The organism is Vibrio sp. SCSIO 43009 (assembly GCF_023716525.1).
Taxonomy (GTDB): domain Bacteria; phylum Pseudomonadota; class Gammaproteobacteria; order Enterobacterales; family Vibrionaceae; genus Vibrio; species Vibrio alginolyticus.
Window position 1 is genome coordinate 2,133,010 of the sequence record NZ_CP071842.1, and the last position, 57,671, is coordinate 2,190,680.

45 protein-coding genes (2 of these 45 only partly in view) are annotated in these 57,671 nt (G+C 43.2%); 15 read left to right on the forward strand and 30 right to left on the reverse strand.

Annotated features, from left to right (window positions below; genetic code table 11):
* Nucleotides 1-569: the beginning of a methyltransferase gene (locus J4N43_RS09955; protein WP_053349491.1), read on the reverse strand. The gene continues 628 nt to the left of window position 1, outside the view; the window shows 569 of its 1,197 coding nt (coding positions 1-569); it begins with the start codon at nt 567-569; its stop codon lies off the left edge, out of view.
* 53 nt (nt 570-622) lie between these two features.
* The gene (gene cysB / locus J4N43_RS09960; RefSeq protein WP_005388967.1) at nt 623-1,597 is read right to left on the reverse strand and encodes an HTH-type transcriptional regulator CysB; all 975 of its coding nucleotides are present in this window, start codon (nt 1,595-1,597) and stop codon (nt 623-625) included.
* A gap of 313 nt (nt 1,598-1,910) precedes the next feature.
* On the opposite strand from cysB, the gene J4N43_RS09965 reads away from it, so the two are divergent.
* Together J4N43_RS09965 and miaE are read left to right on the forward strand one after the other, a co-directional pair.
* The gene (locus J4N43_RS09965) at nt 1,911-2,675 is read left to right on the forward strand and encodes a hypothetical protein (RefSeq protein WP_005378247.1); all 765 of its coding nucleotides are present in this window, start codon (nt 1,911-1,913) and stop codon (nt 2,673-2,675) included.
* A gap of 97 nt (nt 2,676-2,772) precedes the next feature.
* Nucleotides 2,773-3,543 carry a tRNA isopentenyl-2-thiomethyl-A-37 hydroxylase MiaE gene (gene miaE, locus J4N43_RS09970; RefSeq protein ID WP_017634952.1) on the forward strand — a complete coding sequence of 257 codons (771 nt, stop codon included), beginning with the start codon at nt 2,773-2,775 and terminating at the stop codon, nt 3,541-3,543.
* A 125-nt stretch (nt 3,544-3,668) separates the two neighbouring features.
* Here miaE and J4N43_RS09975 read toward each other — a convergent pair whose 3' ends face one another.
* The gene (locus J4N43_RS09975) at nt 3,669-5,297 is read right to left on the reverse strand and encodes a methyl-accepting chemotaxis protein (protein WP_047100808.1); all 1,629 of its coding nucleotides are present in this window, start codon (nt 5,295-5,297) and stop codon (nt 3,669-3,671) included.
* Between the two features lie 155 nt (nt 5,298-5,452).
* The gene (locus J4N43_RS09980) at nt 5,453-5,719 is read right to left on the reverse strand and encodes a hypothetical protein (RefSeq protein ID WP_017634954.1); all 267 of its coding nucleotides are present in this window, start codon (nt 5,717-5,719) and stop codon (nt 5,453-5,455) included.
* Nucleotides 5,720-6,010: 291 nt separating this feature from the next.
* Here J4N43_RS09980 and J4N43_RS09985 point away from each other — a divergent pair, with 291 nt between their 5' ends.
* Nucleotides 6,011-7,339 carry a sphingomyelin phosphodiesterase gene (locus tag J4N43_RS09985; protein ID WP_053349490.1) on the forward strand — a complete coding sequence of 443 codons (1,329 nt, stop codon included), beginning with the start codon at nt 6,011-6,013 and terminating at the stop codon, nt 7,337-7,339.
* Nucleotides 7,336-8,292 (forward strand): hypothetical protein, encoded by a 957-nt coding sequence (locus tag J4N43_RS09990; RefSeq protein WP_053349489.1) that lies wholly within the window; start codon nt 7,336-7,338, stop codon nt 8,290-8,292. Before J4N43_RS09985 ends, J4N43_RS09990 begins: the two co-directional genes overlap by 4 nt.
* Nucleotides 8,293-8,376: 84 nt before the next feature.
* Here J4N43_RS09990 and trpS read toward each other — a convergent pair whose 3' ends face one another.
* Nucleotides 8,377-9,399 (reverse strand): tryptophan--tRNA ligase, encoded by a 1,023-nt coding sequence (trpS, locus tag J4N43_RS09995; RefSeq protein WP_025766897.1) that lies wholly within the window; start codon nt 9,397-9,399, stop codon nt 8,377-8,379.
* A 601-nt stretch (nt 9,400-10,000) separates the two neighbouring features.
* On the opposite strand from trpS, the gene J4N43_RS10000 reads away from it, so the two are divergent.
* Nucleotides 10,001-10,957, forward strand: coding sequence for an AEC family transporter (locus J4N43_RS10000; RefSeq protein ID WP_053349488.1), 957 nt, complete (start codon nt 10,001-10,003; stop codon nt 10,955-10,957).
* Between the two features lie 44 nt (nt 10,958-11,001).
* Here J4N43_RS10000 and J4N43_RS10005 read toward each other — a convergent pair whose 3' ends face one another.
* From J4N43_RS10005 to J4N43_RS10020, 4 genes are all read right to left on the reverse strand, one after another.
* Nucleotides 11,002-11,457: a MarR family winged helix-turn-helix transcriptional regulator gene (locus J4N43_RS10005; protein WP_033905066.1), complete on the reverse strand. Its 456-nt coding sequence runs from the start codon at nt 11,455-11,457 to the stop codon at nt 11,002-11,004.
* 187 nt (nt 11,458-11,644) lie between these two features.
* Nucleotides 11,645-14,806 (reverse strand): efflux RND transporter permease subunit, encoded by a 3,162-nt coding sequence (locus tag J4N43_RS10010; RefSeq protein WP_005378264.1) that lies wholly within the window; start codon nt 14,804-14,806, stop codon nt 11,645-11,647.
* A 2-nt stretch (nt 14,807-14,808) separates the two neighbouring features.
* Nucleotides 14,809-15,948, reverse strand: a complete 1,140-nt coding sequence (locus tag J4N43_RS10015) for an efflux RND transporter periplasmic adaptor subunit (protein WP_053349487.1) — start codon at nt 15,946-15,948, stop codon at nt 14,809-14,811.
* A 467-nt stretch (nt 15,949-16,415) separates the two neighbouring features.
* Nucleotides 16,416-18,053: a methyl-accepting chemotaxis protein gene (locus J4N43_RS10020; protein WP_053349486.1), complete on the reverse strand. Its 1,638-nt coding sequence runs from the start codon at nt 18,051-18,053 to the stop codon at nt 16,416-16,418.
* Nucleotides 18,054-18,800: 747 nt separating this feature from the next.
* On the opposite strand from J4N43_RS10020, the gene J4N43_RS10025 reads away from it, so the two are divergent.
* Complete coding sequence (locus J4N43_RS10025) at nt 18,801-19,817, forward strand: Solitary outer membrane autotransporter beta-barrel domain (RefSeq protein ID WP_242013656.1); 1,017 nt, start codon at nt 18,801-18,803, stop codon at nt 19,815-19,817.
* 5 nt (nt 19,818-19,822) lie between these two features.
* Here J4N43_RS10025 and J4N43_RS10030 read toward each other — a convergent pair whose 3' ends face one another.
* On the reverse strand, nt 19,823-20,071 hold the full coding sequence (locus J4N43_RS10030) for a hypothetical protein (RefSeq protein WP_005378271.1): 249 nt from the start codon (nt 20,069-20,071) through the stop codon (nt 19,823-19,825).
* A gap of 817 nt (nt 20,072-20,888) precedes the next feature.
* Between J4N43_RS10030 and J4N43_RS10035 the strand changes: the two genes are divergently transcribed.
* The 4 genes from J4N43_RS10035 to J4N43_RS10045 all read left to right on the forward strand — a co-directional run bounded on the left by J4N43_RS10035 (nt 20,889) and on the right by J4N43_RS10045 (nt 25,245).
* Nucleotides 20,889-22,220 carry a cytochrome ubiquinol oxidase subunit I gene (locus J4N43_RS10035; RefSeq protein WP_053349484.1) on the forward strand — a complete coding sequence of 444 codons (1,332 nt, stop codon included), beginning with the start codon at nt 20,889-20,891 and terminating at the stop codon, nt 22,218-22,220.
* 2 nt (nt 22,221-22,222) lie between these two features.
* The gene (locus tag J4N43_RS10040; RefSeq protein WP_158159610.1) at nt 22,223-23,215 is read left to right on the forward strand and encodes a cytochrome d ubiquinol oxidase subunit II; all 993 of its coding nucleotides are present in this window, start codon (nt 22,223-22,225) and stop codon (nt 23,213-23,215) included.
* Between the two features lie 348 nt (nt 23,216-23,563).
* Nucleotides 23,564-23,692, forward strand: coding sequence for a hypothetical protein (locus J4N43_RS24560; protein ID WP_017635045.1), 129 nt, complete (start codon nt 23,564-23,566; stop codon nt 23,690-23,692).
* 821 nt (nt 23,693-24,513) lie between these two features.
* Nucleotides 24,514-25,245 carry a prephenate dehydratase domain-containing protein gene (locus tag J4N43_RS10045; RefSeq protein WP_182016330.1) on the forward strand — a complete coding sequence of 244 codons (732 nt, stop codon included), beginning with the start codon at nt 24,514-24,516 and terminating at the stop codon, nt 25,243-25,245.
* A 182-nt stretch (nt 25,246-25,427) separates the two neighbouring features.
* On the opposite strand, the gene J4N43_RS10050 is transcribed toward J4N43_RS10045, so the two are convergent.
* Nucleotides 25,428-25,772: a hypothetical protein gene (locus tag J4N43_RS10050; protein WP_182016329.1), complete on the reverse strand. Its 345-nt coding sequence runs from the start codon at nt 25,770-25,772 to the stop codon at nt 25,428-25,430.
* A 186-nt stretch (nt 25,773-25,958) separates the two neighbouring features.
* On the opposite strand from J4N43_RS10050, the gene J4N43_RS10055 reads away from it, so the two are divergent.
* Nucleotides 25,959-26,165, forward strand: a complete 207-nt coding sequence (locus J4N43_RS10055; RefSeq protein ID WP_182016328.1) for a hypothetical protein — start codon at nt 25,959-25,961, stop codon at nt 26,163-26,165.
* Nucleotides 26,166-26,383: 218 nt separating this feature from the next.
* Here J4N43_RS10055 and J4N43_RS10060 read toward each other — a convergent pair whose 3' ends face one another.
* Nucleotides 26,384-27,568: a hypothetical protein gene (locus J4N43_RS10060; protein ID WP_182016327.1), complete on the reverse strand. Its 1,185-nt coding sequence runs from the start codon at nt 27,566-27,568 to the stop codon at nt 26,384-26,386.
* 683 nt (nt 27,569-28,251) lie between these two features.
* On the opposite strand from J4N43_RS10060, the gene J4N43_RS10070 reads away from it, so the two are divergent.
* On the forward strand, nt 28,252-29,601 hold the full coding sequence (locus J4N43_RS10070) for an FRG domain-containing protein (protein ID WP_182016326.1): 1,350 nt from the start codon (nt 28,252-28,254) through the stop codon (nt 29,599-29,601).
* A 69-nt stretch (nt 29,602-29,670) separates the two neighbouring features.
* Here J4N43_RS10070 and J4N43_RS10075 read toward each other — a convergent pair whose 3' ends face one another.
* Together J4N43_RS10075 and J4N43_RS10080 are read right to left on the reverse strand one after the other, a co-directional pair.
* Complete coding sequence (locus J4N43_RS10075; RefSeq protein ID WP_182016325.1) at nt 29,671-30,789, reverse strand: hypothetical protein; 1,119 nt, start codon at nt 30,787-30,789, stop codon at nt 29,671-29,673.
* A 339-nt stretch (nt 30,790-31,128) separates the two neighbouring features.
* Nucleotides 31,129-31,215, reverse strand: coding sequence for a DUF4113 domain-containing protein (locus J4N43_RS10080; RefSeq protein ID WP_374987411.1), 87 nt, complete (start codon nt 31,213-31,215; stop codon nt 31,129-31,131).
* A 118-nt stretch (nt 31,216-31,333) separates the two neighbouring features.
* Between J4N43_RS10080 and J4N43_RS10085 the strand changes: the two genes are divergently transcribed.
* The 3 genes from J4N43_RS10085 (at nt 31,334) to J4N43_RS10095 (ending at nt 34,595) form a co-directional block, all read left to right on the forward strand.
* Nucleotides 31,334-32,413: a hypothetical protein gene (locus tag J4N43_RS10085; protein WP_182016324.1), complete on the forward strand. Its 1,080-nt coding sequence runs from the start codon at nt 31,334-31,336 to the stop codon at nt 32,411-32,413.
* The gene (locus J4N43_RS10090) at nt 32,410-33,501 is read left to right on the forward strand and encodes a hypothetical protein (protein WP_182016323.1); all 1,092 of its coding nucleotides are present in this window, start codon (nt 32,410-32,412) and stop codon (nt 33,499-33,501) included. The genes J4N43_RS10085 and J4N43_RS10090 overlap by 4 nt, the downstream gene beginning before the upstream one ends.
* 356 nt (nt 33,502-33,857) lie before the next feature.
* On the forward strand, nt 33,858-34,595 hold the full coding sequence (locus tag J4N43_RS10095; RefSeq protein ID WP_182016322.1) for a hypothetical protein: 738 nt from the start codon (nt 33,858-33,860) through the stop codon (nt 34,593-34,595).
* 260 nt (nt 34,596-34,855) lie between these two features.
* Here the strand turns inward: J4N43_RS10095 and J4N43_RS10100 are convergent, their stop codons facing one another.
* The 16 genes from J4N43_RS10100 to J4N43_RS24640 all read right to left on the reverse strand — a co-directional run.
* Nucleotides 34,856-35,869: a phage integrase SAM-like domain-containing protein gene (locus J4N43_RS10100; RefSeq protein ID WP_182016321.1), complete on the reverse strand. Its 1,014-nt coding sequence runs from the start codon at nt 35,867-35,869 to the stop codon at nt 34,856-34,858.
* Nucleotides 35,870-36,006: 137 nt separating this feature from the next.
* Nucleotides 36,007-36,771 carry a hypothetical protein gene (locus J4N43_RS10105; RefSeq protein ID WP_182016320.1) on the reverse strand — a complete coding sequence of 255 codons (765 nt, stop codon included), beginning with the start codon at nt 36,769-36,771 and terminating at the stop codon, nt 36,007-36,009.
* A gap of 96 nt (nt 36,772-36,867) precedes the next feature.
* Nucleotides 36,868-37,101, reverse strand: a complete 234-nt coding sequence (locus J4N43_RS10110; protein WP_053349474.1) for a hypothetical protein — start codon at nt 37,099-37,101, stop codon at nt 36,868-36,870.
* A gap of 55 nt (nt 37,102-37,156) precedes the next feature.
* A complete protein-coding gene (locus J4N43_RS10115) occupies nt 37,157-37,414 on the reverse strand; it encodes a hypothetical protein (RefSeq protein ID WP_065767193.1) in 258 nt (85 codons plus the stop codon).
* A 31-nt stretch (nt 37,415-37,445) separates the two neighbouring features.
* Complete coding sequence (locus tag J4N43_RS10120; protein WP_182016319.1) at nt 37,446-38,051, reverse strand: hypothetical protein; 606 nt, start codon at nt 38,049-38,051, stop codon at nt 37,446-37,448.
* Nucleotides 38,052-38,133: 82 nt separating this feature from the next.
* Complete coding sequence (locus J4N43_RS10125; RefSeq protein WP_182016318.1) at nt 38,134-38,871, reverse strand: hypothetical protein; 738 nt, start codon at nt 38,869-38,871, stop codon at nt 38,134-38,136.
* A gap of 229 nt (nt 38,872-39,100) precedes the next feature.
* Complete coding sequence (locus tag J4N43_RS10130; RefSeq protein WP_182016317.1) at nt 39,101-39,391, reverse strand: hypothetical protein; 291 nt, start codon at nt 39,389-39,391, stop codon at nt 39,101-39,103.
* Between the two features lie 1,132 nt (nt 39,392-40,523).
* The gene (gene tnpC / locus J4N43_RS10135) at nt 40,524-42,074 is read right to left on the reverse strand and encodes an IS66 family transposase (RefSeq protein WP_182016316.1); all 1,551 of its coding nucleotides are present in this window, start codon (nt 42,072-42,074) and stop codon (nt 40,524-40,526) included.
* 59 nt (nt 42,075-42,133) lie between these two features.
* The gene (gene tnpB, locus J4N43_RS10140; protein ID WP_182016315.1) at nt 42,134-42,487 is read right to left on the reverse strand and encodes an IS66 family insertion sequence element accessory protein TnpB; all 354 of its coding nucleotides are present in this window, start codon (nt 42,485-42,487) and stop codon (nt 42,134-42,136) included.
* Nucleotides 42,484-42,804 (reverse strand): IS66 family insertion sequence element accessory protein TnpA, encoded by a 321-nt coding sequence (gene tnpA, locus J4N43_RS10145; RefSeq protein WP_154114842.1) that lies wholly within the window; start codon nt 42,802-42,804, stop codon nt 42,484-42,486. The genes tnpB and tnpA overlap by 4 nt, the downstream gene beginning before the upstream one ends.
* Before the next feature lie 592 nt (nt 42,805-43,396).
* A complete protein-coding gene (locus J4N43_RS10150; protein ID WP_182016314.1) occupies nt 43,397-49,675 on the reverse strand; it encodes a DEAD/DEAH box helicase in 6,279 nt (2,092 codons plus the stop codon).
* A 10-nt stretch (nt 49,676-49,685) separates the two neighbouring features.
* Nucleotides 49,686-53,006: an STY4851/ECs_5259 family protein gene (locus tag J4N43_RS10155; protein ID WP_220458460.1), complete on the reverse strand. Its 3,321-nt coding sequence runs from the start codon at nt 53,004-53,006 to the stop codon at nt 49,686-49,688.
* Between the two features lie 54 nt (nt 53,007-53,060).
* On the reverse strand, nt 53,061-53,396 hold the full coding sequence (locus J4N43_RS10160) for a hypothetical protein (protein ID WP_182016313.1): 336 nt from the start codon (nt 53,394-53,396) through the stop codon (nt 53,061-53,063).
* 51 nt (nt 53,397-53,447) lie between these two features.
* Complete coding sequence (locus J4N43_RS10165; RefSeq protein ID WP_182016312.1) at nt 53,448-54,758, reverse strand: McrC family protein; 1,311 nt, start codon at nt 54,756-54,758, stop codon at nt 53,448-53,450.
* Between the two features lie 5 nt (nt 54,759-54,763).
* Nucleotides 54,764-57,457, reverse strand: a complete 2,694-nt coding sequence (locus tag J4N43_RS10170) for an McrB family protein (protein WP_252094108.1) — start codon at nt 57,455-57,457, stop codon at nt 54,764-54,766.
* Nucleotides 57,458-57,669: 212 nt separating this feature from the next.
* Nucleotides 57,670-57,671, reverse strand: a 2-nt sliver of a protein-coding gene (locus tag J4N43_RS24640) for a ParE family toxin-like protein (RefSeq protein ID WP_503064185.1). Its footprint extends 283 nt past the window's final position; only 2 of the gene's 285 nt are visible here; the start codon falls outside the window, past its right edge; its stop codon straddles the right edge of the window (only 2 of its three bases are visible, at nt 57,670-57,671).

Genomic DNA, 57,671 nt, shown 5'->3' on the forward strand with positions numbered 1-57,671 from the left:
GTTGGCTTAAACACGGCTTTCGCTTTGCTATCAAACGCGTCGCCTTGAATAAACGTCATCTTCCAATGATGTTCATTGGCTGCTTGTTGTCCCGAATCGCACAGTGCTTGTTGGTATTCAAAGCTGGTTACAGGCTGATCGGTTTGCGCGGTCAGGATTCGCCCCAAGTAACCTTTACCTGAGCACCATTCTAGCCATTCTTCGCCACAGTGTTGTTGAATTGCAGCTTCACCCATCGAGCTAATTTGCTCCAACTTACGTCCCGGAATACCGTTATCTAAACCACGAGCGAGTTCCAAGCCGTTTAACGACAAAAGCTCTAAATGAGTCAGTTCTGCGAGTTGTTCAAGCTCAGGCAAAAACGGACTAAGTGCTTTTAACGCGAGTTCTGGTGCTGCTTTGTATTCTTCGATTTGAGAGGGAGTAAGAGACGCTAGCCATTGGCACAGTCGAGGATGTTGCTCCTGCCAAGGTAATGATGTGTGAATGCTGCTTTTAAAAGGCTCGAATCGCCACAAAGATTGGTTTTCGATTAAGCAGTCATTAATAAATTGAAATTGCGTTTTCATAGCTCCCCCTACAACGAGCGCATTGTAGAGGGAATCGAAACATCAATGAAGTGTTATCTCACTGGAAGCTCGATGTCTTTAAACATCTCTTCGATTTCTGCATTAGACTTCAACGAAATCGCCTGCTCAACCACTGGACGCGTTAAGTGCGGTGCAAAACGTTCCATAAAATCGAACATGTAAGAGCGTAAGAATGTACCACGGCGGAAGCCGATGCTCGTGGTGCTCGCGCCAAACAAATGGCTCGCATCTATTGCAACCAAGTCACCGTCCTGCTCTTCATCCACAGCCATGCTTGCAATCACACCCACACCAATACCCATACGAACGTAAGTTTTAATGACATCTGCATCAGTTGCAGTGAACACCACTCGCGGGGTTAAACCTTCGCGGTTGAATGCTGTATCCAGCTCTGAACGGCCAGTAAAACCGAACACGTAAGTGACTAATGGGTAAGCGGCAAGATCACTGATCGTTACTTTGTCTTTCTTCGCTAGTGGGTGGTCTTTAGGCACAACTATTGAACGATTCCAGTGATAACAAGGCAGCATGATGGCATCTTGATATAAGTGAAGCGCTTCTGTCGCAATCGCAAAATTCGCAGTGCCTTTAGCTATCGCCTCAGACATTTGTGACGGTGTACCTTGGTGCATGTGTAACGACACTTTTGGATAACGAGAAGTAAAACCTTTGATGACATCTGGCAGTGCATAACGAGCCTGCGTATGTGTCGTGGTGATATTCAGCGTCCCCATTTCTGGATGGGTGTGCTCTCCAGCCACCGCTTTGATACTTTCTACACGAGCGAGAATTTCTTGAGAGATACGTACAATTTCTTCTCCAGCTGGCGTCACTTGCGTTAAGTGCTTACCGCTCCGTTCAAAAATCTGAATACCTAACTCATCTTCCAGCAACCGAACCTGTTTACTAATACCTGGCTGAGAGGTATATAAGCTTTCCGCCGTTGCAGATACATTCAGATTATGGTTTACAACCTCAACAATATACTTCAGCTGCTGCAGTTTCATCGTAATCCCTTACTTATTCATGAGAGAGTTTATTGGCCACTCAAGCGAGCGATATAATAATTAGTTATAACGCGTTCAAATCGAAATGAACAGCAATTTCTAACTTATACCTCAATCACATACTAATAATCTTCAAGCAAGAAACAATATGCACAAAGTTGAGCCAATAAATGACCGAAGTTCTATGATGTGACTTCTATCAGTAACTAAAACGTGGGAGAGACAAAATAATCAAACAAATAAGGTGCCGAGTAAGATAAGATTCATGTATTCTTTAACGCTAGCCGCAGAAAAGTAAAGCAGACGCAAAGATATGAATATTGGTTTAATAATCGCTTTGGTAGCCATCCTACTGGTGTTAATCCTAGGCTATAACATTATGTTGCAATATAAGGTTAAAGTTGAAACCGCAAAAAGGCAGGAATCAGCGCGATATGTAGCCTTGATAGATGGTACTGAAGAGTTGATTGGTCATGCGCACCATATCCCTTTTAGTAAAGAGCTGTTGCTGTGTCTAAACAATCGTATTCTTGACGCGCTAGAGAGCATGCATGAGCTGGACCCGAAGAACAAGCAACTTGCTCAACGTATCGAAAATATGAAGCAGCAGATTACGCAGCTAAAAGAGAATGGTCCTACTGGCGAGAGTACCACTTTCAAGATGCCGAGTAGTGATAAACAAGCTATCGTCATGCTTAAGCTGGTTAAACGACTTCGCGACACTATCCGTAACGAGCACAACAAAGGCCGATTGGATACCCAGACTTACGTCACCGAAAATGCGCGCTTGGAAACGATGCAAATTCGCATCAACATTGAAAATGTCATCAAAAGAGCAAACGACTCTATCGCTCGTGGCCAACCAGGCACCGCGCTTCAACTGCTGCGTAAAGGTATCGATGCTTTGAGCACTAAGAGCGATCCTTATTCTATTCAAGCGAAACAAAAGCTTGAAGAGATGTTAGGTGACTTAGATAAAAAGCGCCAAGATAAAAGCGATGCCGAAATGCAGCAGATTGCTGACAAAGAGCGTGACAATGACATGGAAGCTCTCTTCGGCGAGAAGAAAAAGTGGTAACATTCACTTCAGGTCAAAAAAGGCTGCAATTGCAGCCTTTTTTCTATCCGCAAGACAACGGATATGCCCAATAAAAATGTGAAGTACTAAAACTAAAATGATGAATCTAGACGCCTATCAAGATCTTCTTGCTCCCATTAACCAATTTCTGCGATGCAGTACACCTGATGAATGGGTAGAGGAAGCAAAGAAACCAGAGAACCTTCAAACCATTTTGTTAGACCACCTACTGTGCGAACTAAAAGCTGGCCAATCTGCCATGTTTTTAATTCGTAAGTATGCCGTTGACCAATCCAGTTCACATGCTCTACTTGACTGGTTTAAGCCCTACGAAGATTTTGCTTACCGTAACGTAGGCTCATTGGAAACTTTAAAAGGCAAGAGCAATATTTCTAAGTCAATCATGGCTAAGTCCGACTCACCATACAGCCAAGATTTGATCGATAAGATGGTGCTTTTGATAAAAGAGGAGTTACACCACTTTTATCAAGTTTTAGAGATCATGGAAAGTCGTGGAATTGAGTATAAAAATATTCCAGCAAGTCGCTATGCTAAAGGACTGATTTCGCATATGAAGACTCATGAGCCGGAAACGCTGATCGATAAACTCATCATTGGTGCGTACATCGAAGCCCGATCTTGTGAGCGTTTTGCCAAACTAGCACCACATATGGATGACGATATCGCAAAGTTCTACATTTCTTTATTACGTTCAGAAGCACGCCATTACCAGGATTATCTTGTATTAGCGGAGCAAATCGCAGGCAAAGATATCAGCGAGCGCATCGCCTACTTTGGACGTATAGAGGCAGATTTAATTTCTACGCCAGATACAGATTTTAAGTTTCACAGTGGTATTCCAGCCTAGCGAGCATATTCTCCCAAGGTTGAGCATACTCTGAACTTATATAGACAGAGAATAAATAAGCCGGACATTTCGTCCGGCTTATTTATTGTAGCAATGAGGTTAGGAATAAAGCTGAAACACAACAACTAGAGCTGGAATGAACCCATTCGAGTTTTCAAGTTGTGCGCTAGGCTACTAATCTGCTGACAAGCCACAGCCGTTTGTGAAGCTCCCTCAGCCATCTCTGTTGAAGCACTATTAATATGCTCCACGCTGCGATTCAGCTCTTCGGATACAGAATTCTGCTCACTGCACGCCGTTGCGATTTGTGTGCTCATTTGCGCTATGTTATCGACAGAATGTTCAATTTCTTTTATCTGGCTATCAGCATCATTAACTTGCTCAACACACTGAGAAATACCCTCCTGACAATCACGGCTTGAATGCCCTATTTTACTGCTGCTCTCTTGTAGCTGATTAACAATTTCCACAATTTGTGAAGTGGAGTCTTGAGTGCGTTGCGCCAGAGAACGAACCTCATCTGCCACAACAGCAAACCCACGTCCTTGTTCACCAGCCCGAGCGGCTTCAATTGCGGCGTTCAGTGCTAACAAGTTTGTTTGCTCGGCAATCCCGCGGATCACATCGACGACCACATTGATATTGTTTGAGCTCGATTCAAGCTCACGTGCTAGTTCATCTGATTCTTGGATCGTATGTGATACACGCTCAATTACTGCGATAGTTTGTTGTAACGTCGCCGTTCCTTGCTTTGCCACTTCCGCAGCCGAATAAGCAGAGGTTGCGCCAACTTCGGTATTTTGTGCCACTTCACTTACAGCAGCTTGCATCTCTGTCATCGCAGAAGCCACCGAGCTAAGTTCAATTTGTTGATTTTGCATACCAGAGGCGGTCTGAGAAGAAATAGCACTCACTTCCTCTACTGCTGCCGTTAGCTGAATCGTTGAGTCATTAATCTCAGAAACCAACGAATGTAAGTTTGTTTGCATACCGACAAGCTCTTTGAGCAGCGTTCCTAACTCGTCTTTGCTCAATTCGCTTTCGTCGATTTGATTATTCAATTGACCCTTGGCGATTTTGGAAGCGAATTCCAATGCTCGATCAACAGGCCCGCAGATGACTCGAGAAAGCAGCATGGCAGACATTACCATGACCAATGCGACGACAAGCGCACCAACAGCAGCGCTGTATTGTGTAAATGCCGCTTCACTTTGTACTTCTTCGCCAATCAAATTCACCAACTCATCGTTCAACGCGAGGGTATCATCCAAGCTGCTCAACGCTTTTGAGTAGGTATCGAAACTTGATAAAATTACATCATTTGCACTTTCAGCATCGCCTTGGCTTAGCAGTGCATTGTAAGTCTTCGTTTCTTTGATGTATTGATTCCAAGTTTCTTTAAAAACGCTAAAGGACTGCGTTTCACGCTTATTAAGGTCGAGCTTTTCGTATTCTGCAATACCAGCCTGCACATCAGAACGCCATTGGTCGAGGCCTTTTAACCACTCACCAATTTTGGGGTGATTTGCGTTTGGCAATAAAGAGAACTCATCTTTACGCACTTTAGTAATATCAACTTGGATACCTTTCAAAATCGCAACAGAAGGTAAACTTTTATCTGTTAACACTGAGATGTCTTTATTCAGTGTTAACAAACCTTGCACCAACATTACTGACACTAAACCAAACACGGCAAAAACGGTTAAATAACTAACCGATATTTTCTTTACGACACTTAAGTCTTTAATACGCATGCACTTTCTCCCCGCAGCCTTTCCAAACCTCTCACTTAAGTGAAAGCTTAACCTCTAAAACACACTGTTTTTTGCGCTCGATATCATTGAACGCTCTTATATACATCGGCTTGAGAGATCAAATCTTGACCAGTAATTGATAGTTTTATCACATGCTATTTTAGAGATAGGCTCGCATGCTCCGTATTGTGTCTACATCTTTTCATGAGCGCTTCTCGGCGCAGATCCAAGATCTCATCGATGAGCTTTTCTTTCGCATTTATCCCAAAATGCTGGGCATAATTTTTTACTTTTGCTATCTCATTAGGTTGCAAGCGGTACACCTCTTTCTTTAAACGCGCTTCTGCTTCACTTCTAATCAAACCTTGCTCTTGTAACAATTTAATGATGGTTTCATCGGTTGGATTTACTGCTCTAGCCATGGTGCTCCATCTATCAATTTGAGTTCTAGCCATATGGCTAGATGAATGACGCCGCACAACTTATAGAGCAAAGATGACAGCTTGATTGCAGTGAATGCAATTCGTTGACTGTTGGTATTATTTTCCACCGCTTCAACGGCCACACACTCAATACCTCCACCCTCACCATTGAATAAAGATCACATTCTGATAACAATTTTCAGCACTGGCTTAGATGTCATCCATATTTAACGTGCAAGTAACATTTATAGACAAGAATGATTGCTCTAGTTCAAATGATGGAACAATAAGATGAAATTTTCGCAGTGGAGCCTTTTATTAAGTAGCTTGATAGCGTTACCCAGCATTGCAGATACCGACGTTTATCTAACGAATAACTCTGATCAACCGTTAACTATTCAAGTAAAACATGAAGGTAGTGATTTGCTTCAATACGGAGACGAGTGGCAACAACATGTGCAGGTACTTGGTCCGTGGGAAACTAAATCTGTATTAAGCTTCAACCGCTGGGAGGGCGTGAAATCAAATCAAACTTACCGTTTTGAAACGGTGGTTTCTAGCCCCGAAGGTGAAAGCATAACACTCAATCAAATAATGGAAGGCCATTGGTACAATTCGACCATTGAATACGGCTTATACGCAGCCGATGTCGAGTTATCTCTCAAAGATGATCGTAACATTCATCGTGCCAACACTAACGCTTTTGGTACGAGAGAAACCGAACTGGCATTTAAGTCAGACAGTACCGCTCGATATGATGATCTTTACTACACCATCACGCCAAGCAAGGTAGCGGAGTCTGTCGACAACGAAGAACAAAACCTTAAGTTGATGACTTATAACATCTGGGCGTTGACGGCTATTGCATCGCACATTGGAGATCGTTACGAACTGATTCCTCAACATGTAAAAGGTTACGATGTTTTGGCGCTGCAAGAGGTGTTTGCCAGCGGCCGTGAAGCATTCTTACGTGAGTTAGCCAAGGAATATCCTTACCAAACAAAGATGTTAGATAAAGAAGGCGTTAATATTCATGATGGTGGCGTAATCATAGTTAGTCGCTACCCTATCGTGAATGAAGCGCAATATGTCTTTCCGGATTGCTCTGGTACAGACTGCTTTGCCGATAAAGGCGTAAATTATGCGGAAATAATTAAAGGTGGTCAGGCTTACCATGTGTTTGCTACCCATACCGCATCTTTCAATACAGACACCGCCCGTGAGTATCGTCAGCGCCAGTTCAAACAAATCCGCGCACTCGCCCAATCTCTTGACATTCCTTCAAGCGAAACTGTGGTATACAGCGGCGACTTTAACGTAAACAAAAGAAAGTTCCCTGGTGACTACCAACAAATGATCGCTAACTTAAGTGCCATAGAGCCTCACTACTCTGGTTACACGGAGTCAACCTTTGATCCCCGTATCAATAACTTCGCAGGTGAAGCGTTATCAGGTGGCGAAAACGTGGAATACCTTGACTATGTTATGGTGAGTAGTGAATACGGGGTGAAATCATTCAATGACAACCGTGTAGACGTGCCGCGCACAACCGCAGAGAGTTTATGGAAACACTACAACCTTTCTGACCATTTCCCAGTAAGCGCAACAATCAAGCCATGAAGAAAATCGCTTTGATAATCATGTCCGCCATTATGGCGGGCATGATATTTTTAACTTTCAGTCACGATGTTCAAAAAGAAGAGCTCGCTTCCTCTCCTTCCCCTAAGACAAAAAATCAGAGTGTCTCCAGTACATCACCACAAACAAGCAGCATCGTGCCCGATACGGATACTTCACCACAAACAGCTAAGCTCCCTTCCACAGTTCAAATAACGACTGAGCGATTAACTCAACTCAAAGGCAGGAAACTTGTCGCCGAACTTGAGACGTTTTGGCAAGAGTGTATGTTGAACCGTAGTTGTGAAGAGCAGGTCGCCTTGTTTGAGGCGCATTTATCTTCAGCTCGATTCCAGCTTTTGGCGAACTACCCTCAGCTCAGCAGCCAATGGCAAGAGAGTGTAGGAAATTTGTTATTTGATAAGCAACAATCACTGGCGTCGCGTATTGCACAGCTGAAGAACGAAGCAAGAAGCATCTGGGGAGAATTGGCTGATGTTGTTTTCGCGGATGAGTTCGCGCTGTACGATTTCAACTTAGAAGCCCAAAAGCTGGACACTCAAAGCCCAGATAACTTTTTGCGAACTTTCGAACAACTCACCATTGACTGGCAAGAACATGCAGATGCTATCGGGCTAACAAGCGACCAGGAAAAATATGAGCGTGCGGTCACCCTGATTCCTAATAGTATGAGCCTACCAGATCGCTTGGCGATCATCGCAGAGCTAGAACGAACTTACTTAACGAAAGAAGAAAGTAAAAACATTCATGCTCGTCAGCAGCAAATTACAGAGCAAAAAAAACAAGTCAAAGATTACCAACAAGCATTACAACAACTTGAGTCCAAGCTAAGAACGCAAAGAGCCTCTAGCCATTCACATTTGTCAGAACCGGAATGGCAAAGCTATTACCAACAAGAAGTCGCGGATTTTCGTCGTGAATTTTTTTCTTCTTAACAATGCGCTTTGACTGACTGGGAACTTAAAAAGGCACGTTGCTAACCAGCCGTCGTGCCTTATGTTCAACTCTCTACTTTTAATTCAGAACAAATTTAAACCAAATACATCTTTCACATCAAATAGCACTTTTTCGGTTTTCTCGCGAGAACGCTCACTACCTTGTTTTAAAATATCAATCAGCTGCGCTTTATCATTCAAATACATAGCGCGCTTTTCTCGAATAGGGCGAAGCATCTCTTGTAAGCATTCTTCTAACACTTTCTTGGTCAAACCATCACCTAACCCACCTCGTCGATAATGGTCTTTTAGCTGTTCGACATAATTTTTATCAGGATGAAAAGCATCGAGGTAGATGAATACAATATTCCCTTCGACTTGGCCAGGGTCCTCAATTTTCAGATGATTGGGATCGGTATACATAGATTTCACTGCCGCGGAAATCTCCTTTTCGGAGGCCCCTAAGTTGATTGCGTTCCCCATGCTTTTAGACATCTTATTTTTACCGTCAGTACTCGGCAAACGAGGTGCATCGCTAAGTAATGGACGGCATTCTCTAAGAACCTCTTTTCCACCCAGATGGTTTATTTTTCTCACGATTTCATTAGTTTGCTCTAACATCGGCAGTTGGTCATCACCCACTGGTACTAGCGTCGCATGAAACCCCGTAATATCGGCAGCTTGAGAAATTGGATATGTTAAAAAGCCAGCAGGAATAGAGCGTTCAAAGCCTTTACTTTGAATCTCATTTTTAACCGTGGGGTTTCGCTCTAATCGTGCGATAGAAACAAGATTACTGTAATACATTGTCAACTCGGCTAACGCTGGAATTTGAGACTGCAACGTGATCGTAGTTTGAGCGGGGTTGATACCAACAGCCAAATAATCTGCAACGACATTGAGAATATTAGAGGATACCTTTGATGGATTATGCGCGTTATCCGTCAACCCTTGCATGTCCGCGACCAAGATCGTTTGCTCGTGCTCCGTTTGCAATTTGACTCGTTGTTGCAATGAACCAATATAGTGCCCTAGGTGTAATGGACCTGTTGCTCGATCTCCGGTAAGTATAATTTCACGCTGAGATGTATTTTTATGGCTATTCATATTTGTCTCCAAGTATTTAATAGATCGCTACTGGAGATAAAAAGATCAAACACTCTTAGCTACCATCCAGCAGCTAAAGAATGTAAGTATTCCGCGCCGCTCTATTTAGAGCGCCACCAAGAGAAGGTTGTTAATGAAGGGCGAACGTGTATTTTCATGTTTTTTAAACTAACAGCACACACCGCAGAACTCAATCTGTTTTGTACTGAATTAGTGTGAGTGTTCCAACAGCGAATTAAGAGGATTACATTGGTAAAGACATCGCAATGACCAAAACCGCACCAAATACCGAACCAGAGACAAACGCACACAGTACAGTTTTGTTGTGTTTCCTTTTCATTGATGAACTCCTATCCATAACTACGATGACCAGCCCTCACATCTAATACGCATGTGGATGCATCACGACAACGAGTTAACCAACATATCGCACGTAGGACCAGTACCGCTTTGTTAAATTGGGACCTCGTCCATAACTTGGAGTGTAAATGACTCCGGAACCAACAACAGAAGAAAATTTCATCACGTTACTGTCCTACCCTCCGGGTTTGTGGCTTAATAGGCAGCAGGAACACTTTTTTCTTTTGCTGCGGATACTTACATGGAAGCTGTTTTACATCAGTTGCAATTCTCTTTGTCGATAACCGGACCTATCTGTTTGATGTTGGTACTTGGCGTTCTTTTTAAGCGCTTTGGTCTAATCAACGATAATTTTATCGAAGTAGGCTCTAAACTGGTGTTTCAAGTTACCTTGCCTGCAATGTTATTTGTCAGCATTGTGGCTTCAGAACACGACTTTTCCGCGGCAAGTGGATTCGTCAATTTCGGCGTCATCGCTAGTATTTCGTTTTTCATTTTCACCTATCTTTCCGTCAAACTTCTATTCAAAGCATCGCCTGATCAAGGCGTTCTCATCCAAGGTGGGTTCCGAGCAAATACAGGTATTATTGGCATCGCTTACGTTGCCAATGCGTATGGTTCTCAAGGTGTGGCGTTAGCGGCTCTCTATGTCGCGGTCACCACATTTATTTATAACGTCCAAGCGGTAATTTGCTTATCTCCCAAAGGAGCAACGTCTGCCTCGCAAGCAGCAAAGATGATGGGCCGAACACTGACTAGGAATCCACTCATAATCTCTATTGTTCTAGGAATGGCTTTTTATTTACTCGCTATTCCAGTACCGAATGTGGTTATTGACGCAGGAGACTACTTGTCCAAAATGACATTGCCTTTGGCGCTGTTGTGTACGGGTGGCTCACTTGACTTTAGCTTGATGAGAAAAGAGAAAGGTTCATCTTGGTTTGCGAGCAGTTACAAGCTCATCGTAGCGCCAGTCATCATCACCATGGGAGCTTACTTAGTAGGATTTCGAGGAATTGAGCTAGGTATTCTTTTCTTTATGAACGCCTCTCCAGTCGCTGCTGCCAGCTATGTCATGGCGCGTTCCATGGGAGGCAATGCCACGTTAGCTGCAAATATCATCGCACTCACTACGGTGCTTTCTACCGTGACCTGTACGTTGGGCATCCTATTTCTTAAGTTCTACAGCTTAATATAATTGGTCCGCGATAAAATAAAGACGCTAAACGGCATTGATGTCAGTTACTGGTCGTGATTCGCAAAAGTGAGCTTTCTTACCAGACGAAAAAATTCATTCGCTTCAGATTCCGACAAACAAGAAAAAAACTCTTTCTGTAAATTCGTCATGATTTGATGAACTTGCTTTAAAGCATTTGCCCCCTCTTTTGTCATGCTTAGCATTTTAAGGCGCTGATTCGATTTACTTTTAGAAACTTGAACAAACCCTCTCTTTTCCAGATTGTCCACCATCCGCTTTGCTACACTTCGCTCAGTTCGAACCGCATCAGCTAACGCTTGCTGGCTCATAGGCTGAAATTCTTCTAAAGCGGCCAGTGCACTTGCCATTTCTAGTGTCATCAAATTTTGCCGAGAGAGCTCAGCTTGGGCACGATTGCGGTACATGCGCTGCATCACACCACAAACAAACATAGGACTTTGATCCAAAACGGAAATTGGGGAAATTTTCTGATCTTTCATCGTCGTTTTTCTTCTTTAGGCTTTCATTCGGCCGAAAAGGCTGTGCTGATACTGCACACAACACGCCGTCTTTCAGGCTCGCGTCATAGACGGTAACCACCAAGTGAAAACATAAAATAAAGAGCGCCGAAGCGCCCTTTAATCGTGTTTATTATCACTAGTATAACTCAGTTAAAACAACCAAGTCCTACTCGCTTTGCTGAGTGGGTTTAGTGCTGGTCTCAGACAACTCTGCCTCCGACTCTTTTCTCGCACGTCGATCAAACAATCGCTCAACCACTACAAAGAAGATTGGGACGAAGAATATACCCAATATCGTGGCACTGATCATGCCACCAAGTACGCCGGTACCTACTGCGTTTTGACCTGCCGATCCCACACCTGAACTGATAGCAAGTGGTACCACACCCAAACCAAAAGCAAGCGATGTCATGATAATTGGGCGCAGACGAACGCGAACAGCATGTAAGGTTGCTTCGATAAGCCCAGCGCCTTTCTCATAGTAGTCCTTTGCAAACTCAACAATCAGAATGGCGTTTTTGGTTGCCAAGCCGACCGTAGTTAATAAGCTCACCTGGAAGAACACATCGTTATCCATACTGCGCGTCATTACCGCAAGCACAGCACCAAGCACACCAAGAGGAACAACTAACACCACGGCGAAAGGTACTGACCAACTTTCATACAAAGCGGCAAGAACTAAGAATACGACGAGGATAGATAGCGCATATAGCATCGGCGCTTGGTTTCCGGAAAGGCGCTCTTCATACGAAATACCATTCCAGTTCACCGTGAAACCTTCCGGTAGCTTTTCTACCATTGCTTCAATTTCTTCCATGGCTTCACCAGTACTTACACCAGGAGCTGCACCGCCTTGAATATTCATTGCTGGCAAACCATCAAAGCGCTGCAAAAGAGGAGAACCATATGTCCACTCGCCACTCGCAAAAGCAGAGAAAGGCACCATCTCTCCCTTAGCGTTGCGTACGTACCATGAATCGAAGTCTTTTGGCTGCATGCGGTATTCCGCATCACTTTGCACCATCACTTTCTTCACACGACCGCGGTCAATATAATCGTTAATGTAAGCCCCGCCCCATGCAGCTGACAGGATTTGGTTTACGTCATTGATACTGACATCCAAAGCACGAAGTTTGACGTGGTCAATGTTCACTTTGTACATTGGCGCATCTGCCTGACCGTTTGGACGAACACCGACAAGTTTCGGGTTTTGTGCTGCCATGCCCAGAAGTTGCCCTTGAGCCGCAACTAATGCATCGTGCCCTTTATTCAACGAGTCTTGGAGATAGAAATCGAAACCTGTCGAGTTACCTAGCTCTTGAATCGCTGGAGGGGCGAACGCAAACACCAAAGCTTCTTTAATGGTAGAGAAGTACCCCATCGCTCGGCCCGTAATGGAAGCCGCATCAGCGCCAGGCGCTTCACGCTCAGACCAATCTTTCAGGCCGATAAATGCCATCCCCATGTTTTGGCCTTGACCTGCGAAACTAAAGCCCGCAACAGAGAAGACGGATTTTACATTGTCTTTTTCGTCTACTAGGTAAAAGTCACGCATTTTCTCAAGTGTTTTTTCCGTCTGTTCTTGTGTTGAGTTAGGCGGCAAAATAGCCATTGAGAATACTGTGCCTTGGTCTTCATCTGGCAAAAATGACGTTGGAAGGTTCATAAATAACCAGCCAGCACCTGCACTCATTGCCAAAAATACAACCAACATGCGACCTGTGCGTTTTAGAAGTTTGGCAACGCCGGTTTCATAGCCTGCTGTCATCGCATCAAACTTGCGGTTAAACCAGCCAAAGAAGCCTTTCTTCTCTAGAAGCTCAGCATCGCCTTTTTTCAGCAACGTAGCGCACAATGCCGGAGTCAGAATTATCGCAACCAAAACGGAAAGCGTCATAGCCGCCACAATAGTTATCGAGAACTGACGGTAAATAACCCCGGTAGAACCAGACATAAACGCCATAGGGACGAATACCGCTGAAAGCGTCAACCCCACACCAATCAGGGCACCAGTGATCTGCCCCATCGATTTTTTGGTCGCTTCTTTGGGCTCTAAACCATCTTCATGCATCACACGCTCGACGTTTTCCACCACAACGATGGCATCATCCACCAGCAAACCGATAGCCAGAACCATCGCGAACATGGTTAACGTGTTTACGCTAAATCCAGTCGCGTACAAAATAGCGAAGGTTCCGAGCAATACGACAGGCACTGCGATCGTTGGAATGATCGTCGCACGGAAGTTCTGCAAGAACAGGTACATGATTAAGAACACAAGAAGAATAGCTTCTAATAGCGTTTTAACCACTTCTTGAATCGAGGCTTTGACGAATGGTGTTGTTTCAAATGGGTAAGCAATCTGCAACCCTTCTGGGAACGTTGCACTCAGTTGTTCTAAGCGCTCTTTTACCGCATTGGCTGTCTCAAGCGCGTTTGCGCCAGTACCTAATGAAATACCTAACCCCGATGCTGGGAAGCCATTATATTGGCCTCGAATATCATAACTTTCTGCACCACGCTCAACGCGAGCTACATCTTTCAAATAAACATTCGAACCACTGGCGTCGGACTTAAGAATGATGTCTTGGAACTCTTCTACACTGCTCAAACGACTTGCAGAAGAAATCGTAGCATTCAACAACTGACCCTCCTGCGCAGGTGCCGCACCAAGTTGACCTGAAGAAACTTGCGCGTTCTGTTCACTGATTGCATTTGCTACGTCGATCGCGGTCAAGTTGAACTGCGTAAGCTTAAAAGGGTCCAGCCAAACTCGCATTGCATACTGCGCACCAAACGCCTGCACTTGTCCTACGCCAGTTACACGACTTATCGGGTCTTGAATATTCGTTACAACAAAGTCGCCGATATCGTTTTCTGTAAAGTCAGGATCTTCAGAATAAACTGCGACAACCATGAGAAATGCCGTGTTGGATTTATTGACGACAATACCTTGGTTTTGTACCTCCATCGGCAATGAAGTCAATGCCAATTGCAGTTTGTTCTGCACCTGTACTTGCGCGATATCAGGATCAGCTTCGCTATCAAACGTCAGGGTAATTGTCGCATTACCAAATGCATCACTGCTCGATGATAGGTAGCGAAGGTAATCTAATCCTGTCATGTTTTGCTCGATAACCTGCGTTACCGAGTCTTCAACGGTTTTTGCTGATGCACCTGGATAGCGAGCACTGATGGTGATCGTCGTCGGTGAAATCGTTGGGTATTGCGAGACGGGTAAATTGAATAATGACATTACCCCCGCCAACATCGTTAGAATCGCGAGAACCCAAGCAAATACCGGACGATCGATAAAAAATCGTGCCATGATTACTCCTGTTCACCGTTTTGGATAGTTACCGAACTGCCTGGCCCTACCTTTTGTAAACCGGCGGTAATGACTTTATCACCCGCGTTCAAACCATCAATAATGCGCCATTGGCTATTGATCGCTTCGGCAGTCTTCACTGGTTTCGCTTCCACTTTGTTCTCGCCATTAACCGTCATCACTGTCGCTTTACCTGTCGCATCACGAGATACCGTATTTTGTGGTATTAGAATCGCATCAGGGTCGACACCAGTAATGACCGTCGCACGAACAAACATTCCAGGTAGCAACAAACCGTCAGGGTTTGGGAATTCGGCACGAAGCGTCACGCTGCCCGTACTTTCGTTCACATTGACCTCAGTAAATTTCATTGTGCCTTTGTGTTCGTAAGTGCTGCCATCTTCAAGCATCAATGTAACTTGCGCAGAGTCATCTTCTTGCATATGGCCTTGGGAGAGTGATGCTTTCAAACGCAGCAGTTGCGCGGATGATTGCACAATATCAACATTGATAGGGTCAAGCTGCTGAATGGTCGCTAATTTGGCAGCTTGGTTAGCCGTAACCAACGCACCCGCTGTCACACTCGATTTACCGATCACCCCGCTAATCGGAGCTTTGACTTGCGTATAATCTAAGTTGATTTTTGCTGTGTTGATTTTGGCTTTTGCGACTAGGACCTGTGCTTTCGCTTCTTTGTATGCCGCTTCTGCTTCATCCAAGTCTTGTTGGCTGATGGATTTTTTGGTGATCAAGGTTCTGTAACGCTTCACCGTGGCATAGGTCGACTCTGCCGCAGCTTGCGCACGGATTAATTCCGCTTCAGCGCTCAGCAAATCCGCCTGAAATGATGAATCATCAATTTGATATAGCGACTGCCCTTGTTCAACAAATCCACCTTCAACAAAATTTCGTTCCGAAATAATGCCAGTAACTTGCGGACGAACTTCTGCTTCTTTGAATGCTCGGCTACGACCCGGCAACTCCACTGTTAATGCTTGGCGCGTTGGCTGCACTGTTAACACTTCTACTTCGGTTGCGGGCGCAGGCCCCCCACCTTGGCTCGATCCTTCTTCGCTAGGTTGACATCCAACCACAAAAAGGCTCGACGCAATCAGCAGAGATAGCGTGGTTTTACGTCTCATGAATTTTTTCTCTCTTATCTACCGACAAGCCTTCAAGATTCCTTATTAAAAGCTTCTAGAATGACTTAATAATGACTAAAGGATGTATATCCAGAACAAATTAATTAGGATGATAAATACCCAGTGTTGTACATACAACAAAATTTACAGTTCTATACGCTTACGAAAAACGTTTATGGTAAAGGTGTTATGAAGTTCTCAAATTTGAAGATTTTGGGTTGGAAATCACATTTTCCTGTGTGCAATTGCAATGGTTAAAAAGCAGCAAAAGTGATGATAAAAGCATCATCACGCTGTACAGAGTTTGTTACCGCTGTCTAGGGTTATTTACCCACTCTGGAATACGAACTAAAGTGAGAAAGGAATGTAAATATAGTCAAAATTTCACAAGTCAGGTTCGCCACTTATCTAAAAAACAACCCGCTAAGAAGCGGGTTATTTCGTCAGTGAGATTGCTGTTCTCAAGCTTATACTTTGAACTGACTGACCTGATGATCTAAACGTTGAGTTTGCTCTGACAACATGGCTAAAGAAGCTTGCGCTTGGTTTACGATTTCCACAATTGAAGTGCTACTGTCTGCAATGCCTTGTACGTTGCTATTTACTTCGTCACTTACTGTACTTTGCTGGCTCGCAGCCGTTGCAATGTGTGTATTCATCTCGTTCATACGTGAAATCGCGTTCAAGATTTCAGAAAGGGATTCACTCGCTCGGCCAGCGGACTTGATCGTTTCATCACTGCTATTTTGGCTACCGCGCATCACTTCTACAGCTTGTCCTGCACCAGATTGTAGCTTTTCAATCATGGTTTGGATTTCTCCCGTACTCTGTTGCGTACGACTGGCTAAAGAACGAACCTCGTCCGCTACCACAGCAAAGCCTCGCCCTTGATCTCCAGCGCGAGCCGCTTCAATGGCTGCGTTAAGCGCTAATAAGTTTGTTTGCTCGGCAATACCACGAATTACATCCAGTACGGACGCAATGTTACTCACATCATGATCCAATGTGTTAATGACGTGGCTTGCGCTTTCGATTTCACTTGCGAGGCTACGAATTGAGCTAACCGTTTGATCCAAAATAACATTGGTATTGGTAAGTTCATCATTCGCTGTTTGGCTCGCAACCGCAGCTTCGTTAGCGCTATCGCTTACATTTCTGCTGGTGACTTGCATTTCATGCACTGCCGCCGCTACCGCCTCGCTATCTTTTTGCTGAGAAACGGTCGAGTTCGCGATGGTCGTGGTCAACGAGCTAAGATTTGCCATTTCGTTACGTAAGGTATTTGAGCTTTCAATTACCTGAGCGACTGTCACTTGAATTTTGGACACAAACTGGTTAAATGCGTCTGCTAAATTGCCAATTTCGTCTTGTGTTTTTACATCGATTCGCTGACTTAGATCACCTTCACCGGACGCAATTTCTGTCATCGCATTTTTAATATCATTGATAGGCTTCACAACCGTTTGTAACAACAAAAAAGCCATCGCGATAGCGGCAAAAATAACAATCACAATGCCAGCCTCAAGAATGAGTTCTGCTCTTGTTGCAGCCGCTGATATTTCGTCCTTCAATTGGTTTTGCTTTTCTTCTATTGCATCTTTTACAACGTTAAGCTGCGCTCTAACCTCGATAAATTGGTCTTCAAAGGTATGTTTGTGCTCATTATAGTAACCACGCCATTGAGATTGAGGTAAACGTAGCATCGCTTCATAACTTACTAACCATTTTTCACCCAAAGAGACAAGCGTTCGAACTTCATTACCATGTGTAGAAGGCATCACACCGGCTTGTGATAGCTCAATCATTTGTTCCATACGTGGCAGTGCTTTGTAGGCGTTGTCTTTGTATTCACCGATGTGATGATCAATATCGTTTTGAGTATCAGAAAGTGCAACACCTTGGATTGCAGATGTTGCTTGGTAAAGATCGCGATAAGCATCCTCAATCGTTAATAAGTTCGGCACGATCTGTTCGTTGAGTGTCTCACTCAATTCAGATTGCTTCCAACTTGTCATAACGTTTAATACAGAGCTCACAATAAACAATCCAATAATCAATGACAGCGGAATCACTATCTTCTGCTTGATCGTTAAGTTCTGGAACATGAATAGACTCTCTTTATTTATGGTATACAAACTGCCGGAAATTATATCAAACAAATAGAGTATACCATTAGGTAAAAGAGGCTATTCAACATCAAATCTAATGACTTTTTGACAAGGGTTCTAATTTCAACAATTAGTTGATTTTATACAAAATTTAACAAAGAGATCTTTTCAAAAGATGCAAATTAAAATGCTCTTTCAAAACGAAAAATATGTAACAGAAAGTGAATTAAAAGGGACCACATTTTGAAGAATAGATCGAATCAATGATTTACTGAGAACACATACAAAATACAGTTTTTGGATTGAGCACGACCGCGTAATATGCAAAGATCCGAACATTTCTTCTAAAGCTCAAAAAAACCATTGTTTATCTGACGTATTTAGGGTTACTCCGTGAGGATATTAGTCGTGATGTTGGCAAACAGGATGCTTACAAGTTTTCGAAGTTAACCAGTAGCACAGTGAACGATTCAGATTTTCTTGAGCGCCAAGGCAATAAAAAAGTTTGCTATTTTGCTTTCAAGAGACGCATTCAAGAAAATAATGCAACCTAGCCACAAAGTCTTGCTACATCTTCAGAAAAGAATGATGTTGCTAAACAAATCTGGTGCAGCATACACATTGAAGCTAAACTCGTTTATGGAACTTTTTCATATCAATATGAGAAAACATAGATTTCTCAAAGTTACACAGACCATTCAACGATTAAACTAATGTTAGCGTACCGATACGTCCGAAAACTCCATGCATGAACCATTTAAAATAGCCAAAATGTTCCAACCCAACTTCGCCTCAGTGGAGTGGCGAGTCGTTTCGCTCGCTCTCCTACTCTCTCTACCTCATACTGCTCATGCGGATCCACTAGATAAGGAAATTAGCAACCTTCTTCAACAACGTTTTTCTATCGCGGTGTTGCTGTCCGATACTGACGCAATTGCGTTTGGTATTGGCGACTTTGATCCGAATGCATTATTTGATACCGCCAACCCAGAGTTCGGGACTGACGAGTCAATCAATGAACGTCGAAGCAAATCCGTATATGTTCTCCCTTACACGACTAACTTTGACATAGAGGGCAGCGAGGACTTACATGAGCTGTCGTTTAAGGCATTTACGATACAAACAGAGAATGATCTCAAACTATTCGGCACAAGTAAGGATCTTCTCAAGGAAAGGACATACGGTGCATCGATTGGTTATGGGTATCTATACAAAGCAAGTGAAAACGTCACCCTTAGCACCAGAACGACGACTCACCTTATGCGTTATGAAAACTCATTCTCTACCGATAATAAACTTTCCTCCATCATTGGAAGAATCCTAGACGGCCGTGCCGTTAACGTTTCAGCATGGGCGGCAATAGTTCAACCATCCATTAAAGCCAAATACACGTCTCCCACAAGTTGGGGGAAATGGCATGCCAGTTCGACATTGAATTCATTCATTGGGCACAGCTGGGGAAGCGCAAATAACGGCAATATAGGCAACCCTAAAGGTTGGTACCTATCTAATGAAATCACCGGTTACTACAATATTTATCACGGTGAGCAAGCTTTATTTACTGGGATTAAAAGAGTCGACCTTTCGCATGATTTAAGCGACGAACTTGGAAGTCCGCATTACTACGAAGCTTCTATAGGATGGCTATTTTATGCACCAAAGCCCTTTGATTGGTTGGACAATTTCGGCATAGGCGTTAACTTCAACTACGGCTCGACTCTCAGAGGTGGCAGCATTCAACTTTACTACAACAAACAATAAAGCCGTCAATACAGGAACCAGTTGGTAGCATATATAACAAGAAGAACTAGAAGACACAAAAGGAATGGCAGAGTTAGCGTCTTCGCAAACTTTTTCATGAGACTTGGGTTATCAAACACCACACCTTCCGCTTCTCTTACCCTTCGCTCTTCGTCAAAATGCCATTTAATGGCTAAGTAGGCTCCTATCCCTAATACAATAAGCTTAAAAGCTCCAGCAAAGTAAGGAAAGAAATTAGCCCAACTGTCGTTCATTATCCATCTCCATCAAATTCAATATCAGCTTTGCGGTGGCAGAATCCAAGATTCATGTAGAATGCCCCCCTCACAGCCAGACTCTCTGGCTAGCGCCAGTCTACTGCTCGAGATAGCTGTCCACAACTCTCTTTACCAGATCGGCATTTATTAATTATTTAATAAATAACAAGAAAGACACTAGCACACTTGCTGAAAAGTAAGTGTCAGTTTGGATTGAAACTCATCAGGAATCGAAAATGGTCCGCAGTCGACTTGCTGATCTAGTGAAAGCCGAATTACCTAGCGTTAAATCGTTCGCTAGTATAAAAATCTAGCCTATCGCACTTCTGGTCGAGTCCTAACAAACTTATGATGCATATGTCATTAGCGGTGCAATTTTAAGTTTATCAATTAGCTAAAGTTCCCCCACCTTAACTGTCAGTAAGCTTGCTGTGTTTAAGATGATCTCGACATGACTAGTGCATAAATAGTATGGAGGTTCAAAGTGAAGGCAACGCAAATCTCCTTACTAAAAATATTGTTTATGTAATTTTATTTCAGGATTATCGAAACCATCATAAGGATAATTCGAACTAATCTTAATCTATGCTCCTTCAGTTACATTTGCTTTCTTTTACTCACTTCTCGCGACTATTAGTGGCATTTTGAGACAATTTCCTACACTCCTTTCTTTCCCTTAGTTGATATAAATCATGGTTAGAAGAAAACAGAATCACCTGTATTTCTCGATACATGAATCCAAACTGCCCGACTTTTCGTAACTAAATTACAGATAGACTCGATTTTTAGTATGGCACGTTTTTGAGGAACCAAGATGTTAGATACCCTCATGCTGTCGCGGATCCAGTTCGCGGCCAATATCAGCTTTCACATTCTCTTCCCGACCATCACCATCGCGTTGGCGTGGATGTTGGTGTTTTTCAAGTGGCGATATAACCGCACACAAGCCCCCGTATGGCTCGATGTTTATTACTTCTGGGTCAAGATATTCGCTCTCACTTTCGCCTTGGGTGTGGTATCCGGCATTACGATGAGTTTCCAGTTTGGTACCAACTGGCCAGGCTTTATGGAACGAGTCGGAAACGTCGCAGGACCATTGCTCGGATACGAAGTGATGACCGCCTTCTTTATGGAAGCCACCTTCCTGGGTGTAATGCTTTTTGGACGAGGACGAGTACCGGAATGGGTTCATACTCTCGCAACCGTTCTGGTTGCAGTTGGGACAAGTATGTCCGCATTTTGGATTCTGGTGCTTAACAGCTGGATGCACACACCAAGTGGCTATGAAGTGATTGACGGAATTGTTCATGTGACCAGTTGGAAAGAAGTCATTTTCAATCCTTCTTTACCGTACCGTCTTCTACACACGCTATTAGCATCGGCGCTGACTGCCAGCTTCTTGATTGCAGGTATCTCGGCTTATCAAATAATGAAAAAGCCAGATCACCGCTCAGCCAAACTTGGCCTAAAAGTCGCGCTGTTCGCGGCGGCTGGGTTCATCCCGGTACAAATCTTTGTCGGTGACCTTCACGGGTTAAACACGCTTGAACATCAACCTGCAAAAATTGCAGCGATGGAAGGTGTGTGGGAGACCGAGCAAGGCGCACCTCTTCTACTATTTGCGATGCCAAATGAAGAAACTCGCAGCAATGATTTTGAAGTGGGCATCCCTAAGTTGGCGAGTTTGATTCTTACGCATGACTTAGACGGGGAAATCCAGGGACTTAACGAGTTTGCGCCTGACCACCCGCCAGTGAAGCCCTTGTTCTTTGGTTTCCGCGTGATGGTTGGTGTAGGTGTCCTTATGCTGCTGGTTAGCTGGTATGGCGCGGTGAAGCTAGCACGCAAAAAAGCGCTACCTAAACCTTACCTATACACAGTATTAGCCATGACGTTCTCTGGTTGGATAGCCACACTGGCGGGTTGGTATGTTACTGAGATTGGTCGACAACCTTGGTTGGTCAGCGGTGTATTGCGAACATCCGAAGCCGTCACCACGGTTGCGAGCAGTAGCGTGATGACTTCGCTCATTATGTACTTAGCCATTTATGCTGCATTGCTGGTTGCGTACATCCATACCCTATTCTATTTGGCGCGCAAAGACGTTGCAGCCCATGAAGTCCCACTGACACAACAAGAGGCCTAATCATGCTCGACTATCTACCAGAAATTTATCTTCTGCTGCTTGGCTTCTCGGTCTTTATGTATGCCGTGCTCGACGGCTACGACCTTGGTGTCGGTATCCTTTTGCCAAGTGATAATGAAGCGCAACGTGACCGAATGATAGCGTCTATCGGCCCTTTCTGGGACGCGAACGAAACGTGGTTGGTGTTAGCCGTTGGTATTTTGTTGATTGCCTTTCCTACCGCTCACAGTTTGGTTTTAACGGAGCTCTATATGCCGACCGCGATTATGCTGATTGCGTTGATCATGCGTGGCGTGGCGTTCGATTTCCGAGCCAAAGCGAACTCGGATCATAAACCTCATTGGGATTGGTGCTTCAGAATTGGCTCGCTAATCACCGCACTAACTCAGGGTTACATGGTGGGTCGTTACATCATGGGATTTGAACAATCAACCGAAGCATTTGGCTTTGCTTGGTTAAGCGCACTTTGTGTAGCGGCGGCGTACGTTTACATCGGTGGCGCATGGTTAGTACTAAAAACGGAAGGTGATTTGCAAATACGCTCGGCCCGTTGGTCTCGCCGTGCTGGTTGGTTAGCGGCCTTAGGAATCTTGGTGGTTAGCGTTGTAAACCCGATTGTAAATCAACAAGTTGCCTTGCGTTGGTTCAGCTTCCCAGAAATCTTGTTGCTTGCCCCAGTTCCGTTAATTGTATTGGCAACCATCTTCCTAGTTGATCGCTATTTGCGTCAGGTTCCAATGGTGAATGATCTGGGTGTGCGCTGGCCTTTCTTTGGTGTCACTGTCATTTTCGCGTTGAGCTTTCTCGGGCTTGCGTATAGCTTCTTCCCAGAAGTTGTGCCGGGATTAATGACCGCACAAGAGGCCGCCTCCTCGCCTGCGACGTTAATAATCGTGGGCTACGGTGTGATGATTGTTATGCCGGTGATATTGCTTTACACCTTTGTGGTATACCGGATCTTCAAAGGCAAAGCGACAGAACTTAGCTACAAGTAGGAAAGGGAATTCCTCAACGAAGCGCCGCTGCTCATGCGGCGTTTTTTTGCAGTACTCACGACTAAAGTATCTACCCAAAGCGACTGAGTGGGAACGCTGAGAGAATGTAGCGGCAGCCAGTAGTTTGTTCCTAACTAGAACGAGATAACCGTTTCTCAAATATAGCGATACAGGCACAAAAACAGAAAGAACATTTGATGTTACAAAAGGTAGACCGCCACTTTAAAACGCTTTGAGTATTTTTTGCGCTCAATGAGGTGCAAGTATACTTATGCTTTTTATGACTTGTGAACTCTCAATTGCATGTTATGTTGCTGTTGAAATCGTACATGAAATAAGGACAAGAACATGAAGATAAGATGCAAAACGACGCAAAGCATTGAAAAATTTAACCCAGATGACCTCAATCCAAACACAGATCTCTTTGGTATGATTGCTGTTGTATTCGTGTTCATGGCTGTTTTGCTTAGCATCTAGTAGCAATACGTTCATTCTTGTGGCCGTATTCATACCTCATGTGATATGGGTGCTAAATTCTAGATTAAAGCGGATGGGCTAACCCGCACCAATCAGATTATGGCTGCCTCTGTATAGCTTCTTCAATTTTGGCGTTGTATAGAGGTGAGATGTGAATAGTTGGCTTGTAGATAGAATGGCGCTTGCACCTTGAGCACTCTTGTGTACTTTCAATGACGCATTACTTTAGTGCAGATATGAAAAAAGGCCTGATAAATCAGACCTTTTAGAATGTGGCGGTGAGTGAGAACGTCAAACGACATGAGTAACAGTTTGAATTTAAAAGAAAATATAGCAATTTTTCAATTTTCTTACACGCCATTTTATACAATTTGATTTCTGTTATGACGTTCACATTTATCGTTAAATAACCTATCGAGACCACCATCTCCTCTGCTTCTACGTTCGACTTATTACTGGACTTATAGGACAGTTTGCAAGTGCTTATCGTAACTATAAATCAGAGATATTTATTCCGTAGAATTCTTTATCGTTTGGTCAGACTAAACACTTTACTAAGCGACTTTACAATACATAAAATATCTATCAAGTCGGTGACGATTCACCCAACCCAAAGAATGACCACGCATACCGACGACGGTGATTGGAGTCGCTACACGGCTTATGAAGATGGAACGCACACATCAGAATGCGGAACCTCAGAATCAAATTTATCTGAGATAAACTGCTCTGACCATAGTTAGTGATAAGATATGTAAAATCAATAAGATAAAATTATCATATTAGACCGTTCTTACCCATATATTGTAAAGGAAATACGAATGTTAAAACCGCTAGGAATCGCCATTGCTGCCTCCACTCTTATGTTTTCAACTCTCACGACAGCCAGTGAGTCAGTTTTTGCACAAGCCTCGAGAGGAAGTTTCAACGATGCCGCTATTACAAAGCTTTTTGAACAGCAACCATCACTGAGTGCCTCAGTGACGTTTGCGGGTACGCCAAGCAATACGTTCCAACAATCGATCGATAACAGTGCCCTAGCTTTCAGTGCCGTCGAAAATAGCACTATTGACGGTCGTCTAGTACAAGCCACGGTGGAAGCATTTCAGCAATACCGCCTACTCAGCGTCAAGGCATTCATTGAGACGCCGATAGAAATGTGCGTACTGATGAACCAACAAGACGTTGCTAATGATACGGCCATTACTATGATAGCGTCCCACCCTGCCGCCCTGAAACAGATTAACGCTTGGAAAGCTGGCATCCAACCGAAGGAACTGGAAATCCCTGAGGGAACCGCAGCAGCAGCAAAACTAGTAGCAGACCGCGAACTACCGACTGGAACGGCAGCTATCGGGGCTTGTGTTCTCGATACCGTCTATACCAATTTAAAAGTGGTTGAAAAAGGTGTCCAGGATAACAAGAACAACAAAACTTCATTTCTGCTCATGAAAGTTGAGCCGCGCGAACAAACAATCAGCGAAGCTGAGGCACGAAAAGAGCTCACTGCGGCGATTGAGATGGGCAAGAAGTTAGCTAAAGTTAGTCAGTAAGATACAGGCACCTAGCCAACTGACATTGTTAGTGAATTGAATTGTCAAAATACAGCCAGACGTACTCTAATTGCGTCTGGTTTTTTTATTCCCTCATATTGAGAGCAAGTTACTTCATGAGTGCTTTCATTCACAGTGAAATTCACCACACTACTCCGCCAGATATTAACTCAGCATATATTTCATTTTTTCTTAGTGAACAAAATAACCATATCTATCACTGTTACTGTGAATAATAAAAGCCACCCCAAACCAAAATCATCACGTAAAAGAGATACAGGCGAGATAAGAAGTAGTATATTTGCCAAAGCTCCCATGTACCAAAGGTTATTTGTAAACGAATAAACGACTTTTCGGTGACTAAAAATGTGAAAAATTCCGACAAGAATCAAAGGTGGGTAGTAAACCCAAATCATGACTAGTACCCCTTGTCCCCAGTGTCCTAAGAACGTTTTACTTGTTGAGCCAATAAAAGTAAGAATGACAGTAACAACTGCTAAGGTTAATCCAATATTCATCTTCTTCATTGCTTAGTTTCACCACGTGTTTTGTGATTAACCCAAATTCAAATTTAGCAAAGGAATTATGGAGTCACTGAGAGGTGATTCCGATAGGATTCCCCAATGAGTTTTTTAGGTCACGTTGTGGGGACTTTGGAAATAAAAAAGACATGCTAGCTTGGGTGTTCTATTAACTTGAGTTAGGGGTTCACTATGAAGAAAGTCTTCTGGAAAATTGTTTTCTCATTAATGTCGTTAGGCAGCGTAGCCGCAGTTATTGCCCCAAATGTACCTAAGGTTTTTTACTGGCTTGGATGTCTCTATATTATCCTAATGCTAGGTGTTGGTGTTTTGACCTTCTATGCTGCGAGAATTATAGCTTGGTGCGATAAAAAGTTGGAAATCAATAAGGATGAGTAAATGCGGTGTAGCACTTGTCCTAAAGCAGTACGTAATGTACGAATCGTGCCTTACGTACTGAGAAGCTTATGTCCCACTCCGTGCCAGTGACGCTCAACCTCACAAATCACAGTGAGGTGGTTTGACCTATTTTGCCTTATCTGTGTAGTGTCTGGTAAGTCGGAGAACTATCAACTTACACTTTTATTTTTTTGTACACTTTATGGTTATAAACGCCATTAATTTTCATACGCATCGAGCGCTTGCAGCAGCAAAGGTTTAACGATGGGGTAGATTTGATTTAAACGTAACTGGTAGAAATCAAACGCTTCTTTCCAAGACTCTTCGCTCTGCCAGTCAAGAGTGATTACAGGTAGCGAGATTTTTAGCACCTCTGGGACAAATTCAGCGCCCTCCGGCAATAGCGGCATCAATGATTCGCGCCTGTCATACAGGTACTCAAACAAGTATTGCCCAAGTGCGTCATTTCTGAATCTCACAAAGACACCCACCTCATTGGGTTTAGAGCGGTAAGTTGTTATCCAACTATTGTGCGCCCTTGGTGGTAACTCGAACCATAAGTACCCCTTAGTTGAAGGGGTTGGTAACCTAACACTAGCGTCTTCAAGCTCAAGATAATCAAGCAATCCACTCCAATACTCATAGGATTGACCAGAACTCTTATTTGTGGCTGATTCATTTTGCTCGCTGGTGGATTCCAGTTTCTCAGTAACTTCACTACTTACTTGATTAATCGAAATCACTCGGCGCTCAGTAATTTCAGTTTTGCGCATAACTAGAGGGTTCACGAGCAGTTGTCCGCCTGGCATGTGGAAGATCTGCACCTCAACCATGGCAAAAGAAAATTCCATTGATGCATAGTTATTAAGAAAGTCCTTTATCTCAAAAGCTCCCTCTCGAATACCATCGCCTACTACCAATAATAAGAAGCGGCCTTTTGAGAGGTTTCGCTGGAGCGTATCAATGAATGAGGCTTCTAATACTTCATGGCCATCCGCCTTAACCAACTCAAAAAGCGACAGACCACCATTAATTGCACAAACCTTAGTATCAAGTTCGTCGTAGCTCCAATTCATCAAGTCTTTAGCGTAATCGAGTATCTGTCCAATCACTTCTCTGCGAGATTGAGGATTTCGATAGAGTTTGGTTTCCGCGATGACCAATCGGCCCGATGGCGTCACATAGATGCAGTCCACTCGACCCGACTTAGTGGCAAGCTCCATACACACTGGTACCGCACCGGTATAGTCCGCATCAATCTCATAAAAGGGTAATAGGTCAGCGTTAGCAAAGATAAGTTGCTGTAACCACTTCTCATCGTAGATACCTGTTGCCTGCAACTCGACTCGTTGAAGCCTCTGAACGCTGCTTCCGGGGGATACGATGATTGGACCATTGCTCATGACAGAACTCCGTTGCTAACTAAAAACGATGAGGAAAACAAACCGTAAGATTAGCCCAACTCATTGCTTTACGGCGTTTACGAAGTATCATTTTCCTACTTTGACTTGCTTACTTCATTAATCAGCGAACAGTGCTGCACGATCAGCGCTAGCACGTCTTTGCCCCATTCTGAGCTGGAGAAGTGCTAGCTCTCAATTCTCATTACTGTGGTTTGACTTACTTTTCCTCATGCCACAAAGTGTCAAAAAATTTGGTGCCTATTCACAACTAACTTAGCTCGCTCAGTTGATTATTCCTCTCGCCAGCGATATCGCAATCACAAACATCACCATACCCACAACAATATCAATGCCTTTCTTTACTTTTGATTGTGAAAGCAACGGAGCTAATTTAGCTGCACCAATCGAAAGTGCTGATAGCAGTAAGGTGTCTACAATAATGAGGGACCACCACAATACTTTGGTTACAAGCAGTTGCAGTAAAATTCAATTGGTCTTTATGAGATTGGGAGGCGATTCGCTAGTTCGTGTCTATATCGAGCTCCCTATAAGCCAATGGCTCTGCAAAAGAAGAAGGAGCAACATTAATGCAAGAAGACATAAGTAGATCCAAGAGTGATTACGCCCTAGTCAGATCATTTCGACGGTCCTCTGATTTTCGATATGACTTCCTCTGTGATTCTGTGTCTAATAACGGCTTTACGCCCAATAAGTTCCTAGAAGAGCTCCGTCAGGGCTTAGAACTAAATCGATCGCAACAAGTTATCAGCGATGATACTTGGTCAAATCTCCAAGTTTATGAGCAGCAAATAGACGACTTTGAGAGAGAACACTTTAACGACGCAGAAGTGGTTGTTGAGGCGCACCAGCGACTCAAAGATAAAATACCCTTTGGGGTTTTCGACAATGTTTATGACGCAGCTACCAGTATGCTGTTTCCGAGTGGCACACATTTTTCGATTAATAGCAGAATGCTACGCTCACCAAACTCGTTGTTTCATAGAGCTCCGGGTCGATACAATATCAATCAACTGAATAATAGCCTCGAACCTAATGATCGTGTCAAATTCTTCTATAGGGGCTTGTCGTCTAGCGATTACGAAAACATTTCACCATTAGAGCGCCCTATGAACAACTCAAGTAAGCTTTCACTAGGCTTGCGAGCCGAAAGACTAGCCCGAATTGAACATTTCAGAGCACATCTTCGAGCAAAGTTTACCTTGTACGAAGACGTATTTGGCGGTGCACAGACAGAGGATCTTGAGCATTTGGAGCTCGCTTTCATGCAGCACTTTAAGAGTGAAGCAAAACTCGCCCCTCCACTTCTGGATATCACCTATGATCCGCTCGTTGCGCTTTACTTTGCGTCGTATGAACCGACGGATGGACATATCGGCGTCGTATACAATTTTTCCCTCAACGATACATCCCTCACACTATCACTTGCAGGCGCAAATTTACGCGTGACTATCATGCCCGATGTCACGCGATTGACACGTCAAAGAGCACTCATCTTCGAAGGCGTGAGCACGAGAACTATTGAGGCTATTGTACCTCATAAACTTACCTTCACTCAGCACGAGAACCTAAGGTTTGAGGACCCGGAGCTAGGGATCGATGACTTACACCTTTTGGGCGACGATAAGGTTGCTAAACAATTCTGTGAAGACTATGCAAGCCAATTTGCGAATCAACGAGTACCTATGAACGCTCCGCTCGTTCAAGTTCAGGATGAAAACAAACAACTCTTCGAGCGCATTAAGAAAATGGCTCAATCATTACACGACTCGGACCCGACAATGTATCCTAGTATCAACCTAGACTTACTCGAAAGGCTAGCAAAGTTTCATTCGGAAGCAAAAGGGTCGTTCCCTGACCACTGGACGTCTTGGCGCAACCTCGAAGGAGCAGTTAAGATAATTGCTCGTAGGCGGGAAATAGTCCCGCGAGACTACTACTCGTGGCTTTACAATGAAAAAAAGCGAAAAATAAATTCGTTCATTGAGCTTTGGAAACGTTACTTCAATAGTTAATCTACCAAATTATTAAATTAGCATTCAGGTGGATCCTCGACCGAACAGCAATTTTAACGAGAAGGAATATTATGTTCTGCCATTTGGGGCTGACTTCCTTTTTCTCAATTCGCTACCCTTGGCAGCAATGGCAAAATCACTTGCTGCGCGGGCGGTCTTGAAAACATCAACTAATCGGTTCCGGCGCTCTTGAGGTGTTTCTGTGATGGCTTGAGCTCCGTCCTGCATGACTTCGCTCTTGAAAACCCTTGAGACTCTACTCAACGCCGATAGCTTATGGAAAAAGTCAAACCAGAACGGCCCCCCAAACCCGACCAGCAACCCAGCAGCGAAAACTGAAAAGAACCACGCCAAGTACTTCCAAACCGTCATGTTCGTATCACTGTTTTTCCAAGGCAAGTGCTCCCAGCCGATAGGCAAATTGGCTCGCTTCAGTGCTCTCAGGCTCTTGGAGAAGCTTTGCCCCAGTTCCTCGGCGTCGAATGCAGGAAGGTCGGAGTTGCCTGAAGTCGCTTTTACAATACTCTCCTCGGTTCTCTTGAGCTGTGCGTTCAGGTCATTGGCTATTTTCTCACCTTGCTTAATGAGCGCTGCCCTAGATTCCTCGCTTTGCACTAGGAACTTGACGACTTCGACGCTACTGAAGTTGATCGAGAACACGAGTATAAAACCGAATAGAACCGAGGTGACTCGCGCTCGACGGGCGAAATATTTCGTGGCTTCATCGCCGAACGCTTCGAACTTGTTAGCGATGTCTTCAAGGAGTACGTTCAGCGTTTCTTCATTAACATTGGGGTATCCTGAGCGTTTATGAATCTCCTTACCAAATGGTGATTCCGCGAAGCGTTCGAAGAATTCTAGCGTTGTAAGTGACTGAAGTTTATCGGCGCGACGGAACTTGTTAACGAACTCGTTCAACACTTTCTTCCATGTTGACGCATCGCGATCAACTGGCTCCAAACGCATTGAAGTCATTTGGTTTACGAAGTTAGCTCTGGTCAGATCATTTGGCGTGCCTTTTCCCAATTTCGGCAAGATGACTTTGTCGAACATTTCCTGCATCAACCGCTCTAAGCCTTTGACGCGATGATTGAGAAGACTATTGAAGGCTTCCACGATCGCGGAGGTGATAGTCGATAACACCATCATTGTGACAGCGAAGGCAAGCAGTGTTTCCAGCCAAGCCATAATGCCCTCCTTGGACAAAGCTTCTTAGAAGAGGAGAGGTTCTTAATCAATTCCTTCGATATGGAGGATTAATTTCGTAGTAAAGATAGTCAAATGTTTCCCTGTTAACAAATGAGATACTAGTATGGATGGTTAAAACGAAGTAACCATCTGCATGGGACAATGAGAACGGGTTCATGCGTTGGCTAAAATGATCCAAAATTCTAAGGTCTGAGAAACCTCGATATTTTCTAGATTTTTTCAAAATAGTGGACCGAACAGCACCTCAAAGAGGCAGTAAGTTACTTTAGCGCCTTGGTGATGGTCTGTGATTTCATGGAAGTGTCCAAAAGTTAGCCGTTAGCACTTTACTTTAGGTATATCTAAACACTTGGTTATATATTTCGGGGTGAGCATTTCTCTTCGCATCTTCCACTTTTGTTCTATGCCTTGTGATCGATGTTATTACCCGATGACCTTCATGAAAATACGCGCCACGCAAGGCAAATGCCTTAGGCATGTTCTACTCTATCTTGGTCAAGTACTGAACAATAAGGATGTTTTTATGAGCAAATCGATTGTTTTGGTTGTACATGGAATTGGAGAGCACACTGAGGCAAACCTCAAAAAAACCGTTATAGATGCGGCCAATGAAGCGCTTGGTCGGTATGACGACCTGAAAGGGATGAAGTACGAAGACTATGTGGACGTTATCCCCGTTGTCTATGACGATATATTCGAAAAGGAACGTAAAAAGATCGCGGATAACAGCAACGCTATTCTGGACATTATCAAAGACAGTAATTTAGGTGGCACAGACCTGTTCGATAAGTTGGCCAAAGTATCTGAAGATAATACCTTCAACACCCACATCCTTGACATCCTCTTCTACGCTGGTGTGAGAACCACCGAAGTTCGAGCTCGAATTATCGGCAAATTGAGCGAAAAAATAGGCTTTAATCCCTCTAGAAAAATCCATGTAATAACCCACTCGATGGGTACCGCTGGCGCCCACGACACCCTTGCAAAAGCGTATGGCACAGGTATCAAAAACCAGTTCGATGCTGACAATAAAAATGCGGACAAGAAATCCTTTATCCAAACTAGACTCTTTCCTAATATCCATAAGTTGGACAGCATCTGGATGTTCGCCAACACCTCCCAACTCTTTTACGACTACAATCCACTAAAAACTAATGTTAACCCACACAAGTCCATTGTGAGACCAAAGGCTGATAACACAGGCTGCACACTCAAGTATTTCAACGTTTGCCACAAATATGACATCATCGGCAAAGCCGTCCCGTTCGAACCACCCAAAGCATGGAATCGCAACAAATCACATGCAGCCTATGTTGATGACATTGAAACTAAGGACTTCTACAAGACCATCAACCCACACAGCCTATACGAGTACATCATCAATCCATGTGTCAGCCATAAATTCCTCCGAATTACGATGCCAACAGGCTCGGGCATCCCGACCGAACCACCAACCGCAGAATTACCCAGCCTCAACAAAGAAGCTCAGAAGATCATAGACCTCGTTGATAATGCTGACTCTATCTCAGATTTCGTCGACCTCATCAAAGTAGGTTCGGAGTTCCTCGGAAGCATCCCTAAAAAGTGGAGGAAGTTCTCATGAAACGATCACTTTTACTCTCACTAGCGTTACTCCCTTGCCTAACATTTGCAAATGAGAAGCTCCCTAACTGCTCGCCTATCAAACATGATAAGTATTGGGCTGAAATGCAGGATGACCTTACAAAACTGTCTAAGCGGCTGTCCAATAATGGCGCATATAGCAAAGAACGATTCTTAGAGAACTATTCGATTTGGAGAGACAGTTTAATTACCTCTTCACGCGAACTTGATGAAATTCTAATGATAGAAAAGTCTGAGGAAAAACCTGAACCTACCTTAACCAATGAAGCTTCTACGTTCATAGCCATCACTCTCACCAAAGCCCGAGAGAACAAAATGGCGGTACCCAAAGCCTACTACACACCCAATGAAGAGGACGACTCTAAGGGAAGTATTACTTTTGCTGTCGCGGACTCTGCTGAAACTTCAGTTTTCACCCTTAAACCTGAAGCAGATGCCCAGTGCGCCAAACAACTTCAATGCACCTCTGTTAATAATAATGCGTGTGACATTTATCTCAATACCTGGACAACGGCCATTAATAGCTCGAGTCAACAGCTTAAGTCAGAGACGGCGTTAGCATTTTCAAAGGCCGCTATAGCTCTTGAGAAACGATGGGCGAAGTACCACAGTGATGCTCGTTATCAGTATTTCTGGGAACAAGCCTCCACTGCTTTTTTTCTTAGAAAGGAGCTGAGCAGTGATAGTTACACTGAGCCCCCATCTGTACAATTTTTCTGGCTACATCCTTGGGCAGCGATGGAGTATGTACCTGATGCAGACGATGGTAGTCAATTTAAAGCAGCACTGACTCTAGAGTGGGCCGGCATCAACTGGTGGGAGGAATGCTTTTGGGGCATAGCGTGTGGCATCTCTGCCATATCAACGTACAGCGATAGGGCAGGCACACAAGACTTTGGGCATGGAGTTATGGTTCATATCGAAAACCAATACTCATTAGGCGCTACGTGGCGCTCAGGAGGCGATGTAGGCTTCTTTGTCTCTGTTGACCTCCTCAAAGTCTTTGAAGATACGAAATCTTCCGTTGAAGGCTGGCAGGAGAAAGCTGACAAATACTTGGGAGAGTAGAAAACAAATCAACACCCAACATAATTACTATAAAAGTTATCCGTAGTTTTCTAATTTAAGTGATTACCCTAAGAAGGCTCTGTCCAATGACGTGCCAGCTCGATCACAGCTAGCACGTTTATACCCCGTTCTGTGTTTAAGCCGATTGATGTATCAATTTACCAATCCGTCATTTGATCAAGTTTTTCTGATAAATGTACCGTGTCCACTAGACCGGGAAAGCTTCAGTTTCGTGAACCTTGGAAATTTTGACTATATTGTACTGAAAAAAGTTTGTCGCTACGTGAAAGTGCAGAGATTATCCATATAGTGATAAGTACGACTCACTATGTATGATTCTCTATCAGGAGTTGAATATGATCGAATATTTGTACATCGATATACCGAGACTAGATCGTTATTATGAGCAAATATCATTACCTGTTGTATATGACAAAGTACCTGTGTGGAAGGTAGCTTTAGGCATTTCTGGGCCAAAGGTGGAAGGTACGCAGTCTCGCACTGGAAGGGCACCTACAAATCATGAAAAAAATCAGAAGTTTATTGAGTATATTAAAGAAAGAAAGTTAGTTTCTTGTGAGCGGCCTTATTTCAATGATAACGAAGATGAGAAGCCTTTTATATTCGAGTATGTTTGTGCTAGGAGAGCCGTAATTCGTGAAAGTGATCTTACACTCAACATATGGGTCGCTTTAGGTTCAGAACAGCAGCAAGTAATGCACGATGGCCTACCGCTAGGGACATTGTTCTTAATTGAAGATTTTGGAGGAGATGTCGATCATCCAAAAGTTATGTCTGGTTATAGTAGTATCTACTTGCTTGCAAGCGAACTAAATTGGTTGAAACAAACTTCTATTCATGAGCCTTTAAATAAACTTTTTGAACAAGATTCTGTAGCTCGGAGTTTTGCATTAGACCCAATTGGTTCTCTAGCATCAATAGGTGCTAAAGTCGGACCTGCGCAGCTAATAAAGGCAATATATCTATTCAGAGCCGCTTGTATTGATACAGATTGTGAAGATCTATCTGGGAGGACGACAATTGGATATCCAATTATAATTTATCAAGGCTCTCTCCACGGTAGCACGCTTTAATTTCCAGATTTCAGCAATTTGTGTCTAACGCCAACTCTTTCTACTACCTTAACTTCCAAATGAAGTGAAAGTGGTGAGTTGCAATATCAATAATATGCTGTGAGTTAAAAGGAATTTCGATACTTATGATAATTCATTAACGGCTAATTTAGCAGAAACCGTAAAACAGTTATGTCCAATTCTGACTTATGAAACTTCAGAGCAGCGTGTGATCACCGAGCGATTCTGTCGTATATCTCGGATTTACGACAGCTACTTCCCTATCCCAAGTAAGCATTGGTTATACTCACTCGATGGTGGCCAAGTAGCTTGGATATCTTCAGTCGAACTTCATAATCACGTTGTTTCGCTTCTGCTTCGCTGATGTTAAGCGTACTCGCAATGTACTGATGGTGCTTTTTTCCATGTGCCACATTGGCCTGAACCGGGCACCGGACGCCCATAAGCTGATAGTAAGTCTCACAAGCAAAGTGCTTGCGTTCGCCGTGGCTCAGGTAAGAGGTATCTGCTTGCTTGGTTTGTCGCCACGCGTCGCTCTGAAAAGCTTTAAAGGACAAGTGAGAAGGGATAAGTGAATCCTGCCCAAGGGACTGCTGGAATGTCGCCACTCTGACCAGCAACCGGTACTTTTCTTCCGAATCCACTAGTAAAGGCCTTGGCTGACCACCTTTCGTGCCACGTGGCAACATCGGTACCCGTCCTCTGTGTAGCTCTTCTAAAACTCTCGACGCATCTAAAAGCGCACCTTCCCTGAACCTGACACCAAAAGTACGCTGCAATTGCATCACAAAGCCGACTTCAGGGGTGACCTGTGGAAGCACTTTTTCATGAAGTGCCTCTTTGACGGAGCCATCAACGGTAGCAATGCCAGATTTTGGAGTAAAACCCAAATCCCGTGTCGCGTTCACAACACACGCTTCATCCCCTCTTGCTTGTGCAAGCGCTCTATTGACATGAGAAAGATAGTCGCGCGCGGTCGCTGTAGACAACAACTCTTCGTCTGAGTTGTTTTTCAGGAACTCGCCAAAGCTAACCACATGCTGCTTTTCTATCTCGTTTAACCGTTTGACAGGCGTATTGGTTTTGATGAAAGAGATAAAGTGCTTCAAAGCCGGCAACCTGGCTCTGTGAGTGTTGGTGACCATGCCGCCCTGATTTTCAAAACTGGCATTAATCAGCGCTTTAACCATGTCTCTCGACCCCAGATTGAAATTAGGCTTATTAAAGTCTCTTGGGGCCTTCGCCAGATGACCAACGTAATTTCTCTTTCTCATGACTTACTCCTGTTTCCAGAAGGAAGTAAGGTAAATAACACAACAAACAATGGCGTTAAGTCACTATTTGGGAGCAACATGAGCGCAGACATCACCTGTCAGAACGAGGATATCGTATAGTCTGAGATGAATTTTGATTAATAGCGGTCGATATGACGTTGGATTTGAGCTTCCTCCGTTTCATACAGAAATGGTTCGGACAGTGACTGAAAATAATCCTCAAGCGGCGTTCTTAAGCCAAGAAATTTATGGTCTAAACTCGCTTCATTTTGACACCCAATATCAAATGCCGTATCAGTGTGCGACGTATACAGACAATCAAATTGATCGGTATTATCGTTCCATCGATAGACTTTCGACGCTGAACCAATTGAAGCTGAGACTTGTCGAATTGCCCCCTGGTCATAGTGGTCACGAACATCGATTTCTGAATACGGAAATTCGCCATAAAACACCGTCCGCGTGCGCTGTGGTCGACTGTTATAATCAAAGCTTCGCTCCGAGAACTCCTCTGTTGGTATCCCTGGTCTGATGTTTCTGCGTGCGTGGAGGTTGATGCGTTGATTCGCGGTAAAAAAGCGCAGGGATTGAATACTGTCGTACTCAACTTCATGGCCATATTCAAACCAGGTATAGGTGGTTGAACCATCATCCCTGATGGTAAGGGCAGCAGCACATTCACTATGCAGAACCAGTCCCCCGTTTGCACTGTAACCTATCTGGGTACCTTGCCAGCTGTCGACCCGGAATACCGCCGACGTTCCTGTACTGCCATCAATGTATTGGTTATCTGCATTGAAGCATAAATAATCGCTATTTAAGACCTCCACTTTACAACCAAACAGTATCAACACTATCAGGCCCAGATAGACGCTGCGATTTAAAGTTACACCCTGTCCCATTTGCTATCCTTATCGACACTTTGGTCGCTCTCATCGTTTGCCGAATAGCCTCTTTTCCAGGCAGGAAATACGAGGTTTATCTTACTGCCCACGTCTTTAACCTGAAATAATTGGGTTGATCAGCAGGTAGAACACCAGTATTCCCAAAATGATGCCTTTGCAGAGCGTGGCCAAAATCACATCGAGAGTCTCGTTAAAAAAGCAGTGCCACCATGGTGCTCGGTTAAGCAGCGCATCGAGTTTTCTCTCCTGTGATTCAATACGTTGGTCTATAGCCTTGTTTTGCTCGTTGATGAGTTTCTTCACTTCCGCTTTCTCTTCTTCTGTCATGTGAACTCCCCTTCTGTTGTGTTTAACCTTCGCTCATGTCAGCCCGAACACCCTGTTAATGCGCACTGCAATCTTTTTTGTATTGCTGGAAGTTGGTTTGAATTAAATGAAGTTCATCCTCACCGGCCATCGTTTGTTTCAGTGACTTTTCAATACTCTCTTCATAACCCCGGCAGCGAGCCTGAAAGGTTGATTCAGATATGTGGTTCGCTAACAGGAAAATAACCGTCAGTATCGTGAGTATCGTAATCGCCATTATTTCGATGCCTGGCTTGATTGGTTGCACTTCTGTCTCTTTTCTGTCCGTAGTCATATTCTGTCCCTCTTGTTAAAAACCGAATGGCTTAAACCAGCCAGCGTGTGTTTCGTTTCGGTTGTTTCTGGTCAAACGTAAAACCGCCAATATGGAATAAAACAATGACGACATAAGAGACCACCGCACTCAGCCAGGCTTGTGTGGCTGACCCGAGGTATTCATCGCACGCCACAACGGCAAACGCCAACGTCACCGACACACCCTGTAAGTAGTACCAGTTAAACGTTGGCGGGCGGGAAAACAGCACCCGCCACTCTTCCAGCAAAATAGTTAAGACCAGGAACAATCCAACCCAAACGAAAAAGGTATCGTAGGCCCGGGCGGCGGCCCAATAACCCGGAAAATCTGGACGATGAAGCCCCTTTAGCAGAGGTTGGTTGAGTTCGACTAAGAGTGTCAGTTGCCCATAAACAAACGTTGCGATGACAAATGCACTGATGCCAGTCAGCACAAGCCGACTGCAAGTCAGTTGCTGGAGAGTTCGCCAAAATGACAGCTTAAAACTGGGCACAATGATGAAAAGCGAAATCAGCGCCGTCAGCACGCCACTGAGTGAGATGGCCAACCATTCCGACACGCTGCCCACGGTGAGAAAACAATAGAGAGTCAACCCTATACGGAGTACCAAAAGCATGATGCCCTCCTGCCTTTTTAAGACGCTAACGAGTGCGAGGAGGAACTGTCCACGCACTCGAGTTCAGAAACTATTCAGGCGTTCATGCCTGTGGGGCTGCAGGGTCTTTAAGGTGAAAATGAGGGCCACCCTTTGTACGGTTTCGATAGACGTACGCAATGTCTAAAGCAGCGGTAATTTCTAGCAGGAAGAAAAGCAGGTAGTTAGCCCCTTCTGGCGCATTCGAAGTACTCAAAGCAGTCAGTGAGTAACACATCATCACTAACATCATGATACTCATCGGCAGTGGCGGCATCGCCAACGAGGAATACGTGTCTTTATTGTGTTCGTCAAAGATTTCACCGATAGCGTTTGTCCTGCCCATTCCAAGACAACGGAACAGTGTTATCGCTCTTAACGGCATATAGACACCCGTCAGCAAAATCACAGCACCGACTGTGATCAGTAACTGTTCGAGCAGAGGCATGGGTTGTTCTACAGTAGAAATATCAGCCACGCTGTTTAACTCACCCATTGAAAGATAACTACTCACTGCGCACACAATGACAACGCCCCAACGCAGCGATGAGGATTGATTTTTCCACATTTGGGCCTGATAAAAACGTTTTGGCGCAAGCAAAAAACCGGCGAGATAAAAGCCGATGAACGGCAGAGTACTGACCAAAATCCCAAACGCCAGCCATCCCCACTGGCCAGAAACGGAAACCAGCAATGTACTGAGTATTAACAGGCAAGCGCCTAAAACAAACAGGAGCAATACCTGCCCCAGACGTTTCATTAAATTGAAGAAGTTGATGGTACGTGATGTAAACATGGTCATAGCAATATCCTTATATGAATTACTCACTAACCATTAAATCAGACTTGCCTTCTCCCACAAGTTAACACAAAACTATATATTTCAGTTACTTATAAAGCATCAAAAACACTGTTTAATGATAAAAATGACACACTAGGAAAAACCAGCCGATAAATAGTGTCATTGCGACAACTATCGCTGTGTTGTCCAAGTTGAAGAGAGTCCTTATCCACTCAACATCCCAAACCCATCATTTGGGTCTGGGAACACGCCCGGTTAACTGCGCCGTTTCGAAAAACAATTTTAAAATGGCGTACTTTTCTGCCCTCACTTGCGCGGTTTCACAACGGGTGCGCTGCCAATACCCGATGATTTGACGCTTGCCGACTTTCTGTAGTCGTTCGCCGAGATAAGGTTCATGTATAAAAATGTCATCGAGTATCGCAAGCAGGCGCTTCATTTGTTTGCGCCTAAATGGTATCCCCCGCTTGTGATACGGCGCCATTACGGTCAAAATTTGTTTTTTAGTATCGCGGTTCATGGTCACCCCCAAATAATTTGACTAAAAAACCGCCTGCTCTTTTGGGCACTGACTCTTTTCTTTTTGTTACCATCATAATTCCTATATTCACACTACATGACGATCACGTCCGTCAACGAAGTAGTGCAAAGCGCGGAATTAAGACTAAGTGTTAATGTTTATTTTTAATTAAACTTGTAACCAATTGAAATAAAGTCACAAAGTCATTGATTAATAGATTGGTACATAGCAATTGCGCAGCACACATGCTGTTTCGATAAATGATGACGTCGTGGGAGTCAAGGTGTTCCCTCTTCCAGAGGTCAACATGGGCTTATTGCATCCTCACCTTCACTTATAGAACGCTTTCCACCTTTTGTGGATCAGTTGGGCGTGTTGCATCCTCGTTCTGACTGGTGGCGCAGTCGACAGCTGCATTTGGGCTTATTGCATCCTCCACCAGGGGGCTATGTGTTTTTTTTGTGCGTAGTGACGTTATGTATTGAGTGGGCATTGGGATAATAGCGCCAGACTTATGTCGCCTATTGTCGCTCTCAATCACCGAATAACGCTTGAACTTCCATTCACTTCTTTAGATTTTGTTCAGCACCCCTTACCAGTCCTGGCCAGGGTTAAAGTTTGTGGCTTCGTCTAATTTCTTAACTTAAATTAGACGAAGCGGTGATGCATTTCTGTGCATCTGTGTATCACTGTCACCTCCCTCTCGACTTTAGGATCTCTGAAAGCATATCTTGTGATGCCTTGCCAATTGGCGAGAACATCGAGCCTGAGGTGAGAGATAATTTCTTCATCATGTAAATTCTCCTTTGATAGCGGGTGTGCTCAGAATATAAACACTATTGCGTTTGCATCTGGAGTAAGACAACGATGAGCAGAATTGGAATATGTTGAACCAAGAAAAATGAGCGACAACGAGAGGATGGAATATAGGCTCAGAGGGGACGGTAGCCTAAGAACAGACGCTAATACAGACGTAATCGGCGTAGAAGCTTGAAATAAAAAATCGGTGGGTCTAACTCTAGAAATTAAACCCACCGATACTGACGTGAGTTGCTCGTGATTACATTGAGTACCTGTACCAATGAGAAAGGAGCAAAGTAAGCGCCCCATGATCCCACGGGGCGTTTTAGTTTCAGTGTGAGAAGTTCCAGGGAAGAAGTGAGTCGATATCAGGCTCGGACTTTGCCAACTCTTTCATACATTTCACCATGTAATCGTAGAGTATTAGCCCGTTAGCTTTTGCTGTCTCGATGATGCTGTATAGTAACGCACTGGCATCAGCACCATTGGGATTATTGGCGAAGAGCCAATTTTTTCTGCCAATAACCAGTGACTTAATTGCGCGTTCCGCTCGGTTGTTGTCGATAGATAAATGCCCATCTTCGACATAACGTATCAACTTCGGCCACTGACCCAGGGTGTACTTGATGGCTTTTCCAAGAGGACTCGATTCGATGACTTTCTGCGAGGTTAACCAGTCGTAGAGGTCATCCAGCATGGGGTTGGCACTAGATTGTCTTTCAGACCAACGCTCTTCAGCCGAAGCGAGTTTTAATCGAGATTCAAGTGCATACAGCTTTTGGATTTTCGCTAACGCTACATCTGCTTTCCCCGATTTACCTTTACCCTGAAGCTTTTTCGCCTCCATGAACTTACGACGTGCGTGAGCGAAGCAACCGACATTGGTGACTTTCGTTAATCCGTCATACACACCGTAGCCATCACTTTGCAGATAGCCAGAGTAGTCACCCAAGAAGCCCACAGGACAGGCTCTCGCGCGACTGTTTTGATAGTCGAACAAGACGATGTTTTTCATACCAGGAAGTGTGGCTTCGGGGGAGTCGGCGCCCGAGCAGTACAGCCACATGTAACATTGCTTGTCTTCCTTAAGCACATTGAGCGGTGTTTCATCGGCTTGAACCACGACTTGCTCAAGTAAATGCGTTTTCAGTGCCTGATACAGTGGTTTGAACTTCTCGCTCACCTGTATCACCCATCTTGCCATCGTGGTTCTCGACAACTCGATGCCCGACTGTGTGAACAAGGTTTCCTGACGATACAGCGGCAGTGCATACTGATATTTCCCCAGAACAATGTTAGCAAGCAGGCTTTCGGTGGCGAAGCTTTTCGGGATGATGCTCTCTGGTGCAGGTTGTTGGTGAATACGGCTTGTCTCAGAGGATTGTTCACACTGACGGCAAGCGTACTTAGGGCGGATAACCTCTAACACTTTTAATACCGCAGGTGTGAACTCCAGCTTTTCGCTACGGTCTTCACCGATTTTGTGGAGAGTATGCTGGCAGCACGGGCATTGCTTATCGTGCTCATCAAGGTCGAGCACGAGAGTTTCACGCGGCAAGTCTTTAGGCAGTGGTTGACGTTTACCACGGCGTTTTGTGGTGGTCGTTGTAGTGACGACTTCCGCTTCTGCTTTAGCGGCTTCGCATTCCGCTTCATTGAAGAGGTCACCCTGTGCTTCATTATAAGGTTTTAACGCTTCCGAGCGTTTGGCGAACTGGCGGTCAAGAGCGAGCTTAAACTGCTCTATTAAGGATTGGCGCTCTTGTTGCCATTGCGCTTCCTTTTCTTGCCAGCCTTTTTGTTCAGACATTAAGGCTTTCACCATAGCTTGAAGCTCGGTGATGTCTTGGCTTTCTGGGTTAATATCGGGCGTCTTTTTCATGGCATTTATTATACTAAAAACACCATGCTAAGGCTTGGTAGAACTGACTTTTATCGGGTTCAACTCATTGTAAAATTGTCTATTTTTATCGGCTTATGGCCGATTATGGTGAAGCCAGATAACAGTCGGTCTAAGTCAAATTGAGTCAGGGTATACACGTGTTTTTTCTCTTGAGTTGGCCATTTGAATTTAGCTTTTTCCAGCCGCTTATACCAAAGAGCGAAGCCCGTTTTGTCCCAATACAACACTTTGATTTTGTCGCGCTGTTTATTGGTGAACAGGAACAAAGCACCGCTTCCTAACGGTAAATCGGTTTCGGATTCAATAATCGCCGCCAGGCCATTGATGGACTTTCTAAAATCCACGAACTCCCGATACAGGTAAACATTCGGAGCGCTCAGCATTCTCTTCATGACAGCGCTCCGATTAATTCGGCTAAGTAGGCCGCAGGTGTTCCCTGAGGAATGCTGAGTTCAACGTCATTAATGAACAGTGTCATGTTGGCAACGGGAGTGTGAGCCATCTGGTAGCGTGTCGTTTTTTCAACGACTTCGGCTTTGATGAAGCCACCTGTTTGAGATGGCCCAGAGCACTGCAACTGTTGACGTTTTGCGTAGAAGGTCGAAACACTCAGGCCATGGCGCTCGCAGAACACGCGTTGGGATAGCTGACTGGATTCGTATTGCTCGAACAGGTTTTTCCATTCTTGGTCGGTACGCCGTTTTGCCATTTCAGATCTCCTTGAGGTTGGGAGATTTGATCTTAGGACGTACCGATATTGATTAGAATGTGGGGGTTATGAGGCGCTTACGGAGCAAACTCTATTTCACACTCCTTATTGACCATTAGGACGGAAAAACGCCTCGTCTTGAGGCAAAAATTGTTACGCCTAACTATTTTTCATCGAAATCCTGTTGTGGTTTTTATTTGAACTGTCTGTGCTTGTGGGCAGTTGCGAATGACCGATAAACGTACTTAGATTGAACGTATTTCGTATAGACACTTTAGCCGTCTATAGTTCTATCTCCGGTTTTTAACGTTTTTCATTACCGACCTGAAGGTTTTTCGTTCCTTGAATTGACATTCTTTGGTAATCACAAAAGGCGACTCTCAATCCCATTGTCCATTTAACTTAGGGAGATTTTGAACGAGTTTAATGAGGTAAAAACTTGAGAGGCGAACCACAAAGTCGGTTGGTAGATTTACTTGGTGATCACAGTTAGCATTATTTGCAACAACTGAACGAACGCCCCTGGGCTGGTTATCCCGTATAAGCCCTAAGTAAACAAACCTTTAGGGCTCTACGCTATATCGGAACTTTGTTATCTAACCTGAAAACTAATATCCGTAGACCAGGCCTCGCTATTTTTCACTAATAACTTGTCTTCGATTGCTTGTAAGGCTGAGAGCTGTGGCCCTAGATCGGAATGGAAATTATATTTAACAGTAGAAAACCTAGAGTTTTCCTCCCTAATCTGCCAATAGCCAACCCCTTGGTCAAACTTAAAGATAAGTTCTTTTCCTGAAGCTAATTTAAGTGTCAACAATCTTCTATGAGCTATGTCGCTTCGTTTTTCATGGCAAATAACTTGTGGCCGGATTGATGCCTTAAGTTCGATCCATGTTTTATAAGCTTCAATGAACTCATCATGATCTTGCCAGTCATGATGTAGCAAACTGCCCATTGTCTGTTTTTCATGATAAAGAGTTTCAATCACGACAGAGTTTATCGACTGGCGACCATTACAAATAAAGGCGATTAACTGAGTGAGCATCAGCATTGAAGATGGGCTTTGAATATAACGATCGCTATACTTCACTGATTCAATTTGCTCTGAAGAAAGGAACTTAATGAGTTCCGGTTTGGACTCAAAAATAGTCTTCCAAAATGCAGAACCGAAGCAATTTAGCTTTCCATTAAATTCATCGACAACTTCTAAAGTATCATTTAGAGAATTAGCTTTCTTACTCTCTTGGCTTTCATAAGAGATATTAATTTCTGTGATATCTTGTGATGGTTCATCTTTAGATAAAATTACGATTCCATCTGCACAATGCCAATCGACACCTGGACAAGTATTACGACTCTCAGAACATGCAATAGTAACAACTTCTGATTCATTCCTGAACTGAGCTGCTATTTGTGAATTGCTATTTGTCCCTACTGCTACCCGAGCTCCTAGTTTCTGAAGAATCCAAATTTCTTCTTTAGTATCTTGGTCTATAGGTTCTTTAGGCAGGACAATAGTCACATCAAGATTATCTGAAGTTATATAGGTAATTAAAGAGCGTTTGAAATTAGGGTGTGTCAAATCCCACTCAGATTCATCTTCATTCAGCCAAACAGTTAAGTTTCGAGCGCCGTGATTTATCTGATTTCTTATAACTGCTGATACGGATGCTGGTTGATATTTGCCACCAGAAAATTGCTTCAATCCTTCAGGTACAGTATTAAACAACAAAAAGTCCGAACCTAACCAATCTCTAGCAGGCTCGCTATCAATCAAGTCAACATCATGTCGCGTATCTGAGTCCAACAGACAATCACTACAACCATTAACGCATTTATCGCAGCTTAGGTTTTCCACCATTTCGGTCAATAAACTTTGAATATGATAGTTAGCTGAACTAGCAAAGCCAGCACCACCAGCAATAACATCATAAATTTGAACAACCATAGCAGGGGCGCTGCCACTAACTATCGCAGGTCGAACAGAGTATCCAAGTTCAGATGTAGCAATGCCCAACTCATTCGCCAACGCAGATCTGAGAGCAACTGCAAGCGTTGTCGCAATTACTCTACCATCGCTGTCATCTGAGATATATTCATTGCGAACAGGATGTTTTAAGACAAGTTCAAATACATCTGTTTTTGAATGGCTGCCCAGATGAATCCCTTTCATCAAAGTTCCGGATCCATCACAATCTACAGTTTTATCACCATACTTATCTTTTTTTACGGCTTTTAGTGGTCGATGTGCTTTACTCGGATTTAACGCATTAGGATAATCACCATTCTTATCAAGTGACTCAGCTCGACCACAAGTCATGCAAAGCGCATAACCTTTGCCATTCTCTCCAGATGTATGATTAAAAACCGTCCCCTCTGAAGTCGAAATCATGTCACCCATTTTTTCATTAGGCAAGCTGATTGGCTTTGCTTTACCCGTTGATACCCAAGCATCTTCTACCGGAATAAATTTCTGCATTGAAATATCATTTGAAGGAGAATTATAAAAATCTGTGGCAAAGCCAGTTGGTTGCAAGACTTGCCTGATATGCTTCTGCTTAATGGGAGCACTACATTCAGGGTTACTACAAACTATGTTTATCGCAGAAGCTGTAACTGCTGTCTCGTAACCAGTTTGCCCACAGCAATCGCATCGCCATGCCAAGTCAAATTTCTGAGCTTCATTTTTGCCTAAACCTGAAACATTATGCCAATGAAGAGCAACACCGCCAGAACGGAATACACGACCATCGAGTACAATTTCAGAACCAGGAGCATACTCACGAATAGCAATAGCTAAGTTACGGCTTGGCAACCCTCGGAAGCGCGATACGTTGTCCTCTCTCTCATCTTTTTTCTGGTCTTTACCTTTTTTCTCACGAATAAAGTCTTCAATATTATTATTATCAAAATTGACGACATCCGTAGGGAAACCGTACCCAGGTAAGAAAGCTTTCGAAGCTAACTCTCTTAACAAGTACTCTTTTCCAAGTCGATATTTTTCCACATTAAGTCTGTAAGCGTATGGAGTATCAGCCTCTGCTGTAGATAACTCATTTTCTAAATAGTTATATTCGTTAAACCATTTATTTTTTAGACCTTTGATAACATCCAGCGCATGTCCTCTAAGGACATGTGACGGAATATCAGCAAGAACTGTACCCCTAACTAATGAAATTATATCTTTATCCCAACGTTGGCTATCGCTCTGCAACCAAGCTAGAAAATCATCACATACCGAATTGGATTCAGGCAAATAAAACCACTCTAAGTTCAATGATGTTTTCTCAGTCGCTGTACGACCAACACAATGCCTCAAAAATACTGAAAGAAGTAAGGAGTTAACATGGCGTTGAACTAAACGCTCTGAATTAAATGCGACATATGGCGCTGGAATTTGTGTAACAAAAGGCCATTTAGGGCTATTAAATACTTGTTGGTCATGAGGATTTCCCTTGCATAAAGTATATGAAATCGCTCTAGATTCTTTACTACGCCCAGCTCGACCTGCTCGCTGCAAGTAGTTAGCAGGATGTGGAGGTACGTTGTTCATTACAACCGCAGAAATACCACCGATATCAACCCCCATCTCCATTGTTGTTGAACAGTTCAGTACGTTAATTTTCCCTGCCTTAAACATGTCTTCGTACTGGTTTAAACGTTCTGAACTTTGCTGTGCTGAGTGCTCGGCGGTACGGTAATAAAACCCGCCTTCAACCGCTCTATCATTTATATCGGTCCAAAGGTTATGAGATCTCAAAGCTGCTACTTTAGGATCATTTTCAACTTGTTCGCGTACGGAGTTTAGACCGTATTGATAATCAAGCTGCTTAGCCTCTATTTCCCATATACTAGGAAAATCTATTGTGGCACATTGATATTTTTTTGCATCGTCCACTTTGCGAGGTAAATACGGAGTAAACCCTTTAAACGTTGTATCAATTAATTTATTCGTGACAGGACAAATAAAGACTTTATCTACAAATGAAAAAGTAATTTTGTCACGCTCTAACGCAAATTGGTTATTATCGACTGAAAGGATACGTGCATTATCAGTTAACTCATGCCACGCCGCATCTAGCCATCGGTTAATTACATCTTTCCCATAAGCAGTATTGACATCGATATTCGACGCTATGGTCAGTAATTTGGCTAATCGATTATAATTTCCTGAGCGTATCTGAGGCCATTTTTTAACACGACCTTCATCCCCCTCTTGCGAAAGCGGATTTCGAAGAGTTTTGGATGCAAATTTGCTTCCTACCCATTTAAGCCAGCCCCCTTCTTCTAAACGAAGGTAATTATTTTCACGAACAAAAAAATCAAGTGATACTTTTATAAAATCACGCCAATCATCGAGCGTAAATCCATTATTTTCCCAATGGTCTGGACACAGTTTTATCTTTTCTAGCCCTGTATAACTCAACTTTACAAGGCCCTGTGTTTCAGAATTGTTTTGCCTTTTAGGTCGCCTTGCAAACTCCCTAAATAGAAGCATATCAGCGAGCTTCATGCTCCCGTCAGTATGTTTAAATACTTCTGGAGATAAATATTGATTGTAGAGAATCATCGCGCCTTTAAAGTCACTCTTTTTCGCTAGCGCAGTGACCATTTCATTCCAACTCATAGCAGCTAACTGGAGTTGTGGTGCGCCGGACTCAATAGCTTTAGCTTTAGCCTCTAATTCATCGGCCATATGTGCCATACCTAAAGCACGTAATCCATTGGCCTGTGCTAACAAATCCGCAGCCGACACACCATCTAAAGGCTGATTAATACTTTCTGACTGGTCTAGTTGCTTTTCTCGTAAAATCTCAACAACAGAGCCTCTCAACTTGGAGCGTTCGGCTTCTTGCTGCATACGAACGGATAACCTTGCTGTACCCTGGCGGCTGTCTGTAAATGTAATTAGTCTTCGGCCACGAGCAGGCAAAGATTGTGGACCTTCAGGGCCTTGCCCCTCGAAATCCGGACAAAACTCAAGCAACGTAGGGACGACATTCGCTATATAAAAAGGTGCCCCTAACATAGCCCTTCTAAACGGTAAGCTACCGTTATAGCCATCAAAACCACAGCCACTACACGTATGTTGACGAGAGATATCCATCGCCAACTGGTATCCATTAGCATCCAATGAGCCAATCTTTCCTTCAGGACTAATATTAATATTGGTGTATAACTCATCGTCTTCCTTTGCCGCAAACATTTCAGGATAACGAGCATTTACATCTAACTCTTGAACAACTGGCTCGTCCTCATCATTTGATTCATGTTGAAGGGAAAACTCATCACCACTATTGCTATTCCATTGCGTTAAAATTCCACCTTTATCTCTACCCATTAAATGGGGTTCGTTACACTCCAAGCAAAAACTCAACTCTAATACCGGCGCTTTACTCTTACAGTTACACTTTTGTCGTTTAGCCGTGTATACGTACCCAAATGGCCAACTATGCTCTAAAGGAGTGCCTTTTTTACATTCACAATCTTTGTTGATACAACTCCATAAACCATTAGTCATTCGTTGAAAGAAATGAGCCCTTAACTTAAGAAACGCCTCAGATTTTGAGCTAGGCTTTGTTCCCGTCATTAAATCTAGCCAGCGCAGTAATTCACCTTGAGAAACGACCGACTTATTCATCTGTGTAGCTGAACGAGTGTTTATTTCATCAAGAGTTAAAGGTGCTTTACTATTGACTATAATATCTCGAAGTACACGGGCATAAGGCGAAGCTTTAAGCGCTTCATATCTGTTCAACGAGACATCGGTATCATTTTTCTTAGCTTTCTGTCCCTCTTCACCTAACGGTTCAATGGATTCAAGCTCCTCTAAAGTTAAATTTTTCTCTTCACTAAAGTCTAATTCCGGAATAACTCGTCTCCCACCAATGACCTTAATTTGAGTCGGAGAAACACCCGCTAAATCAGACAAATAGCGTTTTAATTGTTCAGTAGCCTCATCGCCAGCAATAGTTGCAGACGTTGCAACAAACCGAACATTCTTTGCCTCAACACCAAATGCTTGTAATACTCGGCGAAGCTGTAAAGATAACTCTGCAGCTTGAGAACCAACATATGTATGAGCTTCATCAAGCACAATCCAACGTAATGACTTCTCTTTTCTAGAAATTTCTATTATTGGTGAATCGATTTGCCTCACCAACATGTATTCAAGCATAGTTCCATTCGTAACTAAGATTGGTGCAGGCTCTTTACGCATTAATTCTCGAGTCAACACTTCATTAGGTCTTTCCTCTTGAGCTTTACGCTTTTTCTTTTCACTGTTTTCGGTGTTGCCATTGTAAAGACAGTATCGAATACCTTTACCAAAGTGTTGAGTCCACGCATTTAAACGCTCTTGCTGAGAATTAATCAATGCATTTAATGGGTACAAAAATAGCGCTCTTACACCAACTAAAGGCGTATTTAGCTGACGATATTCACGGTACAAATCTTCCAGAACAGGAACCATAAAACACTCAGTTTTACCAGAGCCCGTACCAGAGGTAACTACAACCGATTTAGCTTCATCATCAAGTAACGTATTCCAGGCTTCTAATTGGTGCTTAAATGGTTGAAATTTTTCTTCAAATCGATAGCGGCCGTTCTGTTTATCATCCAGCGCATTAATGACAGCGTCCGAAAGTAAATCACCTTTTAAGTCCGAAATCTTAGGTTCAGCAGACTCCCAACCAAATGTGTGTTCAAACAAAGGTGGAGCAAGAAAAGCGTTTTGTTCACCGCAGTTTTCTTCCATCAACTGACTTAAATGTTCTCTTAATTCTGGATTAGTAATCCCCAACACACTCAATGTTGATTCTTTTGCTCTTGATACTGATTGTTCAACTAAGTCAGAAAAATAACGTGTCATGGACTAATCCTTATTTAGCTTGATGTGCGAAGTAGTTAATAAAACCGCTATACATAGGTTCAAACCATTCACGATCAAAATCTCGAAGTTTACGTAAATGGAAAATTGCGTCTTTAGGCAAGTTGTCAGATATAACGGAAGGTATTAATCCAGAAGCCATTGCTGCGGCAAATAGAGGCAGATAAACAACACCAGCCTGGAAGTTAACATTCACCTTTAACTCACATGGCAGCAGATTCAAATTAATGCACCATTGTTTTAGTTCGTTACCATATTCTGTTGGCCATTGATTATCTTCACTATGCTGGTGTAAGAGGTCCTGGAACCAGATTTCAGATGTTTGCAACATAGATTCAAGGGGGATCCGTGACGTTATCTCGTCATTTACCAAATATCTAACAACCGAATTCGCCAACGCTGGTATTGCCAAGCCTAATTTTGCAATATTTTTCTGAATCATTGGCTGAAGTATCTCATCAGATAATCCAATATTTTTCAGCGTGTCTTTCATAAGCGAAGCAGCATGCTTCCAGTGTTCCAAAGATATAAATTCCCAGAACACTGAAAATTCACTCTCTATATGTGAAATGAACTTTTCATCAATATCAAAAGCAAAAACGGCAACCGCGAGAGCTTTGGAGTCTCTAACCAAATGACGCCACACTTCAAACGTTGAAAGAGGTAAATAACCATAATTCTTATATGTATCTCTTAAATATGTCCACCCACTATGAGTCAAATCAGAACTCATCTGTAATAGAACATCAGAAATCACCCCCGGATTATGTTGGGGATGAAAAAGTTGTGCTGCCTTTTGCAAACTCCGTACTTCGTCATTGGACGTTTCCGTCCTTGAACCAGGAAAAAATTTTGCCCTAAACGCTACCTCTGAAGTTACATCTGGTACGATTAACCAAGGTCCATCGTGTTGAATAAACGATGGAAGTTCATATTCACCAGTGGCAATACCTTCAGTCTGACGACTTACCAATGCGAAAGGCTTCTGCTCTGGATCAGATAAAGACATAAGAACAGGCTTAACGCCTTCAGCATTCGATAAAGCCGTTGAGCGCAAAAAAACAGTATTTGTCGAACGATCATGTTCAAGCATCGTCGAATAGTGATTAATGATGAAATTAAGTGTTTTACCCGGGCCTTTTACACACAGTTCTACTTCACCGTCTAGCAAATCCGTTAGCGAAAGAAGCTCCAAAATAGCATCTTTAAGACCATATAGACTCACTTCCAGTGGCTTGTCTGTCACCTTATAGTGCCATTGAAAATAAGGTGTTTTGCTGTTTCCTTGTCCCGCTGTTTTGATAACAGCTTCAACCTGGAAATTAGCTGGAACCCCCTGAGTTGAGAACAAATGTAAACGACTACCTAGTAGATCATTTACGGTTAGCCGACTTGCTAATGGCTTCCCATCACTGTTATACGCAATCGCCCCTCTTGCAGGGAAAGGGACCTCAATCAAAATCGGCTCAGATAATATATTCGCACGAATAGAGATAATGATTGAAGAAGGCGGTTTACCAATAGAATCAAGCCAAATTTCTTTAACACCTACCGACTTATGTGAATTTGCAACTTGTACATCTTCAGAAATCACATCCCAAGTACAAGGTGAATTAGTTTTAACCCTCACAATGCCCTGCGTAGGGGTTTCACCGTTAACTAACTCTACTTCAAAATCCTTCGGTAGTATGCCTATATGCTTTCTCAGTAAAATTATTCCGTTTGCTGTTTTAGCTGTAAGAAGTTGACGACCATTGAGTTCTGATTGACACAATGAACCGATTGCTGAACCGTTTAAGTACGTAGAAACTTCGTCAATACTATCTAACGCTAACTCACTGACTTCCCTATCTACTTTAGGAACCCCTTTAAATACAAGTGCAGGTATCGTTCGCCATGGTAATTGTTCGCCTTTTAGAATCAAGTCCGTAACATGAATACTATTGTCGTTAGTGGCTACAATGTATCTTTCCGTACCATTGACGGTTAATTCACATCTACCGTCGAGAAATTTAAGTGCTAAGCCGTTAAAACTAAGGTCAGAATCAACCAAGTCGCCAAACTCCATTTTAAACGCCGTATGTAACGGCACTAGAATCCCAATTTTTGGGTGCTTGGTTGTTACAGATGATTGACCAATGATTTGCCACTTATCGTCTTTCTCAAGTAGAGAAATTGGCGATTCTCCAATATCCACGGAACTGGCTGGCAACCGAACGTCAGCCAACTTACATCCTGCTTGCATCACGGCAACATATAACTCACTGCTAGCTTTCATTCTACGAACGTGTACTGCAGAATTTCTAAACCGAATTGACGTTGAATCGCCTTCAAATTGTACAAAGCCAGTGCCAAGCGCAGCTATTTGTTTATCACCCTCGAAAATAGCCATTTCAACCCTACTTGACTGTAATTTCTTTTTCGAGAGCTCAAACGTGTAGGCCGAGGGGAGCGTAACTTCGGTATAAACCGCTTGATTTATAAAAGAAAGGTAATGCTTACATGCAAGCTTTCTCTTAGTTGTCGTGACTTTCCGCACTTCTCTTGTCGCGGTAGAGAGCAACTGGCTCAGAAATGCAGTCCCAACTGCACTTTCGAGTGGTAGAGGAAAGCTTTCTCTCCAACGAGGATGCTGTTCATCTAAGTATTTTGCTGGGTCTTGCTGTTTATCCAGAGAGAACTGATACACCAAGGTATCGAGCTTTTCAGCCATGTTAGCAATAAGATGGACAGACTCATCACTTTGAAGTGTCAACGGTAAGCTAGTAATTCTGGCTCTAACAAGTCGTTCGATCGCGCTAGATCCTATATCTTTCGCTTCTTGATAACGTTCAAATACTGAACAAAACGTATTCTGATAATTGTTTGAATCACTTGATAGTAGATTCGAAGGCAACCCGCCTTCAAGAAAGGTAGAACCAAGGTAATCTGAAGAATTTGAATTAAATTTCGCAACCGATTTTCCCCAGTAAATAGACAATCCTCTCGGTACTATTTCACTTCTTTGTGGTGGAGAAAGTTCAAAAGCGAGAGATTCAAAAATCGGCTTCCAACTCCAGTCTCCGCTATACTCCCTACGGAACCACTCAGAACAATATAGAACAAAAGCACCACACCATTCTTTCGAAAACGTATTTTTAACTTCAAACCGAAAGCTAGAAGAAAGCGTTCGCCGTAGTGACAAATACTCGTCGTTGGTCATATGGTATTGATACAGAGGACGACCAGAGTCCCTTTTGATACTACGACTGTTTAAGAAACCATTTAACCATTGAGAAACTGATTGTGATGTACCTAGAATAGACGTATTCATATCTGCATTCGCTATAGTTTTTTAAATTTAAATAGTTATAAACTTCTGCTTAAGTTAAAACGCCAAATAATCAAAAAACGCATTAATATCGCTTGCTGTTTTTATCTTTAATTTTAACGCGGGCTCCCCTTTCGCTAACCCTGGAGTGGAATAGGTGTTACTATGGCGCCCTTTTTCTTCTGGGTAATAGGTAAATTCAACACCACGAAGATCAACTTCATTGTTAGACTTAGGAAGCCACACATTGGCATACGCTCCATCCTTTGGTGTGTCCACTTCAACAACAAAACCAAATTGAGTAAAAATATGCCACGCATTAACTTTTTTCGTTACTCTAGTAGGTTCACCATAAATGCTTTGAATTCGATTTAACAATTGCTCTCTAAGCATAATTTTCTCTTCTTTTTATTTCGTCGACTTAACTGTAATTAATTTGACGCTCTAATCGTGCTTTATAAGCTTACGAACTTCATGATTATCACCAAGCAATAATCGGCTCTTTCCATTAACACACAGTTCGAACGGAACAACCCAAAGCCTTAATTCATCGCTAAAATCAAAGCTATATTCTATTGGCACTTTAAAAGAGTCGTGCGCTGGATAAATCAGCACTAATTTTCCACGGCCATTTAGATACTTTTGCCCGTAGGCATACATTTGATAAAAATCTGCCTGAGACAGGCCGAAATTGTGGGCATCAAGATCAATGAGTTTCCATTTGGTGTCTAAGACAACTTTGCTTTTATCTGGGAATGTCACGATTAAATCTGGTTTGAGCAAAAACTGCTCTCTTTGGTTATGAGTCACCAGATACTTAGAACGAGCTTGAGTCGTTAGGGAGACACCTTCTATTAATTGTTCTCGCAAAACCGAAGCTACGTAGCTTTCAAATACCGCTTCCATTGGGAACAACAAAGATAAAGCGCCGTGCTCTCCTTTCATGCTAAGCGGAGAAAACCCATCGAGTATCAGCCTCGCCCACGCTAGTGGGTCATAATAGCTCTGCATGCCCCTATCTAACTTCAGCGCGTCAAAATCGTGCTTAACGGATTTGCTATTTGGAACATCAGCAAACGCAAACTGCAGCTCTCTGAGTAGCTTTTGATTACTGGCCAGTCGAGTGTAGCTACCCAGTTTTTGTAGTGTCGTTTTTATTAATCGGTTGGCTGGTCGGTTAATCAGGTACTCATCGTATTCAACATAGAACTTGTGCTTGTTCACGACGTTTAGTCTGATTTGCTGAGATATCTTCAGCTTACCTTTTTGGAAAGGGAGGTTATCTTCTTGTGTGACATAGTCACTTTTGAGCCCTCTTTTGATCAGCATATTCACGGTTTGCAAAAACTGGCCGATGAATGCTTCAAGTAATGGCACCTGTTTAGTGGCGACATTCCCCTGATTAGCCGTCACATACCGAAATGAGCCCAAGTGTTGAAGCATCATTAGCAACATTTCGCGCGCTTCATTTACGGCGATATTTGCGTCTATGGCCTTCCGCCCAGTCTTCGGCAGAACTTCGATGTGCTCACCTGTGGGCGTAAATAATACACCGACATAGTTTTTCACTTGGAGCAACTCATGGCCGTAGCGTTTGGTTAGAGTCAAGCACTTATTGGTTTCCGACTCTGCTGCGCTTAAACTGACATCCTTCAAATAGTCAAAAGCGGACTGAGAAATAATTTCTGCACCTATATCAGCACAAGCGGCCTCATTACACGACAAATAACCGTACTCAAATACCGTAGTATGCATAAAGGTTACTCATCTACCGCTGCGGTATTGGCTTGTGATGAAAGTTCGTTGCTCGAATAAATACCAATATACGCTTGAGGGTTGCTCCAAACATCATCCCCATGCTCAGCAATTTTATATTTCACAACCGATTGGCCATATTGGTCTAAGCCGTGGTGGGAACCAAACAGCTCATTGAGCGCATTTGTTGTCTGTGTATGCTCTGTCACGAATTGAAAATCTGATTTGTGTGGCTGGTTGTCAGCAAGCACCAAACGGATTTTGCTCCAATCCTCAAAGAAATACTCTTCTAACAGCGGAATAATTTTGTTTTTGAACGCAGAGACAAGCGCTTTAAACGCCTTGTCTTGTTGACCCGCATCGACAAAGGCTTTTACTGGCATTAAGAAAGCGTGGCCTAATGTATGTTCACGGTCATAAAGGATTTCGATCCGTTCGTTGAGTTTGATTAAAAGCTCTGATAAATCGATGCGGAGGCTATCTTTCTCTACAATACAGTGTTCCAGTAACTCAGGCTTAGGCATCATTTCAACAAAATCAAAACGGCGACGTAAAGCCGTATCCATCATAGATAATGAGCGGTCTGCGGTGTTCATTGTCCCAATAAGATACAAGTTATTTGGCACCGACAACGGTTTCTTCGATAGGGGAAGTGTGAGTTCAATTGCTTCAGACTCCCCTTTACGTTTTGACGGCTCAATTAGCGTGATCAGTTCGCCAAAGATCTTTGAAAGATTGCCTCGATTGATCTCATCAATCACTAGAACATAATTCTGTGTTTCGGAACTAACTTCATTGGTTCTATCTATCTGCACCGAATTTTTATCAAGCAATTCAAAAAGCTCAACCGGAGTAAATCTAGTCAGTTCATAACAAGTTTTTTGTGTCAGTCTTGTATCTCCATTTAGTTCATAGAGATTGACGTCCAAATCTAATGCTAACCAATCGACTGGAATCACATGACAAAAATCGTCTTTTTCCTCTATCCCTTCTTGACGGAATTGGTACTCGCCCGAAACCACCCCTACTGCTTGAATGGACCATTGACTTTTTATACACAGAACAAGGTCACCCTCAGTCATACGTCCGGAAAACTCCATCACAGATGATTTTGCATTTGGTCCAAGTTGCTCAAAGTAATTTTTTTCATCCGAGCTACGCTCTTCGGTCGACATATCGCCGGTGTAACCCCACCCAATAGCCGCTAAATTATTTTCGAAGCAGTATTTTCGGACCTTACTCGCTTTTACTCCATCAATGGCTAGCTTCCATATTCGAGGGTTTGAATTAACTAATATAGGTTGCTTAGTACCGCTAGCTGTAGCGTCCTGACAAATTTGCTTAAATAAACCTGGCTTTACAATATATTCAATCTGATTCTCATCTGTTGTCGTTGGACATAACCCTTCAACAAACTCTTCATATCCATAACTCTGGTGAAAAGTCACAAATCGAATGCGTTTTTCATTAACTAAACGATCATACTTTTCCTTAAGTTCCTTAGGATCACTCCACTTAAAACTTGGCTCGGCGGCACGAACTGAAGCTTCAATCGTATGATAAGTTTTTCCTGTACCTGGGGGACCATAGAGGATTTGGTTTAACGAAGACGGTTTAGGCATTGTATAGCTCTCTTTTAATTCAGCAATTTCATAATCATCACTTCCAAAATCAATATCGTCATCACCCAAATAGCTCATTGGCCAATGTGCCTTACGAGTAATTGGATACTTCTTAGCAAATTGCGCCAACTTCTTCGATTTTCGTATACGTTGATATAAGTCAGTGGAAACTTCTGAGCACTCATAACCATCGCGGTGCTCGTAGCGAAGCTCAAAGTTGATTTTCTTTTGGGTAGGTTCGAACGTCGCAAAGACTTCTTCTGCTCGCTGTACACCCTTTTCCTTTCGACCAATTCGAATCATTGCCCCTGTGGGCATCGCCGTAGTGAAGACGTCTAGCTTATTATCATGAGCTTCCTGAATTAAGGCACAAAATGCATCTGCAACCTCTTGCGACCAAAGCTGAGAACAGCTATTAAACAAGTCAATGTGAGCAAATTGATCAAAAATAGCTCTCTGATGAACTTCTTTACGCATTTGCTCTGCTTTTTGCCAACACTCCTGACCAAACTCGAGTAAGTTTTGGTCACCTTTCCCTTTAATAAGATGCTGATACATATCAGGAAAAGATACTTTACTACGGTTATCTGTCAGTACCTCTAGCATTGGTTTAGAAAAAGTGTTGATCAAAACTGGTTGCTCTTGATTTTGATATAGAAACGCTATCTTCCATTTCACCAAAGGTGCAAAATCAATGTTATCGATTGTTTTCAAGTCACCGTCATAAGCCGCTTGTGCGACTTGAATTAATACATCTTTGACATAACTAAATACTTCAGATTCGTTATTTCCGTAACGGGTACGCCATGTATAAACCTCTCCATGACCAATACCACTTTGCTCTTTCCCCTCCCTATTACGTTTATAAATTCCAAATTTTGCGGATGTATTCCCTTTTATCGACCCTAGCTCTCTGGTTTTCGTCTCTAACCAATAGGTAAACGTATCTTGATCATCCGTTGAAACGTATTGTTCCAAAGTCAGTTCTTTAAGCTTTTCAATTGGCCAACGCTTTAAGAACGCATCCCACAATTCTTTTTGCTTTTTAATTCTGTTTTGTTTGTTTTCAGTGGTCATTTTTGTTCTCGTTTTATCGTTCGTTTTCACTAGCCTAATGTCACAGGAACCACAAACTTTATGCCTACGAATTATCCTCAATACTAAATCGTAGGCATAAGATAAATTACTTTACATTACGAAGTTCGATTTAAAACAAGTATCTCCCAAATGATTGCATCAGATCTCATAATGTAGAATTCGTTGGATATCATTAACTCAATTTTTATGTGTT

Bases quoted from the DNA above. Each gene is read 5' to 3' on its own strand.
- J4N43_RS10035 (WP_053349484.1), top strand. From the start codon at position 20,889: ATGTTAGATACCCTCATGCTGTCGCGGATCCAGTTCGCGGCCAATATC.
- J4N43_RS10105 (WP_182016320.1), bottom strand. From the start codon at position 36,771: ATGGGACAGGGTGTAACTTTAAATCGCAGCGTCTATCTGGGCCTGATA.
- J4N43_RS09985 (WP_053349490.1), top strand. From the start codon at position 6,011: ATGAAATTTTCGCAGTGGAGCCTTTTATTAAGTAGCTTGATAGCGTTA.
- J4N43_RS10095 (WP_182016322.1), top strand. From the start codon at position 33,858: ATGATCGAATATTTGTACATCGATATACCGAGACTAGATCGTTATTAT.
- J4N43_RS10040 (WP_158159610.1), top strand. From the start codon at position 22,223: ATGCTCGACTATCTACCAGAAATTTATCTTCTGCTGCTTGGCTTCTCG.
- J4N43_RS10110 (WP_053349474.1), bottom strand. From the start codon at position 37,101: ATGACAGAAGAAGAGAAAGCGGAAGTGAAGAAACTCATCAACGAGCAA.
- J4N43_RS10160 (WP_182016313.1), bottom strand. From the start codon at position 53,396: ATGCTTAGAGAGCAATTGTTAAATCGAATTCAAAGCATTTATGGTGAA.
- tnpC (WP_182016316.1), bottom strand. From the start codon at position 42,074: ATGAAAAAGACGCCCGATATTAACCCAGAAAGCCAAGACATCACCGAG.
- J4N43_RS09990 (WP_053349489.1), top strand. From the start codon at position 7,336: ATGAAGAAAATCGCTTTGATAATCATGTCCGCCATTATGGCGGGCATG.
- trpS (WP_025766897.1), bottom strand. From the start codon at position 9,399: ATGAATAGCCATAAAAATACATCTCAGCGTGAAATTATACTTACCGGA.
- J4N43_RS24560 (WP_017635045.1), top strand. From the start codon at position 23,564: ATGAAGATAAGATGCAAAACGACGCAAAGCATTGAAAAATTTAACCCA.
- J4N43_RS09975 (WP_047100808.1), bottom strand. From the start codon at position 5,297: ATGCGTATTAAAGACTTAAGTGTCGTAAAGAAAATATCGGTTAGTTAT.
- tnpA (WP_154114842.1), bottom strand. From the start codon at position 42,804: ATGGCAAAACGGCGTACCGACCAAGAATGGAAAAACCTGTTCGAGCAA.
- J4N43_RS10130 (WP_182016317.1), bottom strand. From the start codon at position 39,391: ATGAACCGCGATACTAAAAAACAAATTTTGACCGTAATGGCGCCGTAT.
- J4N43_RS10010 (WP_005378264.1), bottom strand. From the start codon at position 14,806: ATGGCACGATTTTTTATCGATCGTCCGGTATTTGCTTGGGTTCTCGCG.
- J4N43_RS09980 (WP_017634954.1), bottom strand. From the start codon at position 5,719: ATGGCTAGAGCAGTAAATCCAACCGATGAAACCATCATTAAATTGTTA.
- J4N43_RS10170 (WP_252094108.1), bottom strand. From the start codon at position 57,457: ATGACCACTGAAAACAAACAAAACAGAATTAAAAAGCAAAAAGAATTG.
- J4N43_RS10125 (WP_182016318.1), bottom strand. From the start codon at position 38,871: ATGACCATGTTTACATCACGTACCATCAACTTCTTCAATTTAATGAAA.
- J4N43_RS10165 (WP_182016312.1), bottom strand. From the start codon at position 54,758: ATGCATACTACGGTATTTGAGTACGGTTATTTGTCGTGTAATGAGGCC.
- J4N43_RS10150 (WP_182016314.1), bottom strand. From the start codon at position 49,675: ATGACACGTTATTTTTCTGACTTAGTTGAACAATCAGTATCAAGAGCA.
- J4N43_RS10120 (WP_182016319.1), bottom strand. From the start codon at position 38,051: ATGCTTTTGGTACTCCGTATAGGGTTGACTCTCTATTGTTTTCTCACC.
- J4N43_RS10085 (WP_182016324.1), top strand. From the start codon at position 31,334: ATGAGCAAATCGATTGTTTTGGTTGTACATGGAATTGGAGAGCACACT.
- J4N43_RS10020 (WP_053349486.1), bottom strand. From the start codon at position 18,053: ATGTTCCAGAACTTAACGATCAAGCAGAAGATAGTGATTCCGCTGTCA.
- J4N43_RS10090 (WP_182016323.1), top strand. From the start codon at position 32,410: ATGAAACGATCACTTTTACTCTCACTAGCGTTACTCCCTTGCCTAACA.
- J4N43_RS10005 (WP_033905066.1), bottom strand. From the start codon at position 11,457: ATGAAAGATCAGAAAATTTCCCCAATTTCCGTTTTGGATCAAAGTCCT.
- J4N43_RS10000 (WP_053349488.1), top strand. From the start codon at position 10,001: ATGGAAGCTGTTTTACATCAGTTGCAATTCTCTTTGTCGATAACCGGA.
- J4N43_RS10055 (WP_182016328.1), top strand. From the start codon at position 25,959: ATGAAGAAAGTCTTCTGGAAAATTGTTTTCTCATTAATGTCGTTAGGC.
- tnpB (WP_182016315.1), bottom strand. From the start codon at position 42,487: ATGAAGAGAATGCTGAGCGCTCCGAATGTTTACCTGTATCGGGAGTTC.
- J4N43_RS10100 (WP_182016321.1), bottom strand. From the start codon at position 35,869: ATGAGAAAGAGAAATTACGTTGGTCATCTGGCGAAGGCCCCAAGAGAC.
- J4N43_RS10030 (WP_005378271.1), bottom strand. From the start codon at position 20,071: ATGAACGACAGTTGGGCTAATTTCTTTCCTTACTTTGCTGGAGCTTTT.
- J4N43_RS10115 (WP_065767193.1), bottom strand. From the start codon at position 37,414: ATGACTACGGACAGAAAAGAGACAGAAGTGCAACCAATCAAGCCAGGC.
- J4N43_RS10155 (WP_220458460.1), bottom strand. From the start codon at position 53,006: ATGAATACGTCTATTCTAGGTACATCACAATCAGTTTCTCAATGGTTA.
- miaE (WP_017634952.1), top strand. From the start codon at position 2,773: ATGATGAATCTAGACGCCTATCAAGATCTTCTTGCTCCCATTAACCAA.
- J4N43_RS10045 (WP_182016330.1), top strand. From the start codon at position 24,514: ATGTTAAAACCGCTAGGAATCGCCATTGCTGCCTCCACTCTTATGTTT.
- J4N43_RS10075 (WP_182016325.1), bottom strand. From the start codon at position 30,789: ATGGCTTGGCTGGAAACACTGCTTGCCTTCGCTGTCACAATGATGGTG.
- J4N43_RS10025 (WP_242013656.1), top strand. From the start codon at position 18,801: ATGCATGAACCATTTAAAATAGCCAAAATGTTCCAACCCAACTTCGCC.
- J4N43_RS09965 (WP_005378247.1), top strand. From the start codon at position 1,911: ATGAATATTGGTTTAATAATCGCTTTGGTAGCCATCCTACTGGTGTTA.
- cysB (WP_005388967.1), bottom strand. From the start codon at position 1,597: ATGAAACTGCAGCAGCTGAAGTATATTGTTGAGGTTGTAAACCATAAT.
- J4N43_RS10015 (WP_053349487.1), bottom strand. From the start codon at position 15,948: ATGAGACGTAAAACCACGCTATCTCTGCTGATTGCGTCGAGCCTTTTT.
- J4N43_RS10050 (WP_182016329.1), bottom strand. From the start codon at position 25,772: ATGAAGAAGATGAATATTGGATTAACCTTAGCAGTTGTTACTGTCATT.
- J4N43_RS10060 (WP_182016327.1), bottom strand. From the start codon at position 27,568: ATGAGCAATGGTCCAATCATCGTATCCCCCGGAAGCAGCGTTCAGAGG.